General features: G+C 50.0%; 48 protein-coding genes, 1 tRNA gene, 2 pseudogenes and 1 other annotated feature. Of the genes and pseudogenes, 1 reads left to right on the forward strand and 50 read right to left on the reverse strand.

The genetic code is table 11. From position 1 onward, the window contains the following. Positions 1–577: 577 nt before the first annotated feature. The 50 genes and pseudogenes from ACPV3A_RS34230 to ACPV3A_RS34475 form a co-directional block, all read right to left on the reverse strand. Entirely contained in the window at positions 578–2,326 is a 1,749-nt protein-coding gene (locus ACPV3A_RS34230) for a LysM peptidoglycan-binding domain-containing protein (RefSeq protein WP_426204259.1), read from the reverse strand. 163 nt (positions 2,327–2,489) lie between these two features. Continuing rightward, positions 2,490–3,374 (reverse strand): branched-chain-amino-acid transaminase, encoded by an 885-nt coding sequence (gene ilvE, locus ACPV3A_RS34235; protein WP_426204261.1) that lies wholly within the window; start codon positions 3,372–3,374, stop codon positions 2,490–2,492. Continuing rightward, positions 3,375–4,262 (reverse strand): prephenate dehydratase, encoded by an 888-nt coding sequence (pheA, locus tag ACPV3A_RS34240; RefSeq protein WP_194541493.1) that lies wholly within the window; start codon positions 4,260–4,262, stop codon positions 3,375–3,377. Further along, positions 4,259–5,227 carry a homoserine kinase gene (gene thrB / locus ACPV3A_RS34245; protein WP_426204263.1) on the reverse strand — a complete coding sequence of 323 codons (969 nt, stop codon included), beginning with the start codon at positions 5,225–5,227 and terminating at the stop codon, positions 4,259–4,261. The genes pheA and thrB overlap by 4 nt, the downstream gene beginning before the upstream one ends. Further along, complete coding sequence (thrC, locus tag ACPV3A_RS34250; protein ID WP_194541491.1) at positions 5,224–6,297, reverse strand: threonine synthase; 1,074 nt, start codon at positions 6,295–6,297, stop codon at positions 5,224–5,226. Before thrC ends, thrB begins: the two co-directional genes overlap by 4 nt. A gap of 62 nt (positions 6,298–6,359) precedes the next feature. Continuing rightward, the gene (locus tag ACPV3A_RS34255; RefSeq protein ID WP_194541490.1) at positions 6,360–7,646 is read right to left on the reverse strand and encodes a homoserine dehydrogenase; all 1,287 of its coding nucleotides are present in this window, start codon (positions 7,644–7,646) and stop codon (positions 6,360–6,362) included. 55 nt (positions 7,647–7,701) lie between these two features. After that, positions 7,702–8,139 carry an ACT domain-containing protein gene (locus ACPV3A_RS34260; protein ID WP_009594028.1) on the reverse strand — a complete coding sequence of 146 codons (438 nt, stop codon included), beginning with the start codon at positions 8,137–8,139 and terminating at the stop codon, positions 7,702–7,704. A 274-nt stretch (positions 8,140–8,413) separates the two neighbouring features. Beyond that, on the reverse strand, positions 8,414–9,067 hold the full coding sequence (locus tag ACPV3A_RS34265) for a hypothetical protein (RefSeq protein ID WP_426204264.1): 654 nt from the start codon (positions 9,065–9,067) through the stop codon (positions 8,414–8,416). Positions 9,068–9,110: 43 nt separating this feature from the next. Then, the gene (locus ACPV3A_RS34270; protein WP_426204265.1) at positions 9,111–9,863 is read right to left on the reverse strand and encodes a hypothetical protein; all 753 of its coding nucleotides are present in this window, start codon (positions 9,861–9,863) and stop codon (positions 9,111–9,113) included. 24 nt (positions 9,864–9,887) lie between these two features. Next, positions 9,888–10,646 carry a FlxA-like family protein gene (locus ACPV3A_RS34275; protein WP_194541487.1) on the reverse strand — a complete coding sequence of 253 codons (759 nt, stop codon included), beginning with the start codon at positions 10,644–10,646 and terminating at the stop codon, positions 9,888–9,890. A 20-nt stretch (positions 10,647–10,666) separates the two neighbouring features. Further along, positions 10,667–11,974: an SPFH domain-containing protein gene (locus ACPV3A_RS34280; RefSeq protein WP_426204268.1), complete on the reverse strand. Its 1,308-nt coding sequence runs from the start codon at positions 11,972–11,974 to the stop codon at positions 10,667–10,669. 277 nt (positions 11,975–12,251) lie between these two features. Next, positions 12,252–13,562, reverse strand: coding sequence for a GTPase ObgE (gene obgE, locus ACPV3A_RS34285; RefSeq protein WP_426204270.1), 1,311 nt, complete (start codon positions 13,560–13,562; stop codon positions 12,252–12,254). 13 nt (positions 13,563–13,575) lie between these two features. Continuing rightward, a complete protein-coding gene (locus ACPV3A_RS34290) occupies positions 13,576–14,316 on the reverse strand; it encodes a Spo0B domain-containing protein (RefSeq protein WP_233354790.1) in 741 nt (246 codons plus the stop codon). A 169-nt stretch (positions 14,317–14,485) separates the two neighbouring features. Next, positions 14,486–14,797 (reverse strand): 50S ribosomal protein L27, encoded by a 312-nt coding sequence (gene rpmA, locus ACPV3A_RS34295; RefSeq protein ID WP_015734021.1) that lies wholly within the window; start codon positions 14,795–14,797, stop codon positions 14,486–14,488. A gap of 17 nt (positions 14,798–14,814) precedes the next feature. Then, positions 14,815–15,147, reverse strand: coding sequence for a ribosomal-processing cysteine protease Prp (locus tag ACPV3A_RS34300; RefSeq protein WP_194541485.1), 333 nt, complete (start codon positions 15,145–15,147; stop codon positions 14,815–14,817). Between the two features lie 13 nt (positions 15,148–15,160). Beyond that, positions 15,161–15,472 carry a 50S ribosomal protein L21 gene (rplU, locus tag ACPV3A_RS34305; RefSeq protein WP_113061207.1) on the reverse strand — a complete coding sequence of 104 codons (312 nt, stop codon included), beginning with the start codon at positions 15,470–15,472 and terminating at the stop codon, positions 15,161–15,163. A gap of 163 nt (positions 15,473–15,635) precedes the next feature. Then, entirely contained in the window at positions 15,636–16,871 is a 1,236-nt protein-coding gene (locus ACPV3A_RS34310; protein WP_220686151.1) for an Rne/Rng family ribonuclease, read from the reverse strand. 117 nt (positions 16,872–16,988) lie between these two features. Beyond that, on the reverse strand, positions 16,989–17,852 hold the full coding sequence (locus ACPV3A_RS34315; protein ID WP_426204275.1) for a M50 family metallopeptidase: 864 nt from the start codon (positions 17,850–17,852) through the stop codon (positions 16,989–16,991). Then, positions 17,845–18,750, reverse strand: a complete 906-nt coding sequence (locus ACPV3A_RS34320) for a peptidoglycan DD-metalloendopeptidase family protein (RefSeq protein WP_426204277.1) — start codon at positions 18,748–18,750, stop codon at positions 17,845–17,847. The genes ACPV3A_RS34315 and ACPV3A_RS34320 overlap by 8 nt, the downstream gene beginning before the upstream one ends. 135 nt (positions 18,751–18,885) lie before the next feature. Next, positions 18,886–19,680, reverse strand: coding sequence for a septum site-determining protein MinD (gene minD, locus ACPV3A_RS34325; RefSeq protein ID WP_009594006.1), 795 nt, complete (start codon positions 19,678–19,680; stop codon positions 18,886–18,888). A 3-nt stretch (positions 19,681–19,683) separates the two neighbouring features. Next, positions 19,684–20,346: a septum site-determining protein MinC gene (locus tag ACPV3A_RS34330; protein ID WP_194541481.1), complete on the reverse strand. Its 663-nt coding sequence runs from the start codon at positions 20,344–20,346 to the stop codon at positions 19,684–19,686. Between the two features lie 83 nt (positions 20,347–20,429). Next, a complete protein-coding gene (gene mreD, locus ACPV3A_RS34335) occupies positions 20,430–20,957 on the reverse strand; it encodes a rod shape-determining protein MreD (RefSeq protein ID WP_194541480.1) in 528 nt (175 codons plus the stop codon). Next, a complete protein-coding gene (gene mreC / locus ACPV3A_RS34340; RefSeq protein WP_194541479.1) occupies positions 20,954–21,829 on the reverse strand; it encodes a rod shape-determining protein MreC in 876 nt (291 codons plus the stop codon). Before mreC ends, mreD begins: the two co-directional genes overlap by 4 nt. A 56-nt stretch (positions 21,830–21,885) precedes the next feature. Further along, positions 21,886–22,920, reverse strand: a complete 1,035-nt coding sequence (locus tag ACPV3A_RS34345) for a rod shape-determining protein (RefSeq protein WP_009593998.1) — start codon at positions 22,918–22,920, stop codon at positions 21,886–21,888. A gap of 38 nt (positions 22,921–22,958) precedes the next feature. After that, positions 22,959–23,648 carry a RadC family protein gene (radC, locus tag ACPV3A_RS34350; RefSeq protein WP_009593994.1) on the reverse strand — a complete coding sequence of 230 codons (690 nt, stop codon included), beginning with the start codon at positions 23,646–23,648 and terminating at the stop codon, positions 22,959–22,961. Positions 23,649–23,732: 84 nt separating this feature from the next. Continuing rightward, entirely contained in the window at positions 23,733–24,344 is a 612-nt protein-coding gene (locus tag ACPV3A_RS34355) for a Maf family protein (RefSeq protein WP_426204279.1), read from the reverse strand. A gap of 25 nt (positions 24,345–24,369) precedes the next feature. After that, positions 24,370–24,612 (reverse strand): DUF4321 domain-containing protein, encoded by a 243-nt coding sequence (locus tag ACPV3A_RS34360; protein ID WP_071223415.1) that lies wholly within the window; start codon positions 24,610–24,612, stop codon positions 24,370–24,372. Between the two features lie 127 nt (positions 24,613–24,739). Then, entirely contained in the window at positions 24,740–26,125 is a 1,386-nt protein-coding gene (locus ACPV3A_RS34365; protein ID WP_426204282.1) for an SPOR domain-containing protein, read from the reverse strand. A gap of 213 nt (positions 26,126–26,338) precedes the next feature. Further along, positions 26,339–27,702 (reverse strand): annotated as a pseudogene (murC, locus tag ACPV3A_RS34370) (UDP-N-acetylmuramate--L-alanine ligase). A gap of 6 nt (positions 27,703–27,708) precedes the next feature. Then, the gene (locus ACPV3A_RS34375) at positions 27,709–29,112 is read right to left on the reverse strand and encodes a bifunctional folylpolyglutamate synthase/dihydrofolate synthase (RefSeq protein ID WP_426204283.1); all 1,404 of its coding nucleotides are present in this window, start codon (positions 29,110–29,112) and stop codon (positions 27,709–27,711) included. An 8-nt stretch (positions 29,113–29,120) separates the two neighbouring features. Beyond that, a complete protein-coding gene (locus ACPV3A_RS34380; protein ID WP_220686155.1) occupies positions 29,121–31,790 on the reverse strand; it encodes a valine--tRNA ligase in 2,670 nt (889 codons plus the stop codon). 111 nt (positions 31,791–31,901) lie between these two features. Next, positions 31,902–32,201 (reverse strand) — a binding site (T-box leader). 253 nt (positions 32,202–32,454) lie between these two features. Beyond that, positions 32,455–33,810: a LysM peptidoglycan-binding domain-containing protein gene (locus ACPV3A_RS34385; RefSeq protein ID WP_426204285.1), complete on the reverse strand. Its 1,356-nt coding sequence runs from the start codon at positions 33,808–33,810 to the stop codon at positions 32,455–32,457. Between the two features lie 163 nt (positions 33,811–33,973). After that, complete coding sequence (locus ACPV3A_RS34390; RefSeq protein WP_194541475.1) at positions 33,974–34,882, reverse strand: RluA family pseudouridine synthase; 909 nt, start codon at positions 34,880–34,882, stop codon at positions 33,974–33,976. Next, positions 34,879–36,174 carry a glutamate-1-semialdehyde 2,1-aminomutase gene (hemL, locus tag ACPV3A_RS34395; protein ID WP_127589524.1) on the reverse strand — a complete coding sequence of 432 codons (1,296 nt, stop codon included), beginning with the start codon at positions 36,172–36,174 and terminating at the stop codon, positions 34,879–34,881. The genes ACPV3A_RS34390 and hemL overlap by 4 nt, the downstream gene beginning before the upstream one ends. 36 nt (positions 36,175–36,210) lie before the next feature. Beyond that, positions 36,211–37,209, reverse strand: a complete 999-nt coding sequence (gene hemB / locus ACPV3A_RS34400; RefSeq protein WP_194541474.1) for a porphobilinogen synthase — start codon at positions 37,207–37,209, stop codon at positions 36,211–36,213. 55 nt (positions 37,210–37,264) lie between these two features. Beyond that, positions 37,265–38,821: a uroporphyrinogen-III C-methyltransferase gene (gene cobA / locus ACPV3A_RS34405; protein ID WP_426204288.1), complete on the reverse strand. Its 1,557-nt coding sequence runs from the start codon at positions 38,819–38,821 to the stop codon at positions 37,265–37,267. A 4-nt stretch (positions 38,822–38,825) separates the two neighbouring features. Further along, complete coding sequence (hemC, locus tag ACPV3A_RS34410; RefSeq protein ID WP_426204290.1) at positions 38,826–39,782, reverse strand: hydroxymethylbilane synthase; 957 nt, start codon at positions 39,780–39,782, stop codon at positions 38,826–38,828. A 3-nt stretch (positions 39,783–39,785) separates the two neighbouring features. Beyond that, a complete protein-coding gene (locus ACPV3A_RS34415) occupies positions 39,786–40,445 on the reverse strand; it encodes a precorrin-2 dehydrogenase/sirohydrochlorin ferrochelatase family protein (protein ID WP_194541471.1) in 660 nt (219 codons plus the stop codon). 8 nt (positions 40,446–40,453) lie between these two features. Continuing rightward, entirely contained in the window at positions 40,454–41,284 is an 831-nt protein-coding gene (ccsA, locus tag ACPV3A_RS34420; protein WP_071223427.1) for a cytochrome c biogenesis protein CcsA, read from the reverse strand. Between the two features lie 18 nt (positions 41,285–41,302). Next, on the reverse strand, positions 41,303–42,709 hold the full coding sequence (gene hemA, locus ACPV3A_RS34425) for a glutamyl-tRNA reductase (protein ID WP_194541470.1): 1,407 nt from the start codon (positions 42,707–42,709) through the stop codon (positions 41,303–41,305). A 339-nt stretch (positions 42,710–43,048) separates the two neighbouring features. Further along, the gene (gene speD, locus ACPV3A_RS34430; protein ID WP_006208786.1) at positions 43,049–43,447 is read right to left on the reverse strand and encodes an adenosylmethionine decarboxylase; all 399 of its coding nucleotides are present in this window, start codon (positions 43,445–43,447) and stop codon (positions 43,049–43,051) included. Between the two features lie 290 nt (positions 43,448–43,737). Beyond that, the gene (locus ACPV3A_RS34435; RefSeq protein WP_071223429.1) at positions 43,738–44,328 is read right to left on the reverse strand and encodes a non-ribosomal peptide synthetase module; all 591 of its coding nucleotides are present in this window, start codon (positions 44,326–44,328) and stop codon (positions 43,738–43,740) included. 214 nt (positions 44,329–44,542) lie between these two features. After that, positions 44,543–45,187, reverse strand: a complete 645-nt coding sequence (gene yihA / locus ACPV3A_RS34440) for a ribosome biogenesis GTP-binding protein YihA/YsxC (RefSeq protein WP_426204293.1) — start codon at positions 45,185–45,187, stop codon at positions 44,543–44,545. 17 nt (positions 45,188–45,204) lie between these two features. After that, entirely contained in the window at positions 45,205–47,541 is a 2,337-nt protein-coding gene (gene lon, locus ACPV3A_RS34445) for an endopeptidase La (RefSeq protein WP_426204295.1), read from the reverse strand. Positions 47,542–47,625: 84 nt separating this feature from the next. Continuing rightward, positions 47,626–49,335 (reverse strand): ATP-dependent protease LonB, encoded by a 1,710-nt coding sequence (gene lonB / locus ACPV3A_RS34450; RefSeq protein ID WP_426204310.1) that lies wholly within the window; start codon positions 49,333–49,335, stop codon positions 47,626–47,628. Positions 49,336–49,938: 603 nt separating this feature from the next. Beyond that, positions 49,939–51,048 (reverse strand): flavodoxin-dependent (E)-4-hydroxy-3-methylbut-2-enyl-diphosphate synthase, encoded by a 1,110-nt coding sequence (gene ispG, locus ACPV3A_RS34455; protein WP_071223433.1) that lies wholly within the window; start codon positions 51,046–51,048, stop codon positions 49,939–49,941. Between the two features lie 114 nt (positions 51,049–51,162). Next, entirely contained in the window at positions 51,163–52,428 is a 1,266-nt protein-coding gene (gene clpX, locus ACPV3A_RS34460) for an ATP-dependent protease ATP-binding subunit ClpX (protein ID WP_071223434.1), read from the reverse strand. Between the two features lie 14 nt (positions 52,429–52,442). Then, positions 52,443–53,026 (reverse strand): annotated as a pseudogene (gene clpP / locus ACPV3A_RS34465) (ATP-dependent Clp endopeptidase proteolytic subunit ClpP). Between the two features lie 275 nt (positions 53,027–53,301). Next, the gene (tig, locus tag ACPV3A_RS34470) at positions 53,302–54,624 is read right to left on the reverse strand and encodes a trigger factor (protein WP_426204297.1); all 1,323 of its coding nucleotides are present in this window, start codon (positions 54,622–54,624) and stop codon (positions 53,302–53,304) included. A gap of 145 nt (positions 54,625–54,769) precedes the next feature. Beyond that, positions 54,770–55,609 carry a hypothetical protein gene (locus tag ACPV3A_RS34475; RefSeq protein WP_071223436.1) on the reverse strand — a complete coding sequence of 280 codons (840 nt, stop codon included), beginning with the start codon at positions 55,607–55,609 and terminating at the stop codon, positions 54,770–54,772. 360 nt (positions 55,610–55,969) lie between these two features. Here ACPV3A_RS34475 and ACPV3A_RS34480 point away from each other — a divergent pair. Next, positions 55,970–56,043: transfer RNA gene (locus tag ACPV3A_RS34480), tRNA-Arg, on the forward strand. The last annotated feature ends 134 nt before the right edge of the window (positions 56,044–56,177 follow it).

Here is a 56,177-nt window from a genome sequence, read left to right on the forward strand (position 1 = left end):
CGCCGCCAGCGCCGCCAGCGTTCGTCCTGAGCCAGGATCAAACTCTCCAATAAGGATCGGAAGGAATCTCATACCCGAAGGTGATGAGGTGTTCCATCCTATGTTTGACTTGCTCATTTCTTAACTGACGAGAATTTGTTCAATTCTCTATTTCAACGCCCCACCAAAGTGGTTCGTTTTACTCACTCGTTGTTCAGTTTTCAAAGATCAACTTCTTCGTCGCTAGCGAATCTCGTTCGCACCAGCAACTCTTATAATATATCATGTTTGTTTCGATAATGCAAGAGGTTTTTTTAGAAAGTTTTTTAAGTTCTTCTTAGTTCTTCTTAAGTTCTTCATTACTTTCGTTGACCTCTATCCCATCGCAATCTTGCTGTTCGCGACTGGATTTATAATGTATCATATTTTCCGATTCGATAGCAATACATAATTTCTTCCATATGCATTTCATTTATAAATGGCGGTCAGCAGTATCACATTACAATAGATTCATAGACATTATGTCGGGTGAGCAAACAAAAGGGACCAAGATGTGGTCCCTTTTGTTTGCTGTAACCTGGCCTTCATTGATAATGTCTTAACCCTTGATCCATGGATTGTGGCGTTTACCTTTTGATGAACCTTGAGGCTTTCGTGATTTCTTGGCTGCTGTTCTTGTTTTATTGGCTTGCTGACGATGGACTTTAGCTCTCTCCTTGGCATCCTCTTCAATGGAAGTATCTCTGGATACGGATGGTTCCGTTTCATTCCCAATTTCACTGCTGACCGACATATTAGATTGCTCCGCTTCGTATGGAGCCGACGGATTGAATGCCGAATCGAACGGCTGGTCGTTTTGCCGATCATTCCAGTTTGGTTCATATGGATTTACAAATGGAGGATATGCTCCTTGAGTTCCCATGAGTGCGGACGGATGGCCGTATGCCCCAGCATTGTAGTCCATTCCACCCTGCCACGGTTGATACGGTACAGCCATGTCGGGTGCGTACTGGTGATGCCCGTGTTGTGGGTACCCGTGATGTGGCTTATTGTGGTATGGACTAACTTCTCCCCCATGGCATCCGCAAGGAGACGGAACATAACCATATGTCGCCGCTGTATGATGATGCTCAGGATATGGATGGTAATCGGAACCCACATTTCCTGTATATGATTCCGTGATCGAGAACTGGGAATATTCCAAGCTCATGGGCTGTTCAGAAACACCCGGATATCCTGAAGGTACATTTCCCCAGCCTTCATTATAGGATACAGGCATCGCTTCCTGCGGTATATGGTGATACGGATGGACAGCTGTGCCGTATTCGGCTCCATGCCAATGTTTAGGTTCATGGCAACCACATGGTCCTTCATGATAACCACCGTATGGAGGCATCATAAATGCAGGCGCTTCTTGAAAAGGAAATTCCGGACAAGGATGCGGCATCATATGAAGTGGCATCTCCGCAAACGGCGGACATGGTTCGGCCATAGGATGGATTGGGTAAGGTAACGGCATGGTTTTGACAGGATGCGTAAACTCCGGCTCTATTGGTTTATATGGCAGTTTGTAATCCGGTTTGTACTCTGGTTTGAATTCGGGTTTGAATTCAGGTTTGAACTCCGGCTTGAATTCAGGCATGATCACAGGCTTTTTAAAATCCGGCAGGACATCCGGTTTCTTCACTTCTGGCAGGATCTCTGGTTTCTTGACCTCCGGCAGGATGACCGGCTTCTTGATTTCAGGTAAAATCTCCGGTTTGTGCTCCGGTTCGAATTTTTTAGGCTCCTCGGGGAATGGTGAAATCTCAGGCAGTTTTGGTAAAATCGGCGGCTCGGGTTCCTTAACTTCCGGTACAACCGGTGGCTGCTCGATCGGCGCTGTGATTTCTTCCTTCACTCCGGTGTAATCCTTACCGCCCGGCTTCTTCTTGCCCGGGTTCGAACCACTGCCACTGCCACTGCCACTGCTCATCGAAACCCCGTCATCTGTGCCCGACTCCGAATATACGCCTGATGAAGGGATGTTCACGACCTCTCCAACCAGCAGGGCATTCGGATTTTTAAGCTGCGGGTTGGCATCAATAATTTCCTTCAGGGTTACGCCCCATGCCTTCGACAGTTTCCAGAGGGAGTCCCCCTGCTTTACCGTATGCTTATGGATAATGGGTTGGCTGCCGCCTGGTACCGGAACAGGCTCTGTCGGTACTTTGATTTTGGCACCGACATCGAGCTTATTCGGATCCACCAGCTGTGGATTGGCATCGATGATTTTCGCTAATGGAACGTCGTATTTTTTGGACAGCTCATATAGGGTGTCGCCTTCCTTGACGATGTGTATCTTCACGCCGCTAAAACCTCCTACACTCTTCTAGGCGTCATGTTATTCGCCCGCTTTCGTTACTACATCCTATGCACGGAATGGGCGATTGACATCCCTCTGGGCAAAAAAAATCCTTTCATCGACATGAAAGGATGGTTTAAGTCGTTTATTTAGCTGTCCTAAAACGTTAGGATTCCCATACTTTATAACCGTCTTGATCCACAATTTTGCGGAATTCCTCGAGCAGTTGAAGCGTAATTGGACCAGCCTGCCCTTTTCCGATCATCCGTCCGTCAATTTCACGAGCGGCGATGACCTCAGCGGCGGTTCCTGTAAAAAACACTTCGTCTGCAATATATACGTCATGCATGCTGAAAGGCTCTTCCTTCAATTTGATGCCGAGTTTATCGCATAAATCGATAATCGCCTGGCGCGTAATGCCTTCAAGCGCACCAAGGTAGCACGGAGGCGTTGTGACCACGCCGTTTTTCACGATGAAAATATTGTCACCTGAGCCTTCCGTCACATATCCTTGTGCGTTCATCATGATCGCTTCATCCGCTCCCGCAAAGTTGGATTGGATCTTCACAAGAATGTTGTTCAAATAGTTCAGAGACTTGATTTTCGGATTGAGCGCATCCGGAATGTTGCGGCGCTGGGCTACGGATACGGCCTTCAAACCGTTAAGATAAGCTTCTTCGGAGTAGATCGCCAGCTGTTCCACAATGATCAACACCGTTGGTTTAGGGCAGCGACGCGGGTCCAGACCCAGATTGCCTGCACCTCGGGATACTACGATACGGATGTACCCGTTTCGCATATCGTTGCGCCGAATCGTCTCGGCCATAGCCTCCAGCAGCTCATCATATGTCAATGGGATGACTAAATCGATGGACTTGGCGGAATCGTACAGCCGATCCAAGTGTTCCTTGCACTTAAAGATGTTGCCGTTATATATCCGAATCCCTTCGAATATGCCGTCTCCGTACAGGAATCCATGATCAAAAACGGATACTTTTGCATTCTCTTTTGTGACGAATTCTCCATCCAGATAGATCCATTGCTCTGACATTTACTTAACCTCCATTTTCTCACTCTCGTACGCATAGCCCGGATAAGTACCCAGCACACGAACCACACATCCCAGCGCTTCAATCTCTCCCATGGCGGCGACCAACAGAACCGAATCTGCTGCAGCCATGACATCGATGTAAAAATAGTAATTACCCAGCTTCTTCTTCGTCGGACGGGATTCAATCCGCGACAGATTCAGGCGCCGCCAAGCAAACGCCGAAAGCACCTGATGCAGCGCTCCCGGCACATCCTCTGGGAGGGTCACGAGAATGCTGGTCTTGATATGCTCCGGCGAACGGTTGACTAAAATCGGCTCGCGTCCGATTAATACAAACCGGGTGTAATTATTATCATGGTCGGTAATACGCTCGGCAAGCACGTTTAATCCGTGAGTGGCAGCGCCTAGTGTAGTGCCGATCGCCGCCCATCCCTGGCCGGGATTTTCCTTTACGATTTTAACCCCTTCCGAGGTGCTGCCTACTTGCTCCAACTCAGCCTGTGGCGCGGCCTTCGCGAGGAACTGACGGCACTGGGCCGTTGCTACTTGGTGAGACCAAATTTTTGTGATTTTACTGTAATCCATCGTACCGTCATTGGACTGGAACTCGGCAGCATTTCCGATCAGGTTCTGAATGGAAGGATAGACCCACTCCACCTGCATCGGCAGATCCACCTCATTGACCAACCAATCCATATGAAGGCTCACGGAACCTTCGATGGTATTCTCAATCGGGATTACGCTGTAATCGCTTTTTCCTTCTACTGTAGACATAAATACATCAGAGATCAGTTTATGGTGGACAAATTCCACCGGCTCACCGTTAAGGAGATAAAGTATCGCTTCATGAGATACCGATCCTGAGGGCAACAAGGCTATTTTTTTCATGCGGTAACTTCCCCTCTAATCATATCCAAAAAGGATCTATTGTTTATATCTTCCAAGAGCTGGACGCCTTCGGCAACTGGATTCAACGGGTAGCACGAAGCCGAAATTCCTTCCGCCTTCATCGTCTGCACTAAATACGCGCTCAATTCTTCTACCCGCGAATCGTTCCGATCCACCAACGCAATCATCGTCGGGCCCGCTCCGCTTAGCGCAATCCCCAGCGCTCCGTGGCTTGTCGCTTCGGCCAAAATTTTGCTCATCCCTGGCACAAGCGGTACCCGATAAGGCTGATGAATCCGGTCTTGCATTGCGGCAGATATCAAGTCCAGTCTGCCTGCAGAAAGAGCCGCGGTCATCAAGGAGGACCGACTAATATTATACACAGCATCCGCTAAACTGACCTGGGCGGGCAGCGCTTCTCTTGCTTTGGATGTTGCCAATTCGAAATCGGGAATAACAACGAGCGTTCCGAGGTCTGCTGGAGGTTCAATACGTATATAATCCGCATGAGCTCCGTCCCATACAGCCGTAATAATCCCTCCAAATAATGAAGCTCCTACATTATCCGGGTGCTTCTCAAGATTCGTCGCCATATCAAAAAGCTTGGAATCCGGCAGGGGTGAACCGATCAGCGCATTGGCAGCCGCCAGAGCCCCTACAATCGCCGAAGCACTGCTGCCAAGACCGCGGGTAAGCGGAATTTCGGAATACATGRAAATCTCAAGATCGGGAACAGCCTGTCCCGCCTCTTCAAAAACCATCTGAGCCACCTTATAGATCAGGTTGCTCTTATCGGTCGGCAGACCGCCCATCTCATCACCATGAAGATGGAATACGGTCCGCTCCGACGCCTTCATCTCGATCCAGGAATACATAGACAATGCCATGCCGAGTGTATCGAATCCGGGTCCCAAATTAGCCGTACTGGCCGGTACCTTCACCCGGACACCTTGGGACAAACTCATACCCGTGCAGCTCCTTCAAGCTTAGCAATAGCATCCATTACGGCTGATTCCGTATCTGATACGACGAGCGGTTCGGCGTTCACGGTAGAAATGGCGATATTCGGATCCTTGAGCCCATGCCCTGTCAGCACACAGACTACGGACTCTCCACCTTTAAAATATCCTTCGCGCTTCATTTTATAAACGCCTGCGATGGAGGCAGCCGATCCTGGCTCGGCAAAAATGCCCTCACGCGATGCGATTTTGCGGTATGCGTCCAAAATCTCTTCGTCCGTAACATAGTTAATCTGTCCGCCGGATTCCTCAGCGGCCGCAACCGCGGTTTTCCAGCTGGCCGGGTTCCCGATACGGATGGCAGTCGCTACCGTTTCCGGATTTGCAATAGGCTCTCCCTTCACGATGGCCATCGCTCCTTCCGCTTCAAATCCAAGCATTCTTGGCAGAGAGGACGATTTGCCCGCAGCATGGTATTCTTTAAATCCTTTCCAGTAAGCGGAGATGTTCCCCGCGTTGCCGACCGGAATGGCCAGCACGTCCGGCGCTTTCCCTAACTGGTCAACGACTTCGAATGCAGCCGTCTTCTGGCCTTCGATTCGATAAGGATTCACGGAGTTTACAAGCGCAATCGGATGCTTCGCCGTAATCTCACGCACAATTTCCAGCGCGCGGTCAAAATTGCCTTCAATCGCAATGACCTTCGCTCCGTAAATCATCGCTTGGGCGAGCTTGCCCAGCGCAATATTGTTGTTCGGAATGATTACGATACAATTCAATCCGCCACGAGCGGCATAAGCAGCAGCTGCTGCAGACGTATTGCCCGTTGAAGCGCACATGATGGTGCGGCTTCCCTCTTCCATCGCTTTCGCTACAGCCATCACCATCCCGCGGTCTTTGAATGAACCCGTAGGATTCAGCCCTTCAAATTTGAAATGCAGATCAATTCCAAGCTCTTCGGATAAATTCACAGCTTTGATCAGAGGGGTGTTCCCTTCCTTTAGCGTTAGAAGCGGAGTACGCTCATTCACCGGCAAATATTCTCTGTAGGTTTGAAGCAATCCTTCATACGGCATCTCTCTTGTTCTCCTTTTCTTAAGAAAAAATTATATAGGGTTATTTAATGAGTTCTAATCCTTTATCCTTCAACACGGTAAACACTTTTAATCCGGCGAATGACTTCCAGGCCTTCAAAATGATTCAACACTTCATCCATATTGGCTTTGCTCGCATTGTGGGTGACGATGATAATCTCTGCGTCCGGATTATGCTCGTTCGGCTGCTGGACAACGGATTCCAGGCTGACGTTATATTCAGCGAACACCTGGGTAATTTGGGCAAGTACACCTGCTTTATCGTCGACATGAAGCAAAATGAAGTTCTTATACATGATCTGCTCGTCGGTTTTGAGTTTCTTCGGTTTGTAAGGAACGATGGCTTTGAGACCGTTGACGCCGAGCTTCAGATTCTTGATAACGGCAACCAGGTCTGCCACAACGGATGTAGCGGTTGGCATCTCACCAGCGCCGGCTCCGTAAAACATCGTTTCGCCTACAGCTTCTCCATATACATAAACCGCGTTAAATACCCCATTCACGGCTGCGATAGGATGTCCCTTCCGAACCATCGTAGGCTGAACCGTGATGCTGAACTCATCGTCCTGACGCTCCGCGATACCCAGAAGTTTCATCTCATAACCCAAACGCTTCGCATAAGCGATATCTTCTTTGGTCACTTGCGAGATTCCCTTAACGGTTACATCCTGGAGCTCGACGTTCGTGCGGAAGCCAAGTGTGCCGAGAATCGCCATCTTGCGCGCCGCGTCCAATCCTTCAACATCGGAGGTCGGGTCAGCTTCTGCATAACCCAGTTCCTGAGCTTCGGCCAGGACATCTTCATACGATGCGCCTTCTTGACTCATCTTGCTCAGAATGAAATTGGTTGTACCGTTCACGATCCCCATAATTTTCATGATACGATCCGAGGAGAAGCCTTCAATCAGCGTGCGGATAATGGGAATACCGCCAGCAACACTTGCCTCGTAGAACACGTCGCACTGCTTCTCTTGCGCCTTGGCCAATATTTCGGCACCGTGGAGAGCCATCAGATCCTTATTCGCGGTAACGATATGCTTGCCGCGCTCAAGCGCTTCGAGAATATAGGTTTTCGTCTGCTCGATCCCGCCCATCACTTCAACGATGACATCAATCTCGGGATCGCGGATGACCGCCCATGGATCTTCCGTCAGTTTATTCTGATCCACATTGACACTGCGGTACTTCTCCAAATGTTTGACAGCGATACGTTCTATCGTAATCGGCGAACCGACCTGGCTGCTCAAATCCTCCTGGTGTCCCTCTACGATGCGGACAACCCCTGTTCCTACGGTTCCTAATCCCAAAAGCCCTACTTTGACCGGTTTCATTAATACATTACCTCCTGTATCCCATCACATAGATATCTATTTAATTCGTCATAACTTAACCTTGGCCTATCATCTGCACTCTTCTTACTCCAGCTATTCGCCTCAATCCGTCAAGCAGGTCATCCAGCTCCTCATTCAGCCGGGAAACTTCGACGGAAATCACGACATTGGCGATTCCCTGCAGCGGAATACTCTGATGAATGGTTAGCACATTCCCGCCTTCACCCGCTACCAGCCCCAGCACTTCGGATAGCATCCCCGAGCGATGTTCCATATCGATAGAAATCGTTACGATTTCATCACGTTCCAGTTGATTGATGGGATGGATTCCATCCTTGTACTTATAAAAAGCGCTTCGGCTAAGCCCAACCTGTTCAACAGCTTCATGGACCGTTCTAACGTCTCCCGATGCCAGCAATTTTTTTACTTGCATCGTCTTAACCACAGCCTCGGGAAGGATGTCTTCCCGGACCAAATAGTAGCGTTCCTTCACAAACGTCCTCTCCTCAAAGACTACTGTATTCGTATAGTGGACATTATACTGGATATACCATGTAAGGGCAATACATAAGTGTCCAGTTTTTTGGTTAACCCGATATTTATATGTCAACTCTATAGCCTATACTATATCGCAATTCAAACCGGAACACATCGATATTCACATCAAAATTGTAATTAATGCGCAAGAAAAAGCAGTCTCCGGTATGCGGAGACTGCCGATAAAACAACCATGCTTTCGATTTGATTTCAAACGGTCCGCGTGAAATCTAAGCAACAATGATCGTGCCGCAGTACTCGCACTCTTTTTCCTCTTGGTGTGAAATCACGGTTCTTGCACCACAGCCTGAACATTCCACAGACTTCGATCCAATATCCTGCTGAATCTCGGCTGGCTTTACTGACTCTCTATGCAGTGAAGTGATCATCAGCACACCATTCTCAATCTTCCCGTAAGGGAGCATCCGCTCCTTGATCATATAGTTCAAATCACGGACCACATGGGATGGAGTTTGATTCGCTGCAATCGCAATATGATCGATGTAAATCAGACGCCGCTGCAAGACGGCCTCTGCATAAATTCTCAACAGCTTTCGGAATTTCTTGTCTGCCAGGTCAGCAGCAACAAGCAGCAGCAAGCCAGGGACTAATAGGCACAATGCCATTGCTAAATTGTCGTTTAAGAACTCCTCACTGGTTTCGCTCGCCAGTAAAAAGATCACAGAAGTCATAATGTACGAACCGAACAATACCCATCCCATCAGCCTTGCATTTCTTCCCCTGTAACTGTGATGTTGTTGTGTAGGCAAAATACGAAATCCAGCAATGATCAACGCTAATGGAAAAAACACATACGTCAAGCCAATAATAAAATAATCGAATTTTGAAAATTGCGATTTAAAGGGCTTTATTGGAATGCTCATACCACGATCTCCTCAATTTTGTTAATCGGACGCATAACTAAGGTTAAGCCACAATCACCGAACCGCAATACTCACATTCTTTTTTCTCCAAATGCGTTACGACCGACCTTGCCCCGCAGCCCGGGCATTCCACAGACTTCGGCCCAGGATCGGGCTCCGCTTCGTTTCGGGTTATTGCCGCTGGTTCAGCCGCAACTTGACCTAGTGAATACTGCACTCGCTGTCCGCTGCGTGAAACAAATTCTCCTTGGAATGAAGACTGGGATCTCCTCTGCAAGGAGGGGATGATGACAACTCCATTGTCCAGCTTTCCATTAGGCAGCATATGCCGTTCAAACATGAACGTAATATCTCGGACGGCATGGGCCGGCTTTTGCCTTGCCTCTCGAGCGATATGATCAATTTGGACGAGCCCTCTTTGCATAATGGCATTCGAATAAAATTGCAGCAAACKGTTGAATTTCTTATCTTCTTTCTTGCCAATCAACAGCATGATGATGGCTGGAACCAGTATAATAACGCCCCATACGATGGAAGCCGAATAGAGGCCGTCGACATCTTTATCTTCAATCGTCGCGAGGATCATAAGCAATTCAATGATTCCATAGGTTATGACCAGAACCCACCCGAAGAGCCGGTTGTTTCTTCCCTTACAGTGGTTATGGCGATGGGTGACAAGCACCCGAACAGCCGCAAGCACAATGGCCAGCGGAAAAAACAGTACCGCCAGCGCAATAATGAAATAATCCATGGTCGTGAACTTCTGTTTAAAGCGCTTCAGTTCAGACGCTCCCATATTCTATCCCCTCTATCATCTGCATTAGGTCGATCCCGCTTTTGCCTTCAAAAGTTCGGTGTTACGATCCTGTACCGTTCTCAGGATATCGCGGATGATGTGAACGGTTTGCTCTGCCAGCTCATCGCGTTGTTCTGCTTGCGTCTCTCCGATCAGCGCCACTTGGTCCTCCAACAATGCGATTTTTTGCTGGATCATATGCTCCACTTCATATAAAGAGGTATGCGTGATAGGATCGCTATAACGAAGCGTTTCTTCCAGCTCGGCCATCTGCCGGTCTAACGAATGAATGTTCTCTCCTGGCATCTCACCTAGTTTTCTTCGGATTCCCCCGATCCAGGCCACCGTCTCTTTCTGAACCGCTAGATGATCACTTTCCTTTCGTTCATGAGCTCCTGCATATTTTCCCGTCAGAGCTATCAGTCCCAAAACCACCGAGAACCCCAGGAAGGTTATAAGATGAATCATAAAATAAGAAGATTCAGGCAGCTTAAATAAATACCCCAGCAGAATGACCTCCAGCAAAACGGAAATGGCATAGACTCCTATAATGACGCCTGAAGCAATATAAAAAGGAGCTCCTGGCGAACCCGCTTTGCGCCGGTGGACAACTAAACCGATAAAGACGAGAATGGCCGCCTCGGCGCATCCGAGAGCGATGCCCGATATCCAAGCATTCAGCTGAACGATCCCTCCGATCAATCCGAACAGAAGGATGGTTAAGACCGGAAGCACCGCGGCAGCCAGCCATAATCCATTTCGACTTGTGGTTCTTGTACTCACTCTATTCCCTCACTTTCACTTCACATCAATTTATGTCCGCACTCCATGCAAAACTTCTGGCCTGGTTTGATCTCATGTTGACATCCAGGACATGTTAGCGCATGACTTGACCCGCAGTGCGGGCAAAACTTGGCTTTTGCATCCACCAGTTCACCGCATGCCCTGCAAGGCATAGGAAGCGCTGCACCGCAATCCGGACATTCGACGGCACCGGCCGGGTGGTCATGGCCACATTCAGGGCATGCATGGTACGGGTCACCGCAGTGAAGACAAAACTTGGCATTGGGAGGCAGTGGCTGTCCGCAATCGTTGCATTGAACGGTGCTCGCCAGTTCCTCCTCAGCCTGCACCTGAAGCGATTGTCCGCATCCCGAACAGAATCGCGCCTCTTCTGCGCTCAGTGTTCCGCACTGGGTACACGCTTTCTGTTTGGTATGGAGCTCGTTCTTTCCTGGATCCTTTGAGTCCTCAAACATTTTCCCCACGGTCTCATACATCGGACCAGCCATCCCAAGTCCCATGCCCAATCCGGTTCCCATGACCGCTGCCGGGCTGCCTTGATTCTTTGCCGCCCCCTCCAGCGTATTAAAGGTTCTTTCTTGATGATAGGTATATCCGATGATGTCCATCTCCGCTTTCTTTGCCAACGCTTCCTTGATACGAACAGCTGCCGGGTCATTCTCCGGGATGTTGATGGAGTCCACATAGAAATTCAGCAGGGTGATCCCCATTTCTTCAAATGAAGGCGCAATCGCTTCCATGATATGCTTCGATATTTCCGCTATGTAAGCATTGATCTCCACAACGCTGATTTTTTTGCGAACGATATAGGAGGATATGATTTCCGTAATATTGGACATCAGTACGCCGCGATAATATTTAATCAGTGTGCTTTGATCAAAAGTCGACAGTGTGCCAACCAGGGTCCCCAGAAACTTTCGCGGATCGCTGATCTGTACGCCGAATTGGCCAAAAGCCCGGACCGATACGATAATATTGTATTTTGGATCTTGCAGCTGGATCGGCGAGCTGGTCCCCCATTTCACGTCCAGTGAACGAAGTTTGTTCACAAACCAGACTTCTGCCGTAAAGGGAGACTTCCCGCCGAATGGAAGATTGATCACATTGGATAATATCGGTATATTCGCCGTACTCAGTGTATGCCGCCCAGCCGCGAAGGAGTCCAGGGCCTGACCACCCTTATACAGGATGGCCTCCTGTGTCTCATGAACAATAAGTTGGGTCCATGTACCTAACTCCTGATTCGGATAACGCCAGGCAAACACATCCGGCGGTCCTTCGTATTTTACAACTTCAATAATAGCCATAGTTCTACTCTCCTTTATACACCGTTCCTTCCATCCTGATAGTCTATGGAAAAGGACTATTGTACTACCATTGTATACGATTTACCCGATATGTGGATGCAAAATTTGGAAACCTAAGTGGAAAATGATATCTCTGAACAACTTCCTTACCGTTACCATAAAACACAGAGCATGTTTACGTGATATCTGGGACACAACTTCCTCCATAAAAAAATACCGCCAAGCCTGCTGTTAAACAGACCTTGCGGTATTTTCTCACAAACCTATTTTTTGCTAATTAATAGTAGCTGCTGCCTTCAACAAATTCAAATTCGAAATCACCAATTCGTACAATGGTGCCTTCTGTCGCGCCCCGTTTCCGAAGTTCTTCATCGACGCCCATATGGCGCATCGTTCTTGCAAGCTTCAGAATGGCATCATGCGAATTCATCTGCATCCGTTTCAGCATCCGCTCAATTCGCTCGCTATGCACAACATACATCTCATTATCCCTAGTAACGGTGAAGGAGTTGTCGTTCTGCGCTTTGAATTTATAAACCTTGCGCTCGGAAACCTCGGATACTTCTTCAATGGCCGGCTCGTCCGGAATGCTCTCCAGCACATCGATCGTGCGGTAAAGAAGTTCCTGAATACCCTGACGGGTCAGCGAGGAGATTGGCATGACCTCGATGTCCGGACGAATCTCTTTCAGCTTCTCTTTGAAGGCCGCTAGATACTCTTCGGCCTCCGGCATGTCCATTTTATTAGCGGCTACGATTTGCGGCCGTTCGACCAGAACCGGGTTGTAGAGCCTGATTTCATCATTGATTTTTTCCCAGTCCTCAAACGGATCCCTTCCTTCCGTGCCTGCCATATCCACGACATGGACAATGACGCGTGTTCTTTCCACGTGCCGGAGGAATGCATGACCAAGTCCCACGCCTTCATGAGCACCCTCAATCAGACCAGGCAGGTCAGCCATAACAAAATTGCGACCGTCTCCAACCTCAACAACTCCCAAATTCGGCGTTATGGTCGTAAAGTGGTATGCGCCGATCTTTGGCTGAGCCGCAGATACAACGGACAACAAGGTTGATTTGCCTACACTCGGGAACCCGACGAGACCTACATCAGCCATCACTTTAAGTTCCATGGTTACGTAACGCTCTTCGCCTTCCTCGCCGTTCTCGGCAAGCTCAGGCGCCGGATTGTTCGGGGTAGCAAAGCGGATATTTCCTCGCCCTCCACGGCCTCCTCTGGCAACAACAACCTGTTGACCGTGTCGGGTCAAATCGCCAATCACCTCACCGGTATCGTCATCCGTTAAGATGGTACCCGGCGGGATACGGACAATCATGCTATCCGCATTGGCCCCATGCTGACTTTTATTGCGGCCTTTTTCCCCGCGCTTGGCCTTAAAATGCTTCTGGTAACGGAAATCCATCAACGTGCGCAGTCCTTCGTCCACCCGGAAAATCACGTCGCCGCCCTTACCGCCGTCTCCGCCGGCAGGTCCGCCTTCAGGAACGTATTTCTCTCGACGGAACGCAATGAGACCATCGCCGCCGTCTCCGCCTTTTACATATACTTTTGCCTTATCTACAAACATGAAATCACCTTCCTCAAGTCACAAACGGCAAATACAAACGATACGAGGTCTCCCCCGGCTCCGTTTGTTCTACCCGAATGCCTTCGCCTTTTACGGATTGTTCAATCTGAAGTTTCAAGCTGTCCGGGTCTCCAAAGGATCCTTCTCCTTGTGCCCATACCATCAGCTCTTGTTCTTGCTGCATAAATGTTAATGTTAATTGCCGGGTATCCCCCCAAGACGCTTTTCCGCTTAATTGAAAAGCTCTCACCGTTTGAATGATAGCTTCGGTAAAAGACTCCGCCGTTTGTGGCGATACTTTGTCTTCCAGTTGCACCTGGTCCACAACTTCAACGTCGAGCTGCAGATTATTGCTGTACGTACGGTATGAATGTAAATAAAAAACCAGCGAAGGAATGCCCAGCTTAGAGATTCTGCTTTCCGTCGCCATCCTGTCCTTTATTCTTTCCACAGAACCCACTGTTTTATCAAGCTTTCCAAGTTGAATGTAGCCGTACAAAATTTGAAGCTCATTCATCCAATCATGACGATGGTGATTCAGCATCTGAATCGCCGTCTGCTCCACATTCCGAATGATGGCTTGCTGCCTGCGCTCCTCCGATTTCCGGACAAGCCAAGCCCCGCAGGCAGACGCAGCGACAGCCCAAACCGTTAACACTGCTCCTGCAGCCAAAGTCGGTTTCCATACCATCCATGCCACGGGTATTACGGAGGTTAACCCCGCCCCAGCTGCTATCCATTTCCAGGATTTCATCGCTTCTCCTCGTCTTTCAACAGCAATTGGTTACATTCACCAAATCCCAGTATATCATAGACCTTCAGGACGGTTCATCCCCTGGATGATGATCTTTGCGTTATTTACAAAAAAAGAAGCCCCGGCAACGATGCCGAAAGGCTTCTTCTGTATGCAGCATAAGAAACGATTAAGCTTCTACTGCAGCCGCTACTGGAGCGACATCAACCGGGTAGACGCTCACTTTCTTGCGATCACGACCCCAACGTTCAAATTTCACAACGCCGTCAACTTTCGCAAACAAAGTATCGTCTTTACCGATACCTACGTTCGTGCCTGGATGAATTTTCGTTCCGCGTTGGCGAACCAAGATGCTGCCGCCAGTCACTGCTTGACCGTCTGCACGTTTCACACCAAGACGTTTCGATTCGCTATCGCGACCGTTCTTTGTGGAACCTACACCTTTTTTCGATGCGAATAACTGAAGATCCAATTTCAACATGTTGTCTACCTCCTTCTTCAAGTAGTCAATTCCTGTATTCTTATATACTTGCCGTATGAATCGGCAATTCCCTGTAACATAACAACCATGGATTCGAGAAGCAGTTGAACTTGTCCCGAGACGGAGTCGTTTGCCGTCGGCGGAAGATTCGCACTAAGAAAGCCGCCCTTCATCTGGGTCTCCATAACAGTTCCGGTTAACGCTTCAATGGAATTGACCGTTCCCACTGTAATGCTGGAAACTCCAGCACATACAATATCTTCTCCAGGATTGGCATATCCCGCGTGCCCCGTTACCTTAAAGCTATGGATCCGTCCATCTCCCCCGCGCAGTACTTGTACAGTAATCAATTACCGCACCTACTTACGCTTGGATTTTCTCGATGGTTACTTTAGTGTAAGGTTGACGATGACCTTGCTTCTTGTGGTAGTTCTTCTTCGGCTTGTATTTGTATACAACGACCTTACGGCCTTTACCGTGCTTCTCTACCTTTGCAGTTACAGTCGCACCGGAAACAACCGGCGTACCTGTTACCAACCCGTCCTCTTTGGATACGGCCAGTACACGATCGAAAGTCACGCTCTCGCCGTCACCTGCAGTCAGCTTCTCGATGAACAATACGTCGCCCTCTTGAACTTTGTATTGTTTACCACCTGTTTCGATAATAGCGTACATTTGCTTGCACCTCCCTATGTCTCAGACTCGCCTAGTATAAGGTGTCCGTCCTATAAGCAGGAACGTCCTTGCTAACCCAACCGGAGCGGTTACAGCATGTGCAGCAAACCATCACTAGACACATACCTAACGATAATATCATAATCCATGTTCACCGTCAACATCATTGTTCGATAACAAAACCTCTGCCCCCGCAAGCCCCGCAAGGCTTGGCAAATGGGAGCGAAGAGCTTTCCCTGGCTTTTTTGCGGGTCATTTCCAGCAGTCCCAGCTTGGTCCAGCCCACCACAAAGCTTTTGGTGCGGTCCTTGCGCATTACAGCCTCCATGGCAGAAACAACCTGCTCCCGGTGCTCTTCACGATCCATATCGATGAAATCAACGATGATAATGCCTCCGATATCCCAGAGCCGCAAAATTCTTGCAATCTGCTTCGCCGCCAGAAGATTCGTCTTCAGCACCGTTTCCTCGAAATTATCGCCACCGATATATTTGGCTGTGTTGACATCCATGATGGTCATGGCTTCCGTCTGATCAACAACGATGGTCACACCTTCCGGAAGCGTGATTTTCCTTGCAAAGCCAGCTCTCATCTGCTCGTCCAACCCATAAGCTTGAAAAATCGGACTTCCTTCCGAGTAATATGTAACCTTAGGCTCCATACCAGGGACGGTTTCCTTCAGATAGCTTTTGGTCTCCTCGCCTTTAAGCTTGCTGTCGATCACAAGTTCATCATGAAGCGGGTCAAAGGCATCGCGGAGAAAACGCTGCAGCAGACCTAAATCGCGATGAAGCAGCGCCGGAGCAGAAGAAAGCTCGGCCTTGTCGAGAATTCGCGCCCACTCTTTTCGTAGATACTCAAGATCTCCCTTAAGGAATTCCAGAGGCTCGTCCTCTGATACCGTTCGGATAATGATCCCCTCTTCATCCGTGCGAAGCTGCTCGCCGATACTCTTCAGCCTTGCTCTCTCCGCATCACGTCCAATTTTCTTGGAGACGGCAACATAATCCGCAGTAGGCATGTACACCATGCATCTGCCAGGCAGCGAAAAATGGGTAGTGACCCGCGCCCCCTTGCCGCCTCTCGGTTCCTTCATCACCTGCACGATCAATTCCTGGCCTACCGTTAGCAGCTCCGAAATGGAAGGCTTCTGCTTGGGCTGCTTCTCTAAATGAGGATGGAGCACATCATCAATATATAAAAATGCATTCTTTTTCAGCCCGATATCTACAAAAGCCGCCTGCATCCCCGGCAGCACATTTACGACCCTGCCCTTATAAAAACTGCCGACTACACTTTGCTCACAACTCCGCTCAACGGCGAATTCTGCTAACCTCCCATCTTCGATGAGGGCCATCTGAATGGTCTCATGTTCACAATGAACTATCATTTGCCTCATGGCTTCACCCCTCAAATGGAAGACGATATTCTATTTTTTATCCTAACACAATCTCAGATGATATGAATGGATAAAGAATCATGGCCCGCCCTGCGTCTTCCTCATGGTGTTTACGATTTACGCATACCAGGGCGGACCATTTGATGCAAAATAAGAAGAAATCACATGCTGCTCCGGAACGACGGCAAGCAGGCTGCCTCGTCCGCTCATAACATAAATCAGATGATACTTCTCTCGTTTAAATAGACGCATAATATCATCCAAAGGTTTCGAAGAATCTGCAACGATTGGCTGCGCAGGACCGAGTCCATCCAAATTTCGTTCATAAATCTCGCTCCGATTGACCAAAAATCTTAAAAACCGGTAATGCACATTCCGATAGTCTTCAAAATTGGAATACGCTAAAAACAGGCCGATCATCAGCACATTTAAACGAATACCGCCGCCGGAAAATAGCGGCTGCAAGCCATATCCGATCATGATCAAGCTGCACAAAATGCCAGCGCGGGAAGCCCACAGCAAGGTCGCATGATATGGGGCGAGCAAGCTGATGACGGCTTGCAGCACTTTGCCGCCATCCAGCGGAAGAATCGGGAGAAGGTTAAACAGCGCGATGATGAGATTCCCCTGAATGATATAAGACAACAGCTGCTCGTCTCCCCACCCCGCCCATCTGCACATCATGGTAATTCCAATCATGATGACATTTTGCAGCGGACCCGCAAGCGCAATGATGATTTCCTTCATCGCAGTCATCCTGCCGTCATCTTCAATGACAGCAACGCCGCCGAACGGCAGCATCTGAATGGCTCGTACCTTGAACCCCATCGCTGCCGCTGCGGCGGCGTGTCCCAATTCATGAATAAACACGATAATAAACAGGGTCAGCAATTCCAAAAAGCGACCGGTGAATACAGAGGCCAGCATGACAATAACAAAGAGAGGATGCAGCGACAATACCGTTCCCTTAAACTTAATCAAACGGAATCACTTCCGCCGGATCGATACCTCGATCCCCCTCTTTCAGTTCGAAATAAAGGGAGGGCGGGCTGCCTGCGCCTGAAGACGCCAATGTGCCGACAATATCTCCACCTTGGACCCAATCGTTTACCTTAAGTCCCGTTTCTGCCAATCTGCTGTATATCGCCGTTCTCTCTCCTGTATGCTGTATGAGAATTGTGATCCCATTCTCAGGATGTTCTTTAATCTCAAGCACGCGTCCGGTCTCTATACTCTTAACCGCCCGGTCTGCTAAAGAACCCCCTCCGGCTTCCAAAACGATGCCTTTCAGATCCACGGCAAAGGATTGGACGACCTTTCCGGAAATCGGAGGAACTAAAGAAGTCCCGGCATTCACCTTCGTCGAGTGTTCGTCAGTTTGTCCAAAAATCGGAATGAAGGAAGGCGCGCTCCCAAAATGCTCCTCGTACCATACCTGCGCTGCCTGAAAATCCATCTCATGGCTCAGTCCCTCAACGATAAAAGCTTGCGTACGAAGAGCCCACGGGTGCTGAAACGAAAATACCCCCCATGCCAATCCAAACACCAGCGCACTGACGATGATACGGCGCACTAAGCCCGACAGAAACGAAGCTTTTCTTGGCGGTTCCCCTGGATCACCGGGATCCAGCTCACCATACCAACCGCGGTGCCCTTGCTTCCAAAGCCGCTCGGGATCCGGTTCACTCTCTGCAAGAAGCGGGGATGGGTTCGCCCTGTGATCCTGTATAAAGCCTGTCTTGTGAAGATTGGGATGGGCAGGCTTTTTCTCGGGAACGGGCCCCCATGACGACTTATCATGCGGCGCCGGTGACGCTCCTTCCAGCAGCTCGCGAATGCGGGCTTCTCTTCGGTTCTTAACTGAAGTTTTGATGTCCATTGTTCTTTCCCCCTTGGGGCTTGTTTTCTTACTCTATCCTATGAGGAGATGAAAGATATTTAGAACAAGCCCTATTGAAGAGGCGAACAGAACAAAAAAACCGATGCCTCCCGGCACCGGTTCACGTTAAAGTCTTTAACCCATTCCAAAAAACTTTTTGAATTTGGTAAACATTCCTTTTTTCTGATGGATTTGCATCAGAGGAACGGTATCACCCAGGATACGCCGGGCGATGTTTCTATAGGCGATGGCTGCCTGAGAGTCCGGATTCATCACCGTAGGCTCCCCGATATTGGCCGCTTTAATGACCATTTCATCATCGGGGACGATCCCGATCAGATCAATATTCAGCACCTGCAGCACATCTTCGATCTCCAGCATGTCGCCGGATTTCACCATGTTCGGGCGAATCCGGTTTACAACAAGCTTCGGAGACTCTACATGAGAGCTCTCCAGCAAGCCGATAATCCGATCCGCATCCCGCACGGCCGCATTCTCGGGCGTTGTAACCACAATCGCTTTATCTGCGCCGGCAATGGCATTCTTAAATCCTTGCTCGATTCCAGCCGGACAATCGATAATGACGTATTCGAATTCCTTTTTCAATTCAAGTACGATATCTTTCACCTGCTCTGGAGAAACGGCATTCTTGTCTTTGGTCTGGGCTGCAGGAAGCATATACAGCTCATCGAAGCGCTTGTCCTTGATCAGCGCCTGGTTAAGTCGGCATCGCCCTTCTGCAACGTCGCATAAATCGTATATAATCCGGTTTTCCAGGCCCATCACGACATCCAAATTACGAAGACCGATGTCCGTATCAACCAGACACACTTTTTTTCCGAGCAGTGCCAGAGCTGTGCCGATGTTCGCCGATGTCGTCGTTTTACCGACTCCGCCTTTACCTGAAGTTACGACGATTGCCTCTCCCATGTTCTACACCCCTTTAAACACATTAAAATCCCGACCCAAACGTGAGATGTTGCTGATCTTATCGATCTCCATGCTACCGTCCTTCAAATACGCAAATTCCATGACCGTTTCCCGCGTCTCCCATTCATCCGGCGGTCTGCTGATCATCTGGGAGATACGGAGCTGGGTAGGGGCAAAATACGAAGCCGCTATAATCGCTTCCTCGTTGCCCTCTACACCGGCATGCGCGGTTCCGCGCAGAGCTCCCAATATGTAGATATCACCGGTGCACGTTATGGTTCCGCCGGGATTCACATCCCCGAGGAACAAGAGATCGCCGTCATGATGCAGCACCTGTCCGGAACGCACCATCCCTGTCTTAAGCGTAAGCTTCTCCTCTGGTATGAGCTCCGACTCAAACGGCGGTGATTCCACATTACGTATCAACAGATTGCCCTTTTGCTTCAATATGTCAAGAATCGTCTGCTTCTCTTCTTCGGAAATTTTCCGGGAACCCAGCTTCACATCCACATGAATGATAGGTCCGGTCAAAATATTCTGATGACTGTGCTCCAGCTTATAGCGCAGCTCGCCGAGCAGCTCCTCCAGCTCACACTGGTCATCAAGCAGGAATACCAGGCCATCTTTGATGCCCTTAATCGTCACATGATTGGATTTTACAGCCATAAGCCTGTCCCTCCCATCCCTATACATTTCGCGCTCAAACCTTCAAGTTCCTGCTAGTCTAGTAAAATGTCATAATGGAGGGTTCAGGATGCCTTCCTTCTCTGATTCTTCGTAACCAACTCAATCTGCTTGCGAAGAGGAACGTAAATCGCCAGAGCAAAGGCAAAATGAACAAGGAGATTGGGTAGCATATGATGAAGCAGTGACCAATTATAAGAAGTCGGATTGAGTCGAAACACCTTATATATGCCAAAAAGCGTACTGTCAAACAACAGGCTCCCCAGAATGACAATGGTCATCATCATGGGCAGCGGCGCCCGCGGGGACTTGAATACAAGTCCCACCAGATATGCGGATACGCCCATAGCGAACGAATAAGTGCCAATCATCTCGCCGTAATACACGATATCGTGAAGCATGCCGAATATGAGTCCGAGTACCAGCCCCGTGTGGCGATGATAATAAATTGATACAAAAAACAAGCAAACCAACACAAAATTAGGATAAATCTGAAGCTGCAGCGAGCTTGGCGTTAACCAGAAAACCACCGTGCCCTGCAGAATAAACAGCACGAACAGCAGCAGGACGAGAATTTGTTTACGCGCCATCATTTCGGCTCCTCAGGGGTAAAGACGATGATCAGATATTTCCAGTCATCAAACTTGGCCGCCGGTTCGATCGTAGCCGTTCTGCTTTGACCGTATTGGCTCGTCTGAACGCTTATGACTTCACCTATGATCATACCTTGTGGAATAACTCCTCCGGCACCGGATGAAATGATCTTATCTTTTTCCTTAATCGGATCATCTTCCGAAATTCGCGTCATGAGCAGCGTGTTGGTCTTCTCATCATAGCTCTCAACCACGCCAAACGTTTTATCCTCTTTCCCGATCGCCGTTACCGAAATCGGCTGTGGATTCGGATCCTGAGCGTCCATCGTTGTCAACAGCTTCACCGTTGAGGTGAAATTGCTGACGTTGCTAATAATGCCGACCATGCCGTCCACTGTCGTGACCGACATGTTGGGACGAACCCCATCGCGCTCTCCCAGATCGACGACAAGTGTCCGATTATTGGGGTCCGAATTAACACTTAGCACCTGGGCAGTACGGTATTCATATTTATAACGATTTTTCTGGTTCTCTGTAAAACCTTGTAATTCTTGAAGCTTCTCGTAATTAGCTTTCATCGTGTTGTAATTCGCACTCTCTCGAGAATATTGAGCCACGGCTCTCCGCAGCTCCTCATTCTCTTCATAGATTGCCTTCATGTTCCGCACATCTTCAAAGAAACCCGCTATATAGGCAGCGGGCTTATAAAACACACTTTGCACAAAACCGACCGTATCCTTGACGAATTTTTCAGGCCAAGATAAAGAAGCTCTCGGGCCGAGCGTAAACCCCATAATAGCGATAAACGCTACCAGCCCGATGAGCATAATAAACAAACGCTTATTGCCTAGCAGCTTAAACAGTTGCAACACCCTCTAACTTACTGTTTTCTCTCCCAACATTAGGGGTTTACACTTCTATTCGGTTTCTACCGTTTAGAACGGACGGCAGAGCTGCTCCGGGATTTAAACAGGTGAATGTTCTCGAGCGCTTTACCTGTACCAATGGCTACGCAATCCAGCGGATTCTCTGCAACGATCACCGGCATGCCGGTCTCTTCGGCGAGCAGCTTGTCCAGGTTGCGAAGCAATGCGCCGCCTCCCGTAAGCACGATGCCCCGGTCCATAATATCCGCAGCAAGCTCCGGAGGACATTTCTCAAGCGTAACCTTTACCGCTTCAACAATCGCATTAATGGTATCTGCCAACGCTTCGCTAATCTCATCCGAAGTAATGGTGATCGTCTTCGGCAGCCCCGTCACCAAGTCACGGCCGCGAATTTCCATCGTTTCCACGGTCTCCAGCGGCATGGCGGAACCGACTTCCATCTTAAGCAGCTCGGATGTGCGCTCACCGATCATCAAGTTATATTGACGTTTGATATAGGAGATAATAGACTCATCCATCTCATCGCCTGCAACGCGTACAGAGCGGCTGGTTACAATACCGCCAAGCGAAATGACCGCAACCTCGGTCGTACCTCCGCCGATGTCAACGACCATGCTGCCCGTAGGTTCCCACACAGGCAAATCGGCACCGATTGCAGCTGCAAAAGGCTCCTCGATCGTGTAAGCTTCGCGTGCTCCCGCTTGCTTGGTAGCATCTTCCACCGCACGCTGCTCTACCGCCGTAATGCCGGAAGGCACGCATACCATCACGTTCGGATGACGGGGGAATATGGAACGCTGCTTCTGTGCTTGACGAATAAAGTATTTAATCATCGTAGCCGTTGTATCAAAATCAGCGATGACGCCGTCCTTCATCGGACGAATGGCACGAATGTTGCCTGGTGTGCGTCCAATCATTTTCTTAGCCGATTCACCAACGGCTTCAATGCTCTTCGTATCTGTACGCAGAGCAACCACGGAAGGCTCTCTTACGACAATTCCTTTCCCACGAACATAAACCAGCGTATTTGCCGTCCCCAAATCGATTCCCAAATCTTTCGTAAAACCACCTAACATGATGTATCTCCCTTTCTTCGTCAATCTGAACTATTATATTACATCAAGCCCCGTTCCTTCAAACTTACAAACGATCCGTCCCCAATGATCAGATGATCCAGTACGTCGATCCCGACAATCTGTCCTGCCTCCACTAAGCGTGCAGTCAGCGATATGTCTTCCGGGCTGGGCGTCGGATCTCCGCTAGGATGGTTGTGCGCGCACACCAGGGATGCACTGCTGCATTTGATGGCCGCTCTGAACACCTCGCGGGGATGAACGATGGAAGCATTAAGGCTTCCCATCGATAACGTTTCCTGGGCAATGACATGATTTTTCGTATTTAAAAATACACAGACAAAATGCTCTTTCTGTAAATAGCGCATCTGTTCACTGAGCAGTTCTGCCGCGTCATGCGGACTGCGAATAATAACCGGCTCTACATGTCTCGATGCGGCCAAGCGCCGTCCAAGCTCGATGCCAGCCTTCAGCTGAACAGCCTTAGCGGTTCCAATTCCTTTGATTTGCGTAATTTCCTCAATGCTAAGATCAACGAGCTGCCGGATGCCGCCTGCTTCCCCCAGCAGCCGCTGGGCTATATGTACGGCAGATTCCTGGCGGGTTCCGGTCCGAAGCAATATCGCCAGCAATTCTGCATGGCTTAAAGCGCTCGCCCCATATTGCATCATGCGCTCTCTTGGTCGTTCATCATGGGGGATGTCGCGCAGCAATAGCGTTGGCGACTCCATATATTCCCCTCTTTTCTAAGATTTAAATCAGCAGGTATCCGAAACCTCAGGATTCCCTACATTTCGGATACCGTTGTTCTATATCTATGAATCGGTGAGTACATCCATCCCCATTTCAGACAGCATGTCGGACAGCAGAGAAAGCGGCAGGCCGACAACGTTAAAATAGTCGCCTTCGATTCCTTCCACGATGGTTGCACCCAAGCCTTGAATCGCATACGAGCCCGCTTTGTCAGCAGGTTCCCCGCTCTTTACATAAGCCGCGATCGCGTCATCACTTAACGATTTCATCTTTACGGTTGTCACACGATGAGCGACCTTAGTACGACTAGATTCCCGGTCGACACAAGCCACGCCCGTGTACACGAGGTGAGCCCGTCCTTGAAGGATGGACAACATCCTTGCCGCATCAGCATGATCCTCCGGTTTCCCGAGGACAAGATCATCGACAACTACAATCGTGTCGCTTCCCACAATGATACCATCTCCCGGATCATCCGTCAGCTTTCGGAGAACCGCTTCCGCTTTACGTAGTGCCAGTGACTCCACAATTCGCTCTGGCGACCACCCATGCGGGGTGTCCTCGTCAGCTTCACTAGGCATAATCTCAAATGGGATACGAAGGGAGGCAATCAATTCCTGACGCCGAGGAGAGGTGGAGGCCAATATGATACGGCGGTTTCTCTTCTCATTCAAGGGGGATAATCTCCTTTGTCATGTCTTAGAGCCTGCGGTATAACCAAAGCGCTGCTATAATGCCAAGCAGACTGAGCAGGCAAAAGTTAAGTTCAAGGTTAATGTCATAACGAATAATGTCAAAATCAGCGCTAGGCGACCACTTAATCGGTGTAGTTGACGTTAAAAACGACAAAGCCTTAACAGGTTGAAGCGCCTTGGCCAGCCAAGTTCCCGTCAGCCACCCCAGCAGCAAAAACAAGATGAGCATTCCTTTGTTTTTCTTCATGCATCCTCTTCCCTCGCCATATTTTGACACCCTAATTATTATACGGTGAATCGATAAGCAATACAAACAGAAATCCGGCAGGGGGAACTATTTCCAGTTCCGAGCCGGATTTGACGTAAATTTGAATTTATAGGCCATCCAGGAGTTTCTTTTGGCCCATGACATAGTTCATCATGCCCGTTTGAATCTCCCACAAATGCCCCTTGGATTGGTTTTTGTTATATTCGGAGAGCGCTGTGATCGAACTGTTCATGGATTGCTCCATCGCCGGCAGTACTGCCCCGGTCTCCGGACCCAAGCCGGCGGACAGCAGCTTCATCGATTGGATCCACTGCTGGTGCAGATTTGTGATTGCAGTCATACTCTCTGACGCCACCGCGCCCGCCTCCTGCTGCCCCAGCAGCGATGCCGATAGCGTACTCAACTCCGACACAAGCTCCCCGCTTATCGTGAAATAGTCCGTCAGCGTCTGCTCCTCGCCCGCAAAGGCAGCTGACTCTATATTAGGCAGCGCGATTTCTCTCACGTATAATTCGACGCCTTCGGCTTTAAGCTGATTGCTGAGCAGCTTGGCCTGCTCGCGGTCTGGTGATACGCCGGCGTACACCCGGTTCTCCTCATCCAAATCTCCCCCAGCCGCAATACCGGACTGCAGCAGCTCCCCTTTCGCCTGCTCTGCCCGTTCCGGCGTGCTGAATACACCGTACTGAAGCATATAAAAAATTTGACCCGGAACGTGTACTGCCGATTCAGTTGAACCGGGTGCGAGTGATGCCCCCGTTCCCCCGGAAGAGTCAGCCGGTGCTTGATTAACTGCGTCATTGCTTCCAAGCTGCCCCGATGTAGGGTCTTCACCTTCATTACCGCCGTTAAACATGGACAGCACCATATACCCAAACAGCAAACCCGTCACAACAGCCGCGGTCACAGATACAGCCATTTTCCAGAAGGAGGTAGGCTTGCGCGAGCGATAATAACCGTAATCATCGGCAGGTGACTCATATAGATCCTTCTCGGGCCCGAGATTCCAATTCGAATCGTTTGCGCCGGAGCCCACACTTCCGGAATACGCGTCATCATGAAGATCGTAAAGATCCTCAACCTCACGCATATCGTCATATGTATCGGCAGGATCAGGCCCGTCACCGAACGACCCGCCCTCAACATGATCCAGACGTCTTCTTTCCTCAGCTAATCGCCCCCTGGATTGGGTATGACGCGATGTTCTCCAATCTTGTCCGTTCACATCCCGAGTGTCCTCCTCCCGGAGCGGCGGAACAACGCGCAGATGATCATGCTGCATGCTGCTCCTATGTTCAAACGAATTGCCCGCATCGGTAAACCGATCAGTCGTTGAGTCAAACTCGTCGAATACAAGATGACGGTCATCAACTTGATCATTGCGCCTTGCGGGAACTTTCTGATACGAATCCCGTTCCTCACGCATATGATCCTTATGACTATCTTTTGGCGGATCGTGATCGAAGCGAATCGTCATTCGTGCTTTATTCATATCCACACACCTCACTTGTCCTTCTACACCTAGCTATATGATCAAGCTTGGCAACTTATGAGTGTGCGAAAAACAAAACAAACAGGCTGATCAAGAAAGTATCTTGATCAGCCTGTATTCTACTTATCGATCCGCTGCTTTGCCTCCGTTCGAAGACAAAAGCCCATGCAATCCCCTGCTGCATCGAAGCAGCAAAGCATGCTTGCAATCCATTTACTTCTTGCCTTTAATAGACTCCGCTAAAGCAGCGCCGACCTTCCAAATATCGCCCGCACCCATCGTCAGAACCAGATCGCCTTCTTTTACGCGACCTTTGAGATCGCTCAGGACATCTTCTTTGGTAGGCAAATAGCGGGCACCGGCATTGCTGTTCTGGACAATCAGCTCCACCAGCTTACCGGAACTGATACCCTCGATCTGCTTCTCGCCGGCAGGAGAATAAATATCGGTAATGATCACCTCGTCCGCTTCCCCGAATGCGCGGCTAAACGCATCCAGAAGGAAAAAGGTCCTCGAATACCGCTGCGGCTGGAATACGGCAATAATCCGTTTGCCTGTAGCTTTGGCGGCACTGATCGTAGCCTCGATCTCCGTCGGATGATGCGCATAGTCGTCAATCACCAGAATTCCTTCAGCTTCGCCCAGCACCTGGAAGCGGCGCTTAGCTCCGTTGAACTTGACGATGGCCTCTACAATCGCTTCGAACGAGATTCCGCCTTTCAAGCAGCAAATCACCGTAGCCATGGCGTTGTAGACATTGTGTTTACCCGGTACGGACAATTCCACGGTACCCAGCTCCATGCCGTTATGAAGCATCGTGAAGCTGACGTGACGGTCGCCGAGCACCAGATTCGTTGCCGTATACTCTGCATCCGCATGAATGCCGTATGTGGTCACATTGCATTTTAGGTCAGGCAAAATCGCCTGAATGTTGTTATCGTCCGCGCAAACTACGGCCGTACCGTCTGCCTTGATTTGGCTGAGGAATTGTACATATGCTGCCTTGAGACGATTGAAATCCCCTTCGTAATTCTCCAGGTGATCGGCCTCAATATTCAGAACAACGCCGAGCCAAGGGTGGTACTGAAGGAATGAACCGTCACTCTCGTCCGCTTCGGCCACCACGTGCTCGCCTTCACCAGCTTTGGCATTCGTGCCAACGTTCATGTGATAAACGTCGGATCGACGCCGCATTCTTCCATTACGAGCGCAATCATCGATGAAGTGGTTGTCTTACCATGCGCACCCGCTACGGCAACCCCTTTGCGTTCGTTCAGAAGACGCGCCAGCATCTGCGCACGGTGAAGGACAGGAATGTTCAGCTTCTCTGCCTCGACCCGCTCCACGTTGTCTTGGGACAATGCCGTCGAGTAAACCACAAGGTCCGCGCCCTGGACTTGCTCGGCGGTATGTCCAATGTATATTTTGGCGCCCTTGGCCGCCAGCTTTTCTGTCAATTCTTGCGATGCCACGTCAGAACCCGTGACTTTATAACCCATCTCCAGCATAACTCTTGCAATGGCGCTCATCCCGTAGCCGCCAATTCCTATAAAATGAACATGTTCCGATGTATTCAACAGATATCACCAACCTTTTTCAGAATCGGAAAGGCCCAGGAGGTTGGAACGCACGTCGGCAATCAGGTACAACGTGCCCGACACCACCCCAAGATCCTCCGCTTCCGTCCGTGACTTCAACTCTTCAAGTGCGTTTTTCCAATTTGGTTCTATGATGATTTGCAGTGTATGTTTGGCGTATTTCTCCCTTACCTGCTCTACGATGTCACCAAGCGCCTTGGCGTCCAGTTTCTTCCGGAAATCCGGTTCAGTCAGGATAAGCGTATCCACTATTGGCAGTATATGCTGCAAATACGATTCATGATGCTTATTTGCCAGCATTCCCATCATTAAGTTCAGTTTCCGATACTTATAGATCTGCGGCAAGCTTTTGGCCAAGGTTTCAGCCCCTTCGGGGTTGTGCGCACCATCGAGAACAATCCGCGGGGAGGACTGCACTTGTTCCAGTCTTCCCGCCCAGAAAGTATCCTTAAACCCTGTACGCAGTTCTTCTTCATCCACGATGAAAGCCATATACTGGCGAAGCACTTCCAGCGTCATCATCGCAAGCGCGGCATTGGTGCATTGGTGCTCACCCTGCATCGAGATGTCCAGATCCATGTCCCGGAACGGACCCTTAAAACGGAAAGTCTGGCTTTCTTCGTTCCCACGCAGCCGCTCATAGGAGAATTGTTCATCTACGAGATAGAGACTTGTACGGTTTTTGGCTACCGTTTGTTTCAGAATATCGACAGCCTCCGGCTGAGTTACCGTGCTCACCACAGGAACTCCAGGCTTGATAATGCCAGCCTTTTCCGTGGCGATCTCCTGAATGGTATCACCCAGAACGTCGGTATGGTCCATTCCGATATTCGTGATCACCGAAATGATGGGATGAACGATATTGGTCACGTCCAGACGACCGCCAAGTCCCGTCTCCCATACCACCACGTCCGGATAAGATACCTCGGCGTAATACAGTATCGCAAGGGCGGTGGACACCTCAAACATGGTGGGCGATCCGAGCCCGGAGCCCGCAATTTCGGCTACAAGCGGCTCTAAGCGATTAGCGAGTTCAAGCAGCGTCTCTTCCGGTATGTCCTCGCCGTTATACTGAAACCGATTGGTAAACTTCGTAATATAGGGAGACGTGTAGGTGCCAACCGTGAATCCCCCTTGAAGCAGAACCTTTGTTAAAAAAGCGCATGTGGAGCCTTTTCCATTCGTTCCGGCCACGTGAATAAATTTTAACCGCCGCTCCGGATGGCCGAGAAGCTCCATCAATCGCTGAATTCTATCCATGCCCGGGCGGATTCCAAACGGAATCAGCCCGTTGATCCAAGCTACCGCTTCCTCATAGGTATGGAACGGAGCTGCCACTGCAGCTGCCGAATGATCAACCATCGTTCTCACCTTCTGGTCCAGATTCATCTTGCCCTTTAGCCTCTCAGTTCTTCGATGCGCGCAATCACTTTACTGCGTTTGTCCGAGTAATCCGCAAGCTTCGCCCGTTCTTCTTCAATCACCTTTTCAGGTGCTTTCGATACGAAACCAGGATTGTTCAGCTTCTTCTCCACACGCTCGACTTCGCTGTTCAAGTGCTGAATTTCCTTCTCCAGACGCGTGATCTCCTGAGCGATATCGATCAACCCGGCAAGCGGCAGATACATTTCAACACCTGTTACCACGGCGGTCATCGCCTTATCCGGCGCCTCAAGCGCAAGGGAGGATTGATACTCCGACGTGTTGCAAAAGCGGCGAATATAATCCGCATTGCGATCGATGATGCCGGCAATTTGCTCGCTTACCGGCTTCAACTGGAGTTCTACTTTTTTGCTCATCGGTACGTTTACTTCCGCCCGGATGTTACGTACAGCACGGATGACATCCATCAGCAGGTTCATTTCGGTAACGGCTTCCGCATTCTCAAATGCTTCATCATAGGTCGGCCATGAAGCCAGCATCACCGTCTCTCCTTCATGCGGCAAATGCTGCCAGATCTCTTCGGAGATGAACGGCATGAACGGGTGGATCAAGCGCATCGTGCGGTCCAGCACATAGGCAAGCACCGACTGCGTCTTTTTCTTGGCCGCTTGATCCTCGCCGTACAGGGACAGCTTAGCAAATTCAATATACCAGTCACACAGATCATCCCAGATGAAATTGTAGAGAAGTCGACCGGTTTCGCCAAATTCGTAGGCATCAATTAGACGCGTAATGTCGCGGGAAGTTTCGTTCAGACGATGCAAAATCCAACGGTCGGCCGTTCCCAGCTCTCCGGAAATGTCGATATCCGCCGCCGTGAAGCCCTCCAGATTCATGAGTGCAAAACGTGACGCATTCCAGATCTTGTTCGCGAAGTTACGCGCTTGTTCCACACGTTCCCAGCGGAATCGAAGATCCTGACCCGGCGTACTGCCGGTCGATATCATATAACGCATGGCATCTGCGCCATACTGTTCGATAACCTCGAGCGGATCGATACCATTGCCGAGCGACTTGGACATCTTGCGGCCTTCGCTATCCCGAACCAGACCATGGATAAGCGTATCTTTGAACGGCATTTGATCCGTAAATTCAAGCCCTTGGAAAATCATCCGCGAAACCCAGAACGGAATAATATCATAACCCGTTACGAGAACGCTTGTCGGATAATAACGTTTGAAATCCTCACTGTCCAGATTCGGCCAGCCCATGGTCGAGAACGGCCACAATGCCGAGCTGAACCAGGTATCCAGCACATCCTCATCCTGTCTCAGATCGTCCTTGCCAAGCTTCGCGCGCGCTTCCTCTTCATTCATGGCAACAACCACTTCGCCCGTGGATTCGGAATACCAGGCCGGAATCCGGTGGCCCCACCACAATTGACGAGAGATGCACCAATCGCGCACATTCTCCATCCAATGCAGGTAGGTTCTCTCGAACCGGTCAGGCACGAAATTTACGCCCTTGCCGGATTTCTGCGCAGTAACGGCTGCTTCCGCAAGCGGCTGCATCTTAACAAACCACTGCGTCGACAGATACGGCTCGACAACGGCGCCGGATCTTTCGCTATGGCCAACCTGATGAACATGATCTTCGATGCGAAGCAGCACGCCCGATTCCTTCATGTCGCTTACGATCTGCTTGCGGCATTCTGCTCGGTCAAGACCCTGGTACTTGCCGGCAAATTCATTCATCGTCCCGGATTCATCCATCACGGTGATTTGCGGCAGATCATGTCTCAGACCCATTTCGAAGTCATTCGGATCATGGGCCGGCGTAATTTTAACCGCTCCGCTGCCGAAATCCTTCTCCACATACTCATCGGCAATAACCGGAATTTCTCGGCCGACAATAGGCAGGACCAATGTCTTGCCGATCATGTCTTTATAGCGCTCATCTTCCGGATGAACGGCTACCGCCGTATCGCCAAGCATGGTCTCCGGGCGGGTGGTTGCTACGGTAATGGAGCCGCTGCCGTCTTTGAGCGGGTATTGCAAGTGGTACAAATGGCCGTTGACCTCTTTGTACTCCACTTCGATATCGGACAAAGCCGTGCGAGCAGCCGGGTCCCAGTTGATAATGCGTTTGCCGCGATATATAAGCCCCTTATCATAGAGCTTGACGAATACTTCCCGAACCGCTTCCGACAACCCCTCGTCGAGCGTGAAACGCTCTCTGGAGTAATCGAGGGACAGGCCGATCTTGGACCATTGGTCACGGATCGTATTCGCATATAGATCCTTCCATTCCCACACTTTCTCCAGGAATTTTTCACGTCCCAGATCGTAGCGGGTAACGCCTTCTTCGCGAAGCTTCTGCTCAACCTTGGTTTGCGTGGCGATGCCCGCATGGTCAGAACCCGGCAGCCACAACGCATCATAGCCCTGCATCCGCTTTACGCGAATCAGGATATCCTGCAGCGTAAAGTCAAGGGCATGGCCGATGTGAAGCATTCCCGTAACGTTTGGTGGAGGAATAACAATCGTATACGGCTCCGCGTCCGGTCGTTTGCCAGCTTCAAAGAAGCCGCCTTCCTTCCAGTACGGATACCATTTTTGTTCGGCTGCCTTCGGATCATACGTCGTCGGCATGTCTAACTGGGATTGGTTTTGTTTTTGATCCATATTTTCGTACCTCCGATACTGTTAATCAGTTTTGCCAACCCGTAACGTTTTAGCCTCCGGGCGTGGCCATGGATATCCATGTTTGCGTGAAACAAAAAAAGCCCTTCGTCCTCAAAGGACGAAAGACTGTTCTCTCGCGGTACCACCTTTGTTTCGCGCTTATAATCATTCATGAATCGAGTCCTCCCATGCAGAACATGAAAGGCCTGCGATCAAGCACGACACTTTACACAGATAACGGCTGCGGCCGGCGAACTCTAACCAGGGTAGCGATCGATCCCTACTCTATCTCAAGTCCGCAACTCCGGGGCGACTTCGGCAAGCTGGTTCCTGCGGAATCTCACAGCGCTTGTTAGCAATTCCGCTCTCTGAAGGCCATACCTTCCTACTCTTCCCGTTCAACGTTGTTCTAGCTTTAGGAATACCTGTACATATACTATTCAAATATACCGTGGTTGTTGCATATAGTCAATATTTCGAGTGTTTCCGAACGATTTAGACATCATACCTGTCGATCCAAATTAATGCTAATACATTGTAAAAAGAAGCCCCGGCTCGTCCGATTCCCCTCTTCTTCTAACCGACTCCCCGCCAAACACAAAAAACAGGCCAAGGATATCCTACCTTGACCTGCTTGTTCTTACGCGATCGCTTCCTCCGCTGATTACTGGGGAATGTATAATACCTGGCCTTCTTCCACATTCTGCTCGGACATGCGGTTATATAACAAAAGCTCTCGCGGCGTCAGTTGATAACGCTCGGCAATCACGTCAAGCGTCTCCTCACGCTGCACAATGCACATCCGGACCTTGCGGAAAGGCGTTTCCTCACGGCGGTTACCCAGGAACAGACTCTTCCACTCCACCTCCTCGGCCGTTGCGGAGTCAACCAATTCCTCCGTCTCTTCTTCCTCGTCCCGAGCGGCTTGATCCTGAACCGTTCTGCTCGATTGAAGCAACGAAGAGAAGCCTACGCCCGATGCGCTGGTTGTGCTGCTGTTCTTCGTGTTGAAGGCCACCTTTAACTCCGGCTTGGTCGGAACCTCTTCGGCTTTAATGGAAACCTCTTCCGTTATATCATCCATATCCTCCGAAGGGAATTCTTCCTCAGCAAAAACAGGCTGCACTTCCTCCGTTTCCGGTGATTCCAGTACCGGAACGGCTTCCACTTCTTCACCCTTACGCTCAATGACACCCGGAAAACCGGCTGCTGGATCTTCTTGCTCCGGCTCGGGCTGGACCGAAGCCCGTTCGAATTGCCATACACTTGGAATCGACGACTCAGCTGCCTGAGCTTCCGTCTCATTATGTAAGGCATATTCGACCGTATCCCGAGCTTCAGGCGAATTAGAAATGCTAATGGTGCTGTCTGCTGAGTCCTGTGAATCCCGTGTTTGGTTCTCATACTGCACCCAGGATTCCAGATACTGCTGTGTGCGCGCATCCGTCCCGAACTCTTGGGCTCTGGTCTGAGCCTCGTTGAAGTAAGAAGGAGAAGGCGAGTTAGCGTCTGTATGAGCACCGCTGCCATGAAGCTGGTCGTACGGGTTGGCTGCGAACTGCTGCTCCCCGTTCGAATACAAATCAGTCGCTTCAGGAGCATGTACCACTGTGAATTCCTCATTGGCCCATACTTGGTCACGGGCTCCCGGAGCCGCCGCCTGAATTCCTTTGAGCGACAGAACCCCTGTAATGTTCAAGCTGCGTTTGGATAACAAATCCACGTCAAAATTCTCGATCTCGACCGCGATGTCATCCAATGATGATACCCGGTTCATCGGGACCGTGATTTCAACCGGGATCCAGTGTTCGAGCGGCTCCGTCTCTCCTGCTTCGGTGTCACCTTTATACAGGCCTGCAAGAAGCAGATGACCCCGAAGCGTAGCCTGGTCCTGCTGACTGATCACCTGAATATGCGGGATCAACTCCGCCTCTTCCAATTCTTCGATTCCCGGCAAATCTTCCGTTAAATTAATACGCTCGTAAATATCGAACCGCAATCCGTAGGACTGGTCAAACACGGGAATGTCCTCCTTTTTGGCATATACTATCCGTGATCTGTTATCACGGCATGAGCCTAAGTTTTGCCACTCAATTTATCTATATGCCGAAAATAGGAGAGCATGACTTTTTTGCGAATTGTGCGTGAAAGTTACAGGTTCATTCAGGATCTTGCAAAATTTCTTACCGGTCCGATGTCTCTATGATTCGCTCTCTTAACTCCAACATATCCAGAGGCCAGGGTGCATTCACCTCAATATCCTCGCCCGAGAAAGGATGAGTAAATAGCAGACGTTCGCCATGCAGCGCTTGGCGCGGAAACGCCCCTGGTCCTCCGTATAAGGAATCTCCCAGAAGCGGGTGTCCCATATGACTTAGATGCACCCGGATCTGATGCGTCCGGCCGGTTTCCAGTCGAATTTGCAGCAGGCTGGCTTTCGGATACACCTCGGATGATAGAATATGCGTGATTGCAGCCTGCCCGGTTAATGAAACTCTCCGACGGCTTGAATGATAGCGGTCTTTGCCTATCGGCAGATCGATTCTCTTCAGATCCTGAGAGACCCTCCCCTGAACGATAGCCGCGTATATCCGGACGATCTTCTTCTCCCGCATGTCCTCGTCAAGCTTTAGCTGCGCATATTCGTTCTTGGCATACAGTACGGGACCTGTTGTATCCTTATCCAGCCGATGAATATGCCGGACTGCCGTATGGATGCCTTCGGCTTCGTAATATGCGGCAACCGCATGATTCAGGGTCGTCTCGCGGCTCTCGTTGTCCGGATGGACCGCCATACCGGCCGGTTTGTTCACAACCAGGCAAAAATCGTCCTCATACAATACATCAAGCTCCTGCCATCTCGGTTCGATGCCGTAATCCCGATAAGGAAAAAGGACCAGCCGAAGCCGATCCCCTCTCCATTGTATCCCCTGTTCATGACGAAGCTTACGATACAGCTTCTCGGGCATACCGACCGTTTCCATAAGCCACTTGGCAGCGGCTTCGTTCCGATCCGGCAGACTCAATAGCGCCTTACCCGGCGTCAGCTCCAGCCATTCGCCGCGTTTGCTCCAATTTCCCCCGTAACTCATAGGCTTTTGAAGGCGTTGTAGTTGGCTTCAATGGTAGCATCGATATCTTCTACCGTATGAGCGCCAGAGATAAACATGCCCTCGAACTGGGAAGGAGGTACGCTGACTCCCTCTTGTACCATCGCTGCAAAATAACGACGGAAACGATCCAGGTCACTAGTCTTCGCCGTATCAAAATTGACGACCGGCGTATTCGTGAAGAATGGACATACCATGGAGCCGATCCGGTTAATCGTAAGCGGGATACCGAATTCCTGAGCGTTACGCTCAAATCCTGCCTGAAGACGGGCTCCCCGCTCCTCGAGCTGTTCATAGACGGCAGGCGTCAGCAGCTTCAGGGTGGTGTAACCAGCCGCCATGGCGAGCGGATTACCGCTTAACGTTCCTGCTTGATAGATCGGTCCTGCCGGAGCAATCTGATCCATCAGCTCACGCTTGCCTCCATAAGCACCGACTGGCAGACCGCCGCCAATCACCTTGCCCAAGCATGTCAAATCCGGTGTAACGCCATAACGGCCTTGCGCGCAGTTCAGATCAACGCGGAATCCGGTCATCACCTCGTCAAAAATAAGCACGCTGCCATAATCAGAAGTGACCTTGCGAAGACCTTCCAGGAATCCTGGCTGCGGAGGGACCACGCCCATATTGCCTGCCACGGGCTCAACAATAACGGCTGCAATCTCTTCGCCGAACCGCTCGAAGGCAAGCTGTACCGATTCCAGATCGTTATAAGGAACCGCAATGGTGTTGGAAGCAACGCTTTCTGGCACACCCGGACTATCAGGAAGTCCAAGCGTTGCGATGCCCGATCCCGCTTTGATCAGAAGGCTGTCGGCGTGGCCATGATAGGAGCCCTCGAATTTAATGATTTTGCTGCGTCCTGTATATCCGCGCGCTAGACGAATGGCGCTCATGGTTGCTTCCGTACCGGAATTCACCATCCGCACCACCTCGATCGACGGCACACGTTCACAGACGAGCTTCGCCATCTTCGTTTCCAATAGGGTTGGAGCACCGAAGCTGGTCCCCTTGGCAGCTGTCTCCTGAAGCGCTTCAACAACCTCAGGATGCGCGTGACCCATAATCAGCGGCCCCCAGGAACCGACATAATCGATAAAGCTGTTGCCATCGATATCATATACCCGGCTGCCTTCTCCGCGATCGATATAAATCGGGGTTAGTCCAACAGACTTAAACGCACGTACCGGACTGTTGACACCGCCGGGAATATATAACTTCGCTTCTTCAAAAGCAGAACGCGACAAATCTTCTTTTCGCAAATCTTGGCTCATCGTATGCACTCCTAACTCTTTCATCGTTAATGGTTACTAGCTGCGCATCCAGCGTGCTGCGTCCTTCGAGAAATACGTAATGATAATGTCCGCACCGGCACGCTTCATCCCGGTCAGCAGCTCCATCACAATCGCCTGCTCACTGATCCATCCCTGCTGAGCAGCCGCTTTAATCATGGAATACTCACCACTCACGTTGTATGCAACAATTGGCAGATCAAACTGGTCTCTCAGCAATCTGACAACATCAAGGTAGGCCATAGCCGGTTTCACCATCAGCATATCGGCGCCTTCCAGCACGTCCGTCTCCGCCTCGCGAAGCGCCTCTCTCACATTGGCCGGATCCATCTGATAAGTTTTGCGGTCGCCGAATTGCGGAGCGGAATCGGCAGCCTCACGGAAGGGTCCGTAAAAGGCCGAAGCGTACTTAACGGAGTAAGACATGATCGGCACGTTATAAAATCCGGCTTCGTCAAGACCGGAACGAATGGCTTGGACAAAACCATCCATCATATTGGAAGGTGCAATAATATCGGCTCCAGCTTTGGCCTGGGAAACAGCTGTACGAACGAGCAGCTCCAGCGACTCGTCGTTTAATACATCGCCACAGGTGTGGCCGTCACGCTCAAAGGTATGCACCATACCGCAGTGGCCGTGGTCGGTAAATTCGCATAGGCACGTATCAGCAATCACCAGAAGATCGGGATGCCACGACTTGATGAGACGGGTAGCCTCTTGGACAATCCCGTCATCCGCGAAACCGGATGTGCCCACGCTGTCTTTCGTCTCGGGGATTCCGAACAGGAGCACAGCAGGAATGCCTAGACTTACGATTTCGTCTACTTCCTCTTTCAAGGTGTCAAGCGAAAAATGATAGACGCCTGGCATGGAGGAAATCTCGGATTTCACACCATTGCCATAGGTCACGAAGATCGGCTGAACCAGATCCTCCGTATGAAGCACGGTCTCGCGGACCATGCTGCGAATGCCGGCATTTTGACGCAGCCGACGATGGCGTACGATTGGAAAACTCATGACGTATACCTCCAAATGATGTAATTTCGTTCATGTATATAAGAGATTATGGATATTATGGCGCAACACGGCGTGGATCGTTCTCGTTCCAAATGCATAAGGCCTTAACCAGACTGTCGACCGTCGCTTCCTCGGCGAGGAGGGATACGTGCAGTCCGGCTTCTTCAGCCGTCTGCGCGGTTAATGGTCCGATGCAAGCAATCGTCGAACCTTTCAACAGTTCGACTGGATCTTCCACGCCCATCCCCTTCAGCACCTTCAGCAGATTGGTAACCGTAGATGAACTGGTGAACGTAACGGCGTGAATGCCTCCATCTTCAAGCAGCTTCAACAGCTCATCATCGTCCTCGCCGCACAACACGTTCTCATAGATCACGGCTTCCGTCACGTTCAGTCCCATTTCCGTCAGCTTCTCCGGCAGCCACTTGCGTGCCAGATCGCCGCGTGGCAGCAGCACGCGCTGACCGGGCTGGAGCTCTGAACCGTAAGCATCGATAAGGCCTTCCGCCTGATAACGTTCTTTGATAACTTCAGCCACTACACCGTATTTTCCAAGAGCATGGGCTGTTGCGGGGCCAACCGCGACGATGCGCGCAGAGGCTAAGGCGCGAATATCGCGACCGTTCTCCTTCAGGTGGCGGAAAAAGAATTCGACTCCGTTCACGCTGGTGAAAAATACCCAGTCATACGTACTCAGCTTGTCCAGTGCTTGTTGAATTCCGGCAAGCCTCTCGCTCTTCGAAGGCATGACGGTTTCGATGACGGGAAACTCATAAGGCTCTCCGCCCAGCTCTTCGATTTGGGATACCAAAGCACTGGCCTGGCTTCGCGTCCTTGTGACCAGTATTCTTTTGCCGAAGAGGGGCAGCCGTTCCGCCCACTTCAGGTGCTCCCGCTGAAGCACCACCTGTCCAACAACGATAACCGCAGGCGGCTGAAAATCCACTGCCTTGACTCTGTCCTCGATGTCCGCCAGTGTCCCCGTCAGCGTATCCTGCTCTGCCCGGGTTCCCCATCTAATAAGTGCCACAGGGGTTTCCGGCGGTCGGCCGTGCTTGATCAGCTGACGACTGATATAACCGATTTTCGCCACACCCATCATAAAAATCAAAGTTCCCGTTGCATTGGTAACCTTGTCCCATTGAATCATTCGGTCCAGCTTTTCGGGACTTTCGTGGCCGGTAATTATCGATAATGACGAAGCATGGTCACGATGCGTCACGGGAATCCCGGCATAAGCCGGAACACTGATCGCCGAGGTGATCCCCGGCACAATTTCGTACATGATGCCATGACGGTATAACAGCTCCGCTTCTTCACCCACTCTTCCGAAGATCGTTGGATCGCCGCCCTTTAAACGGACAACTGTCTTGCCTTCCAAAGCATAATCAACCAGCAGCTGATTGATCTGCTCCTGTTTCATCGTATGCCGATCCGGAAGCTTGCCTACATAGACCTTCTCCGCTCCGGGTTTCATCCATCGCAGCAGCCGAGGACTAGCTAATCGGTCATACACCACGACATCCGCTTTTTCAATGCATTCCTTGCCTTTAATCGTAATCAGGCGTGCATCGCCCGGTCCTGCTCCCACCAGATAAACCTTGCCTGCCATCCCCTCAGCCCCTAACTTGTGCCAGTATCTTCTCCGCTCCTTTAGCTTTCAGCTTTTCAGCCACTTCCACTCCGAGCGATTCAGGGTCGGTTCCTTCGGCGCTTTCCTTCAGTATGATTTCGCCGTCAGGAGAACCTACCATTCCTGTTAATTGTATAACGTTTTGTTCTCCGCGGGAATCTCCGGCATCCACATTCTTCAGGACGGCGTAAGCTCCGATAGGCACCTGGCATCCTCCGTTAAGCTCGCTTAGAAACTTGCGCTCCGCCGCAACGGTTCGTGCAGTAACCTCATCATTATAAAGAGAGAGCAAATGCAGCAGATCTGCATCGTTTTCGCGGCATTCAATTCCAAGTGCGCCCTGGCCGACGGCTGGCAGGCTAATTTCAATCGGCAAGTACGACGTGATCCGGTCCTCCCAGCCCATACGCTGAAGACCGGCGGTCGCCAGAATGATGGCCTGAAATTCACCGTCCTCCATTTTGCGAATGCGAGAATCGATATTCCCCCTAATCCATTCGATCTGCAGATCCGGCCGGTAGGCCTTGAGCTGACTGGACCGGCGCAGACTGCTTGTTCCCACCTTGGCACCTGCAGGAAGGTCATCCAGCGTTGTTCCTTCTTTGGAGATCAGGCAATCACGAGGATCCTTTCTTTCCGGCACCGCGCCGGACACCAAACCTTCGGGCAGAACGGAAGGCATGTCCTTCATGCTGTGAACCGCCATATCAATCTCGCCGTCCATCATCGCCTGCTCGATTTCTTTGACAAACAATCCTTTGCCGCCTACCTTGGAGAGCGTAACATCCAGTATGCGGTCGCCCTTCGTGACGATTTTTTTGACGGTGAAGTCATAGTCCAAACCGTGCTCCTTGGCTAAACGCTTTAAGTCATCAATAACCTGTCCTGTCTGTGTCAGTGCCAGAGCACTTTGTCTACTGCCAACTACGATTGTACGCATCTTTCATTCCTCCTGATTATTCGCAATCCACTGCTTGATCTTGTCCGCACTCCAGGGCTCATAACCTCCGCGGCGAATCTCTCCGAGCATATCCATGCGGTATGCCTTGTGCAAAAGCCGCCTGCGTGCGTCAGCGGACTCCACCTCTTCCCTGATCATCGAACGCATCCTATATAAAAAATCCAAATAGTCCTCATACTCAGGCCCGAACTGGTCTTCGAGCTCGTCGCGTATCTCGCGTGCGGCCATCGGCCCTGCTCCTGATGTGGATACAGCCAGCGTAAGCCTTCCCCGTCGCAGCACCGTCGGGTTGATAAACGTTCCGGCCTCGCCGTTGCTGGCCACGTTAACCAATATGCCAAGGCGATCGGCATCCTCCGCTATTTGCAGATTCAGCTTGCTGTCATCCGTTGCCGCATGGACCATAAACGCGCCTATCAGATCGTCTGATTGATACTTCCGCTTCGTCCATCGAAGAGTCTTCTCGCTCTCTAAACGTTGAAGTTTCTCGCTTCGTAATAAGGGACTTACAATATGTACGACTGCCCCGGCATTCAGTAGGGTGACGGCTTTACGTTCCGCCACCGTGCCGCCGCCGACAATCAAGCATAAACGTCCCCTGCAATTCAGCATTACGGGTACATAATGATCATCATAGGCCATTCTTGCCATCACACTCCTGACCAACTATGGAAAGCGGACCACGTATTGAGAAAGAAATTCAGAATAATGAACCCATACCCGATTAAAGCCCATATGGCCGCTTCCCTGCCGGACCTTCTCCACAAGCGACGTTTGATGAAATAAACCAAATACATCGCAAGAGCCGTCATGGTAGACATGACTTTGATGTCCAAGAACAGGGTCCACCGTCCAGCCATGGCCACCGACATCACGGCCAAGATGAGCGACATGACCAGAATAATCGTCCCGGCCATCAGCGCTTTATAGGAATAAACATCCAGCTTCTCCAGACTTGGCAGCCTGCGCATCGTATCATTCCATTGCTTGTGCTTCAGTTTCCGGTGCAGGAACATATATATCGCCGCAAACACGGCCCCGACGGTCAAAGCGGCGAAGCTGATACTCGCCAGAGCAATATGAATAAGCAAGAGACGATGTTCCGTCTCCCAGCTGTGCAATGCATTGTCTCCTGCCGTGAACCATAAACGATTGACCAGCATGACGCTAAACCCGACGAGGTTCATGAGCAGGACGGCAAATTCCGACCGCTTCATATACGCCAGGGCAATCGAAGTGATCGATATGCAGAACGCCAGCAGGAACAGGAAATCAAACAATGTAAATACCGGAAAGTGGAAATGTCCGCCTTCCATCGCTCTGATGCCGATTCCGGTAAATTGTAACAGCGCAGTAATAACAAGAAGCCCTGTGCCTATCCGCTTCGCCACCGAATTGCGTGAAACGCAATCCGAGATATAAAACAGAAGGCTCAGGGCATAGATACAAATGCCGGTGATATAAATTAAGTTTAACAGCATGGGTTATACTCACCCTCCTCAAAGGGTGGCTGGGGCCAGAGACACCTTAAGCGGTTTCTCTTCTGCCTGCTGATCTACAGCATTCTTCGACCGTTCAGCTTTAACGGGTGCAGTTGCTTTCTTGTTGCGGCTGCGGGCTTCCTGCTCATTCTCATGGATCAAGCTTTCCAGCGCAAAGATTTGTGAAAAATAATCCAGTGCTTCACCGCCCTGCTTGCCGCCCGTCATTTCCTTAATCCGGTTAATGGGATCATGCATCATCTGGTTTACGATGCTCTTGGTCAAACGACGGATGACTTTTCGCTGGCGTTCATCCAGTTCCGGAAGCTTGTTAAACAAGCTTTCCATCGTTTCTTCATGAATGGCATTCGACTTCTCCTGCAAGGCCCGAATTGCCGGTCTGACACCGAGCGTTTTCAGCCATGTGTGGAATGCATCCATCTCTTCTTGAATCATCACTTCAATCTTCGCTGCTTCCGCCCGGCGCATTTCCATATTGGTCTCTACAATGCCTTCCAGATCGTCAATATCGTACAGGAACACGTTGGATACTTCCCCAACCGCCGGATCAATGTCCCGTGGCACAGCAATATCAATCATGAACAACGGACGGGACTGGCGTTTCTTCATGCTCTCTTTCACCCGATCCGCATTCAGAACATATTCATTCGAGCCCGTGGAGCTAATAATGATATCCACGTCATTCAGCAAATGCTTGGCTTCGGCAATGGTGCATGGCGTCCCTTTGAATTTGCTTGCAAGTTCCTGAGCACGGCTAAGCGTACGGTTAGCCACAATTACTTCAGCGGCACCGTTGGCATAAAGATGCTTCACGGTAAGTTCGCTCATCTTGCCCGCACCAAGTATCATCACTTTTTTATCGTTAAATGCCCCGAAAATTCGTTTACCCAGTTCCACCGCTGCATAGCTGACAGAGACGGCACTCTCTCCGATCGATGTCTCCGAATGAGCCCGCTTGCCGAGCGTAACGGCTTGCTTAAACAACATATTGAACCAAGTACCCGTGGCATTCTGCTGCTGCGACGTCAAAAAAGCATTGCGCACCTGTCCCAGGATCTGCGTTTCTCCAATGACCATGGAATCCAAACCGCAGGTGACCTTAAACAGATGGGAAATCGCTTGTTCGTCTTCATATATATAGAGGTGCTGTGTAAATTCTTCACGATTAATGCCGAACCACTGTTCCATAAAACTGCGGATAAAGTAGCCGCACATATGAAGGCGGTCTACCACAACATAAATCTCAGTTCGGTTGCAGGTAGCGACAATGACGCCCTCCAATACGCTCTTGGTCGAATTAAGCTGCTCTAACGCCTTGGGCATGTCTTCTTCCGAGAATGTAAAGCGTTCTCTGACTTCCACAGGCGCTGTGCGATAGTTCAACCCAACAACGACGATGTGCATTGCATGTTCACCTGCCTATTTCTCCGAGTAGTTTTGCCGTTCACAACGGACATCCTTGACCTTGTTCATTATATCACAGTATGCTGAACAGCCTTGTCTATTTTATGAAATGTTTATGAAATCCCCATACTTCTTCGTTCCATTCATGAAACTTTCTACCTGTTTGATCGCACCTTACTATTGTGGATATAGAACAGCTTAGATATACGTGTTATTTACTACGATATCTCATTTCAGAGAACGCCTCCCTGGAATTCCGCCGATCTTCTCATGTTCTCAAAATAAATAACCATGGAAAAATCCATGGTTATCAGTATACGCATTTTTTAGAAGGCTGGATTAAACGAGTTCAGCCTGTTTCATCTCAGGCGTTTCCACGGTCATTTCGCCGAGTCCGCGCACGAGTTTCTTGGCATAGCATTTTTCAGGTTTCAAAGCGGATACCAGATAGTCAATAGCCAACTGCGGATCTACTGTCTCCCCGCAGGTATAACAGTCAATCGCAGCAAAACCTCTCTCAGGGTATGTGTGAATCGAGAGATGGCTTTCCGACAGCAACACCAGCACAGTCGCACCTTGTGGTTCAAACTGCTTGGATTGGACGGACAATACCGTTGCTCCACATGCTTCAGCGGCTTCCACCATCTGAGCTTGTAAAAATTCTGCACTGTTCAATAGTTCAAAATCGACTCCCCAAGTATCAACAGCAACGTGTCTTCCGAAAGTTGAGTATTCCATCTTCCGGGTTCCCCCTTCCTAGGAATAAAATGTTTGAAAATTTCATCCGCTAGGACCTACGTCATTCACTTCCCGAGGGAATAATCTCTCGCAACATTACATGTCCTGAGTGAATCCTGGTTCCTATATTCTTTTCAACGAGATTAAAAATAACATCTATGACGCTTAAATGCAACACCTTTTTCGAAAATAACCCATAAATATTTTACAGCTCAATATATGTGCGTCTGAACTACTTGGTGTCATGGATCCAATAATAAAAAAAGCCGCCCTGTTACAGGGCAGCCTCCTTAGGCTTCTAGCACGAATAGGCGTTGATTAAACTGTCGCAGCCGCTCATCTATCGTCTTCGTAATAAGTTTATCATTCCCTGCTGCAATCCGCTGGTCCAGAAGCACATTAATATGATGCTGGATGGATTCGATCTCTTTCTCTGCTTCATTGCTGTTGAAGAGTCGCTGCAGCTCTCCTGCCGTATTCTTGTACTCATAAATGACAATGCTGTCGTTCCCGGCGACTTGCGTAATTCTATGCACCGTTCCCGCATGGTAGTCGTAGCTCATCGTAAAGCCGCGATAAATCCGATTCACTTTACCTGATCCCTTAAAAGCCGCAAACAGTTTGCGTACGGCATTTGTCAGATGGGGAGTAACCAATCGGCACGACAGCTCACAGACGTACAAGCCATTCTTGCGTTCAAAGGGCAAATGAACTTCTTCCCCGCTTTCATCTTCGAGCACAAACTCCTGCTCTCCGCTATCCATGACTTTTACCCGGTTAGTAACCCGGAAAGCTTGGGTATATTGCAGAAATTGATCCATTTGAATATCCGTCATTTGCATTGTGGCATTAACATATTCTGTGGCTAACCGCTGAGCCATAAAAATCTCCCTCAATTCTTTTAACTTACTACCATTATACAGCAGATCCAAGCGGTCTTTCCTGCCGTTCGAACGAGAATATCCATCATATTTCATAAAAAAACGGAATTAGCCGGAATCAGAGCGATATTTCCCGCAAGATGCTCACTTTCCTATAAAGAATACACCGATTCCCTACATTACCCTCGAAAAAAATATCACGAAATGAACCGGATCAGGATTGCTCGTTGCCATCCGTTTCCGAATCCAAATATGTCTCTTCCTCGTCATCCTTTGTCCCCATGTGGGACTCCATGATGGCCCATAACTCATCTTTACCCAAACCGAGCTCGGATGAAAACATGACAAAAGAGTGATACGGTTTGAAGCCAAGCGTCTCCTTCACAATCTTAACATGCTTCTGGCGGCGTGTTTTCGGAATTTTGTCCGCCTTGGTCGCGACCACGCATACCGGCCGGTTATAATGCTGCAGCCATTCATACATGCTGATATCGTCTTTTGAGGGTGGGTGACGCATGTCCACAATCAATAATACAAGCTTCAATTCTTCCCGACTGAGCAAATATCTCTCAATCATTTCGCCAAATGCCGCACGCTGGGTCTTGGATACCTTCGCATAACCATAGCCGGGAAAATCGACCAGATACAGGTCGTCGTTCACCCGATAATAGTTGAGCTGCTGGGTTTTCCCCGGTGTTGCACTGGTACGGGCCAGGTTCTTACGGGATATCATACGGTTAATCAGTGATGACTTGCCCACATTGGAACGCCCTGCCAGAGCAATTTCCGGCAAGGCGTCTTCAGGATATTGAGCAGGTACGACAGCACTGATGACAAACTCGGCTTTCGTAACTTTCATAATTTAGACTTTCCTCTCTAGTGCACTCCCGCTTGTTCAACGAGCGCATGCTCCAGAACCTGATCCATATGGGATACCGGAACGAACTCAACGTCGTTCTTCACGCTGTCAGGGATATCACGCAAGTCGCGTTCGTTATCCTTAGGGAGTAATATTTTTTTGTAGCCGGCACGGTGGGCTGCCAGGGATTTCTCTTTCAAGCCACCAATCGGAAGAACGCGTCCCCGAAGTGTAATTTCCCCCGTCATGGCCACATTACGGGCTACATGCCGTTTGGTTAAAGATGAGATAAGAGCCGTCGCAATCGTAATGCCGGCTGAAGGGCCATCCTTCGGAATGGCTCCCTCCGGGATATGGATATGGACATCCAGCTTCTCGTGGAAATCCGGATCAATGCCCAGTTCTACCGCTTTTGAGCGGGTAAAACTGAAGGCGGCTTGAGCCGATTCCTTCATCACGTCGCCAAGCTTACCCGTCAAGGTCAGCTTGCCAGTCCCAGGCACCACGGTTACCTCAATGGTTAGTGTCTCGCCGCCCACTTCCGTCCACGCAAGCCCTGTTACCGTGCCCACTTGATCTTCAAGCTCGGCCATGCCATAGCGAAACTTCGGAATTCCGAGATATTCCTTAATATCGTCAGCCTTAATCTCAATGGATTCCGATTGATTGGTGACGATCTGTTTGGCGGCTTTGCGGCACAGCGCAGCCACTTGCTGCTCCAGATTCCGCACCCCGGATTCACGGGTATACTCCCGGATCACCTTCATGAGCGCTTCCTCGTCCAGAATCAGTTGCTCCTGCGTCAACCCATGCTCACTCTTCTGCTTGGGCAGCAAATAACGATTGGCGATCTGCAGTTTCTCCAGCTCCGTATATCCCGGAATGTACAGCACTTCCATCCGGTCCAGGAGCGGTCTTGGAATGTTATGCAGCACGTTTGCCGTCGTGACAAACATGACGTTGGACAGATCAAAAGGAATTTCCACGAAATGATCACTGAACGTATTATTTTGCTCAGGATCAAGTACCTCAAGCAGGGCTGAGGACGGGTCGCCGCGGAAGTCGGATGCCATCTTATCGATTTCATCCAGCAGGAATACAGGATTCATTGACCCTGCCGTTTTCATGCCTTGAATGATACGTCCCGGCATGGCCCCTACATAAGTGCGCCGGTGGCCGCGGATTTCCGCCTCGTCTCTTACCCCGCCTAACGAAATGCGAACGAACTTGCGCTCCAGAGAGCGGGCGATGGACCGGGCCAGTGATGTTTTGCCGACCCCGGGAGGGCCAACCAGACATAGAATAGGCCCTTTCATCTTCTTCACCAGCTTTTGCACCGCCAGATATTCCAGCACCCGCTCCTTCGGCTTCTCGAGTCCGTAATGGTCCTCGTCCAGCACTTGCTCCGCTTTGACGATGTCCAAATCATCCTCGGTCATGTTGGTCCACGGCAACGCCAACAGCCAATCGACATAGTTCCGAATCACGCCGCCCTCAGCAGAGCTCGCCGGCATTTTCTCGAGTCGGTCGATTTCCTTCTCGACCTTCTCGTGTACGCGCTCCGGCAGTTCAAGCTCCTGAAGCTGACTTCGGAGTTCCTCTACTTCCCCGGCACGGCCTTCCTTGTCGCCAAGCTCTTTCTGAATGGCCTTCATCTGTTCGCGCAAGTAGTATTCCTTCTGGGTCTTCTCCATTTGCTTCTTGACCCGCTGGTTAATCTTACGCTCCAGCTCCAGCACTTCGCGCTCGTTATTCAGTATATCTAGAAGTTTCTCGAGCCGTTTGCGAACATCAATTGTTTCGAGAATTTCTTGCTTATCCTTGATCTTCAGTGACAAATGACTCGTGATGACGTCTGCCAGTCGACCCGGCTCATCAATATCGGAAACGGCCGCCAGTGTCTCTGGTGTCACCTTCTTTGACAGATTGATATAATTCTCAAACTGAGACAGTACGGTTCGCATTAATGCGGAAACTTCAGGGTCATGGTTCTCTTCTTCGGGAAGTTCCCGAGCGATGACCTCATAGTATTCCTCTTGATCCGTATATTCAATAACTTCCGCCCGTTCCATACCCTCCACTAGCACACGTATGGTACCATTGGGAAGCTTAAGCATCTGGCGTACATTCGCAACTGTGCCAATCCGAAAAATATCATCCTGCGTCGGTTCTTCAATGTTCACTTCCGATTGAGAACATAGGAGAATCAAATTGTCTTCAACCATCGCCTTTTCTAAAGCCTTTACCGACTTCTCCCGGCCTACATCCAAGTGAAGCACCATGCTTGGATAGACCAAAAGACCTCTCAAAGGCAGTAAAGGAAAACGACGACCTTTGGATTTACTGGGTCCCATCGCTTTCGCACCTCCAATGGCTCTCAATGTTGACACTATTCCTATTTTATCAAATCTGCGTATAAAAAACCAACCATACGAAGCTTAACATCCTCCGGCGTCCGTTATTTTACCGTTGCGCGGAGGCGTCGCCTGCAGCAATGAAGCGGAAGAGGATGGAAATACCTCGTTTGCGGGGAGCTGAACAACCTCGGGAGCGAACGTTCCGCCAAAAATATGGCCGAACACTTCATCCACCGATTCGACCGGAATTACCCGCAAACCGCCGCTCAAATCCTGGAACAGCGTCTGCCAGTTGTCTTTAGGGATGATCACGCGGGTCGCGCCTGCTTGGAATGCCGCCTCCACTTTAGCGATGACCCCGCCTATCGGTTTTACTTTTCCATGAATGCTCATCTCGCCGGTCATGGCGACTTTGTTATCAACTTCAATCCCTTTCATGGCTGATACGATCGCAGTAGCCATCGCAATACCCGCGGAAGGGCCGTCAATCGGCGTTCCTCCAGGGAAATTGATATGCAGGTCATAGTTTTTCGGCGTAAAGCCCATCGAACCGAGCACGGTTAGGACATTCTCGATCGAGCCTTTGGCCATACTCTTGCGGCGCAGCTTGCGTGAACCTCCGCCAAATTCCTCTTCATCCACAACCCCGGTGATATTGTAGGTACCCCGGCCCTTCTCGACAGGTACCGCAGATACTTCAATTTCAAGCAGTGCCCCCATATTCGGGCCATATACCGCCAATCCGTTGACTACGCCGATCTGAGGCTTCTCCGGTATTTTCCGGTCGGGCCTAGGCTGAAGCTGGCTGCTGCTGGCCACCCATTCCACATCCGCTGCCCGCAGCGAATCTCGTTTCTCGGTCAATGCAAGACCGGCAGCCAATTGAATCATATTGACCGCTTCCCGCCCGTTAGAGCAGTACTGCTTCACAACTTCAACCGCTTCCGGCGCAGCATTCAAACCAATTTTCTGAATGGCATCCTCTGCAATCCTCCCAATCTCTTCGGGCAAAAGCGGACGGAAAAAAATCTCCATGCAGCGTGAACGAAGCGCAGGAGCAATCTCTTCGGGCGAACGTGTCGTAGCACCCACCAAACGGAAGTCCGCCGGAAGGCCATTTTGAAAGATATCGTGTATATAGGCAGGTGTATTGGCATCCTCAGAATTATAATATGCACTTTCGAGCAGTACCTTGCGGTCCTCCAGCACTTTTAAAAGCTTATTCATCTGAATCGGATGCAATTCCCCAATTTCATCAATAAACAGGATCCCGCCATGGGCCTTGGTCACCGCTCCCGGCTTGGGTTGAGGAATGCCTGCAACCCCCATGGCTCCGGCACCTTGATAGATCGGATCATGAACAGACCCGATGAGCGGGTCGGCAATCCCGCGTTCATCGAAGCGGGCCGTCGTGGCATCAATCTCTGTGAATTTCGCGTCATATTTAAACGGAGATTGCGGATTCTTCTTGGCTTCCTCCATCACCACGCGGGCCGCGGCCGTCTTCCCGACTCCCGGCGGTCCATATACAATCACATGCTGGGGATTTGCGCTGCATAAGGCGGCCTTTAAGGCGCGCAAGCCGTCCTTTTGACCCACGATGTCATCCATCGTTTGCGGCCTTGTTTTCTCAGCGAGCGGTTTCGTTAGCGATATCGACCGGAGTTTGCGGAGTTTATCGAGCTCCTTGCGCGATTCCCGATCCACCGCTGTTTTGCTTGTCTTCTGCCCGCGCAATAAATTCCAAAAATAAATGCCGATGATGACCGCAAAAAACAGCTGCACCAGCATAATCACGATACTTAAATTCACAAGTCATTCCTCCTGTACTCCATTATGTCTTCATCCAAACGTTAATACATGGTAGTATTGCCGATTCCTTGGATGGTAAAACGCTGGAGGCGGAAAAGTATCAAAAAGTGGATGGAGATGCTTAAGTAAGACACTTAAGTGAGATGCTCCAATGGGACGCTCCGCGTACGTATCGTTCCTCCGATCGCTGTTGTTTCCGAATTTCATGAATGACGAGTATCAATGTAGAAATTCGGAAACAGCTTATGCTTTCGATGCGAGTTTTCCGGTGGAAAACTTTTAGCCGACCACTTCGTTTCTCCGGAATCGATTCGTCCGCTCCGCTGGTGCGGCGTCAGGCATCCTTCTTTATCGTGGGGGTGGGGAGTGGGTAAAGCATGAGCTTCATAAAAAGAAGCTCCATAAAGAGCAACTTAAAAAAATACATTGAAACGGGCCTCCTGCACGTCTTACCGTGTGTCAGAAATGCCCCGCCCCCCTTAAACTCTTAAAAACAACAAAACGGCAATCTCTTGTGGTCCAGAGATTGCCGTTTTTATATTAGAGATAGAAACTACCTATACGGAAACTTAGTTATCCAGCTTAGACCGTGGATTTGTGCTTGCGGCCCGGGATTTCGCCCGTTTCCTCGTACACCTTCACGATATGATCGATTTCTTTCTTAAGCTCTTCAACCATGGTCTCTTCCGGCACCTTACGGATCATCTCTCCGTAACGGAAGAGAAGACCTTCCCCACGTGCTCCCGCAATCCCGATGTCGGCTTCCCTAGCCTCTCCGGGACCGTTTACGGCACAGCCCAGAACGGAAACCTTGATTGGCACTTTGATCTTCGAGATGTACTCCTCGACCTCATTGGCAATGGAGAACAAATCGATATCCAGCCGTCCGCAGGTCGGGCATGATACCAAGGTTGCCGCATCCGAGATCAGACCGAAGGATTTTAGCAGCTCCCTGCCCACCTTGATCTCTTCCACCGGATCGGCACTCAAGGATATACGCATCGTGCTGCCGATTCCAAGAGACAACAGCGCGCCAAGCCCGGCGGCACTCTTGACGGTACCCGAGAACAGGGTGCCTGCTTCGGTAATGCCCAAGTGAAGCGGGTATGGTATTACTTCCGCTGCCTTCGTGTAAGCTGCAATCGCCATCGGTACATCAGAAGCTTTAAGCGAAACGATGATATCATGGAAATCCAGTTCTTCGAGGATCCCGATATGATATAGGGCGCTTTCCACCATGGCTTCCGGTGTCGGGTACCCGTATTTTTCAAGGAGATGATTCTCCAAGGAACCGGCGTTAACCCCGATCCGAATCGGAATTCCCTTCTCTTTGCATGCTTTCACGACAGCTTCGACCTTTTCACGCTTACCGATGTTTCCCGGATTGATCCGGACTTTATCGATACCGTTCTCGATCGCCATCAGGGCAAGCTTGTAGTTAAAATGAATATCCGCCACAAGCGGAATATGAATGCGTTTCTTGATTTCCTTAATGGCCGCAGCTGCTTCCTCATTGTTCACCGTTACCCGAACGATCTGACATCCCGCTTCTTCCAGACGGAGTATCTCGGCAACGGTCGCCTCCACATCTGCTGTTTTGGTGGTGCACATGCTTTGAATAATGACTTCGTTCTTTCCCCCAATGGTGAGATTACCCACCTTGACGGGCCGTGTGTCTTGTCTCAAAAACATGGTACGATCTCTCCCATATAACGCCAAAGCTCCACCCCAGCAAAACCCGACTGGGTATAACTGGAAGTGGAGAATCAGCGTAGATTTATTCCACGTCTAATGCGCTAAAGCAAATTAGGCGCTTTCTTCTTGTTTCTTGTCGTCATCGTTACTTTTGGCTTGCAGTTCAGGAATCACTTTATCCCGAACGACCTGCTCCGTAATGACGCAATCCTTAATGTCATCTCTGGACGGCACTTCGTACATCACGTCCAGCATGATGCCTTCAATGATGGAACGCAGTCCGCGTGCACCGGTATTGCGCTTAATGGCTTCGCGGGCAATCGCTTCTAGCGCGCCTGGCTCAAATTTGAGGTTTACGTTGTCAAATTCAAGCAGCTTTTGATACTGCTTCGTCAGCGCGTTTTTCGGCTCGGACAGAATTCGTACCAATGTTGCCTCATCCAGCGGTTCGAGTGTAGACACAACTGGCAGACGACCAACGAACTCCGGAATCAAGCCGAATTTCAGCAGATCTTCCGGCAGAACCATCGTCAGGTATTCACCTGGCTTAAGATCCTTCTGGTTTTCTCCGGATGCATTAAAGCCGATAACCTTTTTACCGATCCGGCGTTTAATGTACTGTTCCAATCCGTCAAATGCTCCGCCGCAAATGAACAGGATGTTCGTTGTATCGATCTGAATGAATTCCTGATGCGGATGCTTGCGTCCACCTTGCGGAGGCACGGAAGCAACGGTTCCCTCAAGAATTTTCAGCAGCGCCTGCTGAACCCCTTCACCGGAAACGTCACGGGTAATGGACGGATTCTCCGATTTACGAGCCACTTTATCGATCTCATCAATATAGATAATGCCGCGTTCCGCTTTTTCCACATCATAATCCGCTGCTTGAATCAGCTTCAGCAGAATGTTCTCAACATCCTCACCCACATAACCAGCTTCGGTCAGTGAAGTTGCATCTGCAATAGCAAACGGCACGTTGAGAATTTTGGCCATGGTTTGCGCGAGCAATGTTTTACCGGAACCTGTAGGTCCGAGCAGCAAAATATTACTCTTTTGCAATTCTACGTCCTCAATCTTGCTCTGGGTGTTGATCCGTTTATAGTGGTTATAAACAGCAACGGAAAGAGATTTCTTCGCTTGATCCTGACCGATTACATATTGATCCAGAATGTCACGAATGTCGCGCGGTTTCGGAATATCCTTCAGATCCACTTCTTCCTCATGGCCGAGTTCTTCCTCAACGATCTCTGAACACAAGTCAATGCACTCGTCACATATATAAACACCGGGCCCCGCAACCAGCTTGCGGACCTGCTCCTGCGATTTACCGCAGAAGGAGCATTTCAGCTGCCCTTTGTCATCGTTAAATTTAAACATGCTATTACCACCCCTTAAGATTTGGTCGGTGAAGACAGAACATCATCAATAATACCGTACGCCTTCGCTTCCTCCGCGCTCATGAAAAAGTCGCGGTCTGTATCGCGTTCGATTTTTTCAAGGGGCTGACCCGTGCGCTCCACATAGATTTGATTCAGCTTATGTCTGGTCTTGATGATCCAATCTGCATGGATTTGGATATCGGATGCCTGACCTTGAATACCGCCGAGCGGCTGATGAATCATCACTTCACTGTTCTCGAGCGCATAGCGTTTGCCTGGCGCTCCTGCAGTAAGCAACAGTGATCCCATGCTGGCAGCCATGCCAACGCAAATCGTGGACACATCAGGCTTGATCAACTGCATCGTATCATATATACCCATCCCGGCTGTAACCGAACCGCCAGGGGAATTGATGTACAAAGAGATGTCTTTTTCCGGATCTTCCGCAGCTAGAAACAGAAGCTGGGCAATGACAAGATTGGCAACATCGTCATCGATCGCACTGCTGAGGAATATTATGCGATCCTTCAGTAATCTTGAGTAGATATCGTAAGATCTTTCGCCTCGACTGCCACAACCATAGGTACAAGACTCATGCGACCAACCTCTTTTCCTTGAAAAATATACTACAGCGTTACAAAAGTTATTCTAACATGTTCAAAGCACGATGTCATTTTTTAACCCTGCTTACATTCTATGAACTTGCCAAGAATTATATCCTGCCAACTTGTCTCATTATGTATGTCGAAATTAATAACCAATTCATGTCACAATTAGTAGTAAATTGGCTATTCTTAGTTAAAAATAAGGCACGCATGAAATGTACGTGCCTTATCTAATGTGAGGGCAGCTTACCGCAGCTGCCTATTTATTATTCTTCAGTTGCTTCTTTTTTCTCAACAGGAGCGCCTTCTACGCTGTTTTCCAACAAGAAGTCGATTGTTTTGCGAAGAAGCAGTTCTTCACGAAGGCTGTCAAGGGAACCGTTAGCACCCAGGATGCTGCGGATTTCATCAGCAGGACGTTTGTACGTGTCAGCCATGTTCTCCAGCTCTTTGTTGATTTCCTCTTCAGATACTTCGAGATTTTCTTCTTTTGCGATTTGCTCGAGCACGAGGTTGTTGCGAACGCGTTTGGCAGCATCGTCTTTCATTTGACCTTCCAGATCGGCATTCGTTTGGCCGGAGAAGCTAAGGAACATTTCCAGGTTCATGCCTTGCTGGCGAAGACGGTTGTCGAAATCGCGCATCATGTTTTGAACTTCGGATTGAATCATAGCATCAGGAATTTCAACTTCAGCGTTAGCTGCTGCTTTTTCAACGGCTTCGTTCTCACGAACGCCTTGTGCTTCTTGCTCTTTGCGAGTCAGCAATTGTTTCTTCAGATCTTCCTTGTACTCGTCAAGCGTATCGAATTCACTTACGTCTTTAGCGAATTCATCATCCAGCTCAGGAAGCTGCTTGCGTTTGATTTCGTGAACTTTCACTTTGAAGACGGCTTGTTTGTTAGCCAATTCTTCAGCATGGTAAGTTTCAGGGAATGTCACTTCCACGTCTTTGAAGTCACCAGTAGCCATTCCGATCACTTGGTCTTCAAAGCCTGGAATGAACGTGTTGCTTCCAAGCTCAAGGGAATAACGCTCAGCTTGTCCGCCTTCGAAAGGAACGCCGTCAACGGAACCGTCAAAGTCGATCACAACGATATCGCCAGACTGGGAAGCACCTTCGTCAATAACGGTAAGCTCAGCATGACGTTGTTGCAGACGCTCAAGCTCTTCGCTCAGTTCCTCGTCGGAAACTTCAGCAGCTACTGCAGCAACTTCGATACCTTTGTATTCGCCAAGTTTAACTTCTGGTTTCACAGTTACTCTTGCTTTGAATTTGAAAGTTTCGCCTTTAGCGAATTGCTCGATGTCCACTTCCGGACGATCCACAGGGAAGATATCCGCTTGTTCTACAGCTTCGCTGTATACTTCCGGAAGAAGGATGTCGATTGCATCCTGGTACAAGCTCTCAACGCCAAAGCGAGCTTCAAAGATCGAGCGAGGTACTTTACCTTTACGGAATCCAGGTACATTTGCTTTTTTAGCTACTTTATTAAAAGCTTTGTCGAGGGCGGATGCAACGCGCTCCGCATCAACCTCAACGTCAAGAACGCCAAGGTTCTTCTCTATTTTTTCCCAAGTTGCTTTCATTTATGCTTTCCCCTCCAAAATAATTCACGTGGTCGACGCAATAATGTATCACGTACCGAATAACCACTATAGTATAAACAACATTAAATTCTTTTTCAAGGGCGAACCCTTATGCTACGATACCGTAAACGTTTTCCAACTCTGGCTAATCTTCCACGCCAGCTGCGACAAATTGCTTGAGAGATCGATAGGCTCCCTCATAGCGGAACCTCATGGTGTCCGTTATGCCGTAGAGCGGGCGGATTTCCTCCTCATTGCGAAACCCTTTCAGACTCTCCGACACAATGTCATGCAGAGCAGCCGCCCATATATCAAGCGTGGATTCTTCTTCATCCAGCATGGAATGGTAATCTTCGGTGCCGTAAATCGCCATGATGAACTGAGACCATAATTCCTGCGCAAAATAAAACAGTGTCGGTTCATGAACCTCAGTCTGATCGGCAACGCGCTCCAAAATTCTCGTAATGGCATCCGGGAAACCTCCCGGGTCCAGGGGAACCGTATCGATCTCAATCTCGACGGCTTCCTGCCCGCGATGAAGGCTCACATGCCCTTCCATCCCTCTTCTCCGCAGCGTTTGCAGCACCCGAAATTGCAGCAGCGGATGAAGCGGCGTATCATGCAGCCACTCGACCAAAATAGCGTCGATCTCCGGACGGTCCAAGTATGCAAGCTGTTCCAGCGCCAAAATGGTCTGCTCCGTCAACGGTCCGTTCATGACCGAAGCCAGCAGCTTGTCGGCATATCCGGCATCCTGGGCAACTTTATCCCTAACCATCTGCCTCGCCATGTCCGCTTCGTCCGGGTCATCCTCCTCGGGCTCTGCTTCGTTAACTGAACGGGGTACAGCCTGTTCCGGAAATGCAGCTTCAAGCCAGTCGAGGAGCGAATTCCACTCTTCATAATGCCGTTCATTCTGTCCGCCGCATTTCAGCAGAAAGCGCAGAACCTCCATCGCTTCACCGTAACGTTCATTCTCGAGCATAACCGTAAGCTGAATCTGGTAATAGTCCAGCGTCTTCGGAAACAGGATGATGTTCTTGTCCTCTTGTTCTTGGGAGTAAGAGTCCTTGATAAGGACACCTCCTTTCTAGTCCTGTTTTTCGTATTCGTTGATTATAGCATATGTAATGCCAAGTTAAAAAAAGGCAATCGTCCCTCGTGCGTTGCCGCATCCGGCAACAAGTTGACGACTGTTTTTATATATCCCAGCGTATATTTTATCAATATAACCCGATATGCTGCACTCATAATCTTACAGAACCAATAATCTTTGCAACTTAAAATAATGATTGAATTTTTCCGACGTATGTGATAATATATTTTTTGCTTGAAAAATTTCTATGTCCCAGTAGCTCAGCTGGATAGAGCAACGGCCTTCTAAGCCGTCGGTCAGGGGTTCGAATCCCTTCTGGGACGTAAAAGAAGACACCGTCTTATGGCGGTGTTTTTGCGTTCGCGAGGATGAGAACCCCACAAGGGGGTTCGTCGGAGCCTATGCTTCGGGAGGATTACCTCGCAGTCGGCCCGAAGGGCCGCATCCCTTCTGGGAC

Source organism: Paenibacillus sp. Dod16 (assembly GCF_049893405.1).
GTDB lineage: Bacteria > Bacillota > Bacilli > Paenibacillales > Paenibacillaceae > Paenibacillus_AQ.

What these genes read in the sequence shown, in the direction of transcription:
- ilvE (WP_426204261.1), bottom strand. Translation starts at nt 3,374, where the DNA reads ATGTCAGAGCAATGGATCTATCTGGATGGAGAATTCGTCACAAAAGAG.
- pheA (WP_194541493.1), bottom strand. Translation starts at nt 4,262, where the DNA reads ATGAAAAAAATAGCCTTGTTGCCCTCAGGATCGGTATCTCATGAAGCG.
- thrC (WP_194541491.1), bottom strand. Translation starts at nt 6,297, where the DNA reads ATGCCGTATGAAGGATTGCTTCAAACCTACAGAGAATATTTGCCGGTG.
- ACPV3A_RS34255 (WP_194541490.1), bottom strand. Translation starts at nt 7,646, where the DNA reads ATGAAACCGGTCAAAGTAGGGCTTTTGGGATTAGGAACCGTAGGAACA.
- ACPV3A_RS34265 (WP_426204264.1), bottom strand. Translation starts at nt 9,067, where the DNA reads ATGAGCATTCCAATAAAGCCCTTTAAATCGCAATTTTCAAAATTCGAT.
- ACPV3A_RS34280 (WP_426204268.1), bottom strand. Translation starts at nt 11,974, where the DNA reads ATGGCTATTATTGAAGTTGTAAAATACGAAGGACCGCCGGATGTGTTT.
- obgE (WP_426204270.1), bottom strand. Translation starts at nt 13,562, where the DNA reads ATGTTTGTAGATAAGGCAAAAGTATATGTAAAAGGCGGAGACGGCGGC.
- ACPV3A_RS34290 (WP_233354790.1), bottom strand. Translation starts at nt 14,316, where the DNA reads ATGAAATCCTGGAAATGGATAGCAGCTGGGGCGGGGTTAACCTCCGTA.
- rpmA (WP_015734021.1), bottom strand. Translation starts at nt 14,797, where the DNA reads ATGTTGAAATTGGATCTTCAGTTATTCGCATCGAAAAAAGGTGTAGGT.
- rplU (WP_113061207.1), bottom strand. Translation starts at nt 15,472, where the DNA reads ATGTACGCTATTATCGAAACAGGTGGTAAACAATACAAAGTTCAAGAG.
- ACPV3A_RS34310 (WP_220686151.1), bottom strand. Translation starts at nt 16,871, where the DNA reads ATGAGGCAAATGATAGTTCATTGTGAACATGAGACCATTCAGATGGCC.
- ACPV3A_RS34320 (WP_426204277.1), bottom strand. Translation starts at nt 18,750, where the DNA reads ATGGACATCAAAACTTCAGTTAAGAACCGAAGAGAAGCCCGCATTCGC.
- minD (WP_009594006.1), bottom strand. Translation starts at nt 19,680, where the DNA reads ATGGGAGAGGCAATCGTCGTAACTTCAGGTAAAGGCGGAGTCGGTAAA.
- ACPV3A_RS34330 (WP_194541481.1), bottom strand. Translation starts at nt 20,346, where the DNA reads ATGGCTGTAAAATCCAATCATGTGACGATTAAGGGCATCAAAGATGGC.
- mreD (WP_194541480.1), bottom strand. Translation starts at nt 20,957, where the DNA reads ATGATGGCGCGTAAACAAATTCTCGTCCTGCTGCTGTTCGTGCTGTTT.
- ACPV3A_RS34345 (WP_009593998.1), bottom strand. Translation starts at nt 22,920, where the DNA reads ATGTTAGGTGGTTTTACGAAAGATTTGGGAATCGATTTGGGGACGGCA.
- radC (WP_009593994.1), bottom strand. Translation starts at nt 23,648, where the DNA reads ATGGAGTCGCCAACGCTATTGCTGCGCGACATCCCCCATGATGAACGA.
- ACPV3A_RS34360 (WP_071223415.1), bottom strand. Translation starts at nt 24,612, where the DNA reads ATGAAGAAAAACAAAGGAATGCTCATCTTGTTTTTGCTGCTGGGGTGG.
- ACPV3A_RS34365 (WP_426204282.1), bottom strand. Translation starts at nt 26,125, where the DNA reads ATGAATAAAGCACGAATGACGATTCGCTTCGATCACGATCCGCCAAAA.
- ACPV3A_RS34375 (WP_426204283.1), bottom strand. Translation starts at nt 29,112, where the DNA reads ATGAATCTGGACCAGAAGGTGAGAACGATGGTTGATCATTCGGCAGCT.
- ACPV3A_RS34380 (WP_220686155.1), bottom strand. Translation starts at nt 31,790, where the DNA reads ATGGATCAAAAACAAAACCAATCCCAGTTAGACATGCCGACGACGTAT.
- ACPV3A_RS34390 (WP_194541475.1), bottom strand. Translation starts at nt 34,882, where the DNA reads ATGAGTTACGGGGGAAATTGGAGCAAACGCGGCGAATGGCTGGAGCTG.
- hemL (WP_127589524.1), bottom strand. Translation starts at nt 36,174, where the DNA reads ATGAGCCAAGATTTGCGAAAAGAAGATTTGTCGCGTTCTGCTTTTGAA.
- hemB (WP_194541474.1), bottom strand. Translation starts at nt 37,209, where the DNA reads ATGAGTTTTCCAATCGTACGCCATCGTCGGCTGCGTCAAAATGCCGGC.
- cobA (WP_426204288.1), bottom strand. Translation starts at nt 38,821, where the DNA reads ATGGCAGGCAAGGTTTATCTGGTGGGAGCAGGACCGGGCGATGCACGC.
- hemC (WP_426204290.1), bottom strand. Translation starts at nt 39,782, where the DNA reads ATGCGTACAATCGTAGTTGGCAGTAGACAAAGTGCTCTGGCACTGACA.
- ACPV3A_RS34415 (WP_194541471.1), bottom strand. Translation starts at nt 40,445, where the DNA reads ATGGCCTATGATGATCATTATGTACCCGTAATGCTGAATTGCAGGGGA.
- ccsA (WP_071223427.1), bottom strand. Translation starts at nt 41,284, where the DNA reads ATGCTGTTAAACTTAATTTATATCACCGGCATTTGTATCTATGCCCTG.
- hemA (WP_194541470.1), bottom strand. Translation starts at nt 42,709, where the DNA reads ATGCACATCGTCGTTGTTGGGTTGAACTATCGCACAGCGCCTGTGGAA.
- speD (WP_006208786.1), bottom strand. Translation starts at nt 43,447, where the DNA reads ATGGAATACTCAACTTTCGGAAGACACGTTGCTGTTGATACTTGGGGA.
- ACPV3A_RS34435 (WP_071223429.1), bottom strand. Translation starts at nt 44,328, where the DNA reads ATGGCTCAGCGGTTAGCCACAGAATATGTTAATGCCACAATGCAAATG.
- yihA (WP_426204293.1), bottom strand. Translation starts at nt 45,187, where the DNA reads ATGAAAGTTACGAAAGCCGAGTTTGTCATCAGTGCTGTCGTACCTGCT.
- lon (WP_426204295.1), bottom strand. Translation starts at nt 47,541, where the DNA reads ATGGGACCCAGTAAATCCAAAGGTCGTCGTTTTCCTTTACTGCCTTTG.
- lonB (WP_426204310.1), bottom strand. Translation starts at nt 49,335, where the DNA reads ATGCTGGTGCAGCTGTTTTTTGCGGTCATCATCGGCATTTATTTTTGG.
- ispG (WP_071223433.1), bottom strand. Translation starts at nt 51,048, where the DNA reads ATGTTTTTGAGACAAGACACACGGCCCGTCAAGGTGGGTAATCTCACC.
- clpX (WP_071223434.1), bottom strand. Translation starts at nt 52,428, where the DNA reads ATGTTTAAATTTAACGATGACAAAGGGCAGCTGAAATGCTCCTTCTGC.
- tig (WP_426204297.1), bottom strand. Translation starts at nt 54,624, where the DNA reads ATGAAAGCAACTTGGGAAAAAATAGAGAAGAACCTTGGCGTTCTTGAC.
- ACPV3A_RS34475 (WP_071223436.1), bottom strand. Translation starts at nt 55,609, where the DNA reads ATGCTCGAGAATGAACGTTACGGTGAAGCGATGGAGGTTCTGCGCTTT.